We start from the raw sequence: 57671 nt of genomic DNA, 5'->3' as shown, positions 1-57671 counted from the left end.
ACCGTTTCTATCTGGACGGAATAGAAATTCCCAACATCAACCATTTCAGCACGCAAGGAGCTTCCGGTGGTCCCGTAGGTATCCTCAATGCCGACCTGATACGTGAAGTCAATTTTTATACCGGTGCTTTCCCTACAGATAAAGGAAATGCACTCAGTTCTGTCCTCGATTTCAAATTGCGTGACGGAGATATGGAACGCAACTCGTTGAAAGCAACACTTGGAGCTTCTGAAGTCTCCCTTGCTTCCAACGGGCATATCGGGAAAAAGACTTCTTATCTGGTATCCGTACGCCAATCCTATCTGCAATTCCTTTTTGATATGCTTGACCTCCCTTTCTTGCCGACCTTCACAGACGCACAGTTCAAATTGAAAACCAGGTTCAACAAACAAAATGAACTGACTATTTTAGGATTGGGAGGAATCGACAATATGCGTTTGAACACAAAAGCGGATAGTGAAGACAACGAATACATTCTAAGCTACCTGCCTAAGATCAAGCAGGAGACGTTTACATTGGGTTCTGTTTACCGACACTACACAGGAGCACATGTACAATCAATAGTCGTCAGTCACAGTTATCTGAACAACCGTAACACGAAATACCGCCAGAATGACGAAAGTGTTCCGGACAATCTAATGCTTCGCCTCCGTTCTACCGAACAAGAAACGAAGTTCCGTTTCGAGAACAAATCCTCTATCCGAAACTGGAAAATCAATCTTGGAGTGAACTTAGACTATAGCCAATACTCTAATACAACTTTTCAAAAGATATACACGAATCAGGCACAAATATTCGATTATCACACCTATCTGGATATTTTACGATGGGGAATTTTCGGTACTGTCAACTATTCTTCAATGGATGAACGTTTCACTGCTTCTTTAGGGTTACGGGCCGATGCCAATAACTATTCATCGGCAATGAAATCCCTCTCCGACCAATTATCACCCCGCATATCGCTTTCTTATCAGTTAACCGATCACTGGTTTGTAAGCGGCAATGCCGGACTTTATTATCAGCTTCCTCCATATACGGCGCTTGGATTTAAAAACAATCATGGAGCATACGCCAACAAATACAACCTCCGCTATATGAAAGTCAGTCAGGAAAGTTTGGGAGTCAGTTGGCGGAAAGGAGACACTTTTGAAGTTTCCATTGAAGGATTCTACAAAGATTATGATAAGATTCCGCTCTCCGTTGTAGACGGCATTCCACTGGCCTGCAAAGGAAATGATTACGGAGTGATTGGCAATGAACTGCTAACTTCCACCGCACAAGGGCGTTCTTATGGAGCAGAAATCTTAGTAAAATGGTTAATTGCCAAAAAGTTGAACCTGGCTTCTTCTTTCACCCTGTTCAAAAGTGAATACCGTAACAATAAAGAAAGTGAATACATCGCATCCGCATGGGATAACCGATATATCTTCAATCTACGGGGAACTTACAATCTCCCGCATCTATGGAGCGTCGGAATGAAAGTCAGTTGTATCGGCGGTGCTCCCTATACCCCCTACGATGAAGAGAAGTCCTCTCTGGTATCTGCCTGGGATGCACAAGGAAAGGCATATTATGACTATTCGAAGTATAATAAGGAACGCCTTCCCGCCTTTGCCCAAGTAGATATCCGTGTGGATAAGACTTTTTACCTGAAACACTGTATGCTGGGATTCTATCTGGATTTGCAGAATATCACCGTAAGCAAGCTAAAACAACAGGACGTACTGATGAGTACCGGTGTTATCGATAACCCGGAAGCTCCAGCCGATAGTCAGCATTATAGAATGAAACGTATCAAGCAGTCAAGTGGGACCTTACTCCCTACCTTAGGAATTACATTTGAATATTAACATAAAAACTTTAAAAAGTATGAAAAGACAAATTACTATGATCGCCTTTATCCTCTTAGGAATGGGTATGACAGCATCTGCACAGTTCGGCAAAAAGTTTAATTTAGGGAAAGCATTACAAGCCGGCAAAGACGTAGTATCAGCCGTAACATTATCTGATGCCGATATTGCCAACATGAGTAAGGAATACATGGAATGGATGGACACTCACAATCCATTGACCAAACCGGATACGGAATACGGCAAACGCCTGGAAAAACTGACCGGGCATATTAAAGAAGTAGACGGGCTAAAACTGAACTTCGGCGTATATGAAGTAGTAGATATCAATGCATTTGCCTGTGGTGACGGCAGTGTACGTATCTGTGCCGGACTAATGGATGTAATGACTGACGAAGAAGTCATGGCCGTAGTAGGTCACGAAATCGGTCATGTAGTTCATACCGATTCAAAAGACGCCATGAAGAACGCCTACCTTCGTTCGGCAATAAAGAATGCAGCCGGTGCTACCAGCGACAAGGTTGCCAAACTGACCGACTCTGAACTCGGAGCTATGGCCGAAGCATTGGCAGGTGCGCAATATTCACAAAAACAAGAAGGCGAAGCCGACGATTACGGTGTAGAGTTCTGTGTAAAGAATGGTATCGACCCTTATGCCATGGCTAATTCGCTGACCAAGCTGGCAAAACTCTCAGAAGGTGCAGAAAAGCCTTCTTATCTCCAAAAGATGTTCTCTTCACATCCCGATACAATGAAGCGAATCGAACGAGCCAAAGCAAAGGCAGATACTTATGCTAAAAAATAACAGACATCCTTCCTGAATTGGACGGAAAAAGGAGATACGTTGGTTTTACAACCTTTGTATCTCCTTTTCTTTTTCCGATAAAAAGACCCCACTAGTATTAAAAAATCATTAATCTATTACACAGATTTGCATAGTGTCTTGATTTCATGTAATTTCGAAGCAATAACCATTTTAATCCATTTATGGAATTTCTTATAATTCTTTTCTTACTCATACTGAATGGCATTTTTGCCATGTATGAAATTGCGCTGGTATCATCCAGCAAAGCACGTCTTGAAACACTTGTCGCTAAAGGTAACAAATCCGCACGCGGAGTTCTGAAACAGTTGGAAGAACCGGAAAAGTTCTTATCCACCATCCAGATAGGTATTACCCTGATCGGTATCGTATCCGGTGCGTATGGTGGAGTAGCCATTGCCGATGATCTCGTTCCTCTCTTCTCCCTTATTCCGGGAGCTGAAGCTTATGCGCGTAATCTTGCCATGATTACTACGGTAGCAGTCATTACCTATCTTTCTCTCATTATCGGAGAATTGGTCCCTAAATCCATTGCTCTTAGTAATCCGGAGAAATATGCCATCTTATTCAGTCCGATTATGATTCTGCTGACAAAAGTCTCCTACCCCTTTGTTTGGTTACTCAGTATATCCACCCGTTTGTTGAATAAGCTCATCGGTCTGAAAAGCGAAGAACGCCCTATGACACAGGAGGAGATTAAGATGATTCTTCACCAAAGCTCGGAACAGGGTGTGATTGACAAAGAGGAAACGGAAATGATACGTGATGTGTTCCGCTTCTCGGACAAGCGAGCCAATGAGTTGATGACACACCGCAGGGATCTCATTATCCTCCATCCGGATGATACGCGGGAAAAGGTAATGAAAGTGATCGAAGAGGAACATTACAGCAAATATCTATTGGTAGACGAACGGAAAGATGAGATTATCGGTGTAGTGTCCGTGAAAGATATTATCCTGATGGTCGGTAACCAGCAGAAATTTAACTTACGTGAAATAGCCCGTCCCCCTCTCTTTATTCCGGAAAGTTTGTATGCAAATAAAGTTTTAGAGCTATTTAAGAAGAACAAAAACAAGTTCGGAGTTGTTGTTAACGAGTATGGTAGTACGGAAGGTATTATCACACTGCACGACCTGACGGAAAGTATCTTCGGAGACATCCTTGAAGAGGACGAAACGGAAGAAGAAGAAATCGTCACAAGGCAGGATGGTTCGATGTTGGTAGAAGCTTCAATGAACATTGACGATTTTATGGAAGAGATGGGAATTTTATCATACGAAGACCTGAAATCCGAAGACTTCACAACTTTAGGCGGACTGGCAATGTTCCTGATTGGTCGTATCCCGAAAGCCGGAGACATCTTCACATACAAGAATCTGCAATTCGAAGTAGTGGATATGGATCGGGGACGAGTAGACAAACTACTTGTCATCAAACGGGAAGAGGAGTAAAGTAAAACCGAGCGATAGCTCACTATATTTATATTAACTTAAAGCACTTAGCAATGAAAAAAGTAATTATGTTAGCAGCCGTCGTAGCTGCTTTGGCATCTTGCCAATCAAAAGCCAACAAAGCCGCAGAGGCACAAGCAGACAGTCTTGCCCTCGCTATGACTCCGATTACCGAAATGACAGAAGTCTATGCCGGTACTCTTCCTGCTGCCGACGGTCCGGGTATCGATTATGTGTTAACCCTGAATGCTGCAACTGATGGTGTTGATACTACTTACACACTGGATATGACTTACCTGGACGCTCAAGGCCAAGGTCAGAACAAGACTTTCACTTCCAATGGAAAGCAACAGACAATACATAAGGTGGTAAACAAAAAACCTGTTACTGCAGTCAAATTAACCCCGAAAAGTGGTGAAGCTCCCATGTATTTCGTAATTGTGAATGATACAACTCTTCGATTGGTAAATGACAGTCTACAGGAAGCCGTTAGTGATTTGAATTATGACATCATTAAGGTAAAACAATAAATAGGTCCAAACCTAACCAGTAAAAATGCTCTGCAACGAATGAATCTTTCTTGCAGAGCATTTATTATTCTTACCAGTATTCAAAAGAGCCTTATTATCCAAGCACTCCGTATCCTTCTTGCAGACGTTTCAACCTCAACAATGCTTCGATATAATAGTAATCGGCATAAATGATAGAAGCGTCTATTTCCGAGTGATTCGGCCAGTGCCCTACACTATGGAGCAAGAAAGAAGGTTTGCTTTCACCACTCTGGTAACTGTCGGAGCTGAGACTCGTCAACATCTCGATTGCCGCATCCTTATAACGTTTTCCTGTTCCATTAGGAAGGTAGGTAGACAATTCGAGCAAAGCAGAAGCAACCACCGCTCCTGCCGAAGCATCACGGGGAGCATTCGGTATACTCGGATCATCAAAATCCCAATAAGGAACTTTATCCTCAGGGAGTCTGTCTAAATAAACATCCGTTACCTTCTGAGCAAAATCCAAGTATTTAGGATCTTTTGTCTCACGATAGACCACAGTATATCCATAAATAGCCCATGCCTGTCCACGCGCCCACATTGTACTATCGGCATATCCCTGGTGAGTAACACCTTTAATCAGATTGCCTGTGATTGTATCATATACAGCCACATGATAAGAAGTATAATCAGGACGGAACTGGCTTTTCATCGTTTTGTCCGCATGAGACACGGCAATGTCATACAAATAAGGATTACCACCATTCTTAGCTGCCCAGAAAAGCATTTCCAGATTAATCATATTGTCCATGATTGTATTGTGAGGCCAATTACGCGGTTCTACCTCACGAGGCCATGAAAGAATTGTTCCTACGATTGGATTGAACAAGGTAGCCAATGTATCGGCAGTGTCCAATATCACCTGTTTATATGCCGGATTCTTAGTCAGACGGTAACCATTTCCATAGCTACAAAATACAAGAAATCCCAAATCGTGATCGTAAGCTGGAATATGAGAAAGAAACTTCAATGAGTGAGTGAAATTCTCTGCTTCTTCCAACACTTGCTTATCTTTTGTATATTCGTAATCATACCAAAGTACTCCCGGCCAAAAACCAGCACACCACTCCTCCTTCGTCGCCTTACGACAATTCCAATGTTGTTCGTCAGCCATGATATTACGCGGCATCATCGTATAGTCAATTCCGGAATCTGTTTCCAGTTCCGTAAGTGTACGTTGTGTCTGCTTTGCGCAATAGTCCAATGCCTTATTCACATCCAATGTACCGGAAGGCTTGTGAGTACACATACAAAAACCTAACACCACAGCCAGACCTACTACAATCTTTTTCATCTTAATCTGATATATCTACTTTAATTTCTAATTCTTAATTTTTAATTGACTCTGAACCAGTCTACATCTGCCCATCCACGATTGCCCTCATTCGGAGTTACGCAAAATACTCCAACTTTGGCTCCGATCCATTTGCCTTGTCGGGCTGTGAAAGGCTCTCCCACTGTCGTGTATTTCTTTCCGTCCAAACTATAAGCGAATGTACAAACGGCTCCTTTTCGAACCTTTACTTGCAAGTAAACTGTTTGCCACTCATTATCTGCTACTCCCGGCATCTTCAGATGTTCCACCGGAATGTTTGCCAATTCTTTTATCTGTTCGGGATTTTGCTGTTCCGCATCCTTGCAGACTGCTTGTTGCAGAATAAACTGGTCTCCCGCCTTACGAATGGAGAGATAGCTATAATCCCATCCCATCACAATGATTCCGGTTTGTTCCCCATCCTGCTTGGCAGTAAATGTCAACTTGGTCGTAGCTGTAAACTCTTCAGCCGGAAACTTTTGCATCAACAAGTTAGGAACTTCCCAGAAGTTCACAAATTCTTTCGAGAGGCTACCTGCATAAAGACGAATATACCCCAAGTCAGTCGTGAACCCGTAAGTGTCTTTTTTATTGGCATGCCATTGCCATTGTACCCCCAAATGACGGGTATTGAATTCATCACTCTCCGGCGGAGTGGCTATCGGATATATCTTTCCTACATTCGGTTTCTTATAGGTCGTTACCGGTTCACCGCAACCATCTTTATCCTTGTCTACTCCGATTACAGGCCAATCATTTACCCAAGTCATCGGATTCAGATGAATCACGCGTCCGTAAGCTCCTTTATCTTGAAAATGAACGAACCAGGATTCTCCTGTATTCGTATCTACCCAACCGCCTTGATGAGGCCCGTTGATATTTGTCTTTCCTTGCGCCATTACGATCTTCGATTCGTAGGGGCCGTAAATGTTCTTCGAGCGAAGTACTAATTGCCAACCGGTTGCTACCCCACCTGCCGGAGCAAAAATATAGTAGTATCCGTTGCGTTTGTAAAGCTTCGGTCCTTCTACCGTATGGTTCTTTCCATCATTTCCGTCAAATACCATCACCGGATCGGAAATTACTTCTGTTCCCTCTGCATTCAGTTCGCAAATAACGAGAATACTATTCACTCCGCTACGGCTTCCGGCATAAGCATGTATCAGATATACTTTTCCGTCTTCGTCCCACAAAGGAGTGGCATCAATCATACCTTTCCCGGCTTTCACCAATACAGGCTTGCTCCATTTTCCTTTCGGGTCTTTGGTTTTAATCATATAGATTCCATAATCCGGATCACCCCAGTAAATGTAGAACTCCCCGTTATGAAAACGAATAGCCGGTGCCCATACGCCTTTACCATGCTGTGCCTTATCGAAGAATTCTTCCGGCTCCTGAACTGGTAACGCATAGTTTACCAGCGACCAATTCACCAAGTCATTGGAATGAAGAATAGGAATTCCGGGAATACAATTAAAACTGGATGCTGTCATATAGAAATCATCTCCGGCTGCACATACATCCGGATCCGAATAGTCTGCATGAAGAACCGGGTTCTGATAAGTTCCATTTCCCTTATCAGCCACCCAGGTCTTAGAAATTTCTTGTGCACCTGCCAATGAACAGCAAGCCATCATTCCTGCTAAAAACAGAATCTTTTTACGCATAGTACCTAACTAATAATTCTTTTCTAAATTCAAGTGTTATTCCTAAAAACAGGTTCTTTCTACCTCATATAAAACTAATCAGCCGTAAAACTGAATCTTATCTCTTTTTTTAAACAATCTATTTACTGACCTATTTGCTTATATATACGAAGGGGATTAGGTAAATACCTAATCCCCTCATAATTATTTTTAGAAAATAATATTTTATTCTCTTGTGTACATTAGTGTACCAAACCCTAATTGGTCAAATCCACCACTTGTGTCTCCGTAATGTCCTCCACCACCTTCGACACCCATGCCATCCATAAACTGTTTGGTATAATATGCATCCAAGCCTTTGGTTTTATAATGATTATAAATCAAAGCCCAACAAGGACGTATTTCACCTCTCGATTTATCATTCTTTTCCTGAGAAGAAAGTTCAGGGCACTGCCAGCTACAATTCTCATAATAGGTATATGGGAAATCTTTTTTACGATACACAAACTTCTCATCTGACGTGGAAGAAGTATCATCAAAGTCTTTCCACAAATTATATTTAGCCGTATATTCAGCCATAGCAAGCACCTTGTTTCCATCATAAGCAAACAAATCCTCACCGATATTATATGCCATTTGGCAGAATGCTCCCATCAAAGAAACACAAAGCGTTGCATGCCCCTGATCACGACCGGACTCCTGTCCTTGCCCTAACATTCCATGACCATCCGGATCTTGATGAAGAAAAGGTACTGCATTGTCAATACAACCATTTCCTACTCCATATTTAAAATAAAGAATAGCCTCATTAATCATATCCTGATCATCACAAAGAATACCAATAGACAAAATAGAAGTCATCTGTGCCAAATCCCAATTTAACCAACTGTGCTGTTTGCAACTTTCTTTATGAGCCAGAAAATCAGAAGCAGCCGGATAAAAAACATTCTTTACCATTGTTTGAAATGCAGCCAGTTCATCCTTCTTGAAAAGAGTTTCGTCTGTACGCATGATTTCTGCAGCATTTACTATCTGATGAACATTAATAGAAATCAAATATTCATTCGGGTCGGCAATTTCTCCATTCGGATCATACGTTCTATCGTTGGCAAGACTCTTGACACGAACAAGTCCTTTGCAAGTAGTAGCCCACTCATTCAAGATTCTAACTGCAGCTTGTCCACAGGCTAAATCATTTTCTAGTTTCCAGCGAAGGGCTAATTGGTAAGCTGCTGCCGCATCTTCGTAGAAATAAGTATAATTATTCCACCAATCAGGAAAAGCAGCAGACCAATTCGTTTTATCCATACGTCCCAAGATCTCTTGTGCTTCAGGAGTATAATTAGAATAGGAATATCCCGAATCTTTCAATTTAGCTAATCCTTCGCTCCAAGGAGACTGAGTTAATTTAGACTTCACATAAGTAAAATCAGCATCCGTATGAAGCATACAAGGATGATTCAATGTATATTCATTTATAGCTGGCCATGAATCAATATCAGTGGTACCATCTTCGATATCGGTGCATGCACTCAAATTGAGTGCAAGCATCGTTGATAATATATATATTTTTGTTCTCATAGTTTATCAATTCTTATTTTCTTGTTCAACAAAAGCTTTCAAATCATCTAACGTCTTAAAGGTACGAACCCAATATACATCATAGAAAGATGTACTAGCTCCAGGAGCTTCTATTTTAAATTGGAAAGTTTTAAGTTCGGTCGTTCCTTCCTCTAACGAACTACCTTTAAATGTACCATTTTTGATATCATAATATATAACCTCTGCTCCATCCTTCGTAAGCTTTCCAGTAAATGTATTTGCATTATTTCCATACTCACCAAAACCAGTACCCTCTTTAGGTACAACATCAAACTTTATAGTAGGATAACTTTTTGCATCAGTTTTACCCTTCTCAAAACTAATACTACCAAATTTTATAGCAACAATAGAATAATCTGTATTAACATAAACCTTCATACTCTTTTCCGATTCTGATAAATCAGGTGAAAGTTTACCACCGTTTATGAGGCTTAAATCGGCACGTTGCTTATCTCGTGTATTATTTAGTTTCATATTTAATACATATTTTCCATCCTTAACTTCACCTTTATCAGCCGCATTGTTTGCATACCAAGGTTTGTTAGTTTCTTCAAATGAATATTTCATCAGACCATAAGGTACTTTCACAGTTGTGGTAAACTTTTGTTTCTCAGTTGTAGTAGCTGTAATAGTAACTTCACCATAATTCTTGGCAGTTACAACTCCTTGGTCACTTACCTCTACAACATTCGGATCACTACTAGACCAGTCCAAAGAAGCTACAGTCGCATTCTCCGGAGAAGTAGTAAAGTTCAGTTTCATACTCTCACCCGGCAACAAGTCTGCTTGTGTTCCAAATATTATTTCATCAATATAAATTATCGGAATTATTTTTAGCTCAAAAGATTCCTCATAGCCTCCTCTATCCAAAGAAATAGCAGTAATGGTGACAGTTCTTCCTTCTTCTCCACCATCAATACCTCTCACTACACCATCTTTCGTTACAGTCACAATAGACGTATCACTACTTTTCCATGTTATCGTCGAATAAGTACGGTCTGCCGGAAGAATGGTTGGTTTCAATGTCCTTTCTTCTGAAACAAATAGCTCAGCCTTATCGGCTTCCGTAAATTCAAAATCTGTAATCGGCTTAAATTCAGGCACAACAGTCAATTCAAAAAGAGCAGTTGCACCAAAGCCTACTTCCGGAGTAATCATAATATTTGCCTTACCTGCACTTACAGCATGCACAAGTCCATCCTGTGACACAGTAGCTACTTTTTCATTCGATGATGTCCATTTAACCTTAGGGTTACTCGGTTGTTCCGGAGAATATTTATAAGTAATCAAAGAGTCTGTATAATCTACAGTTGCAGCCAATGTTAATTTTCCATTCTCCACATTGGTCAATTCAATCTCGGAGATTAGTGTCTTTTCATCCAGCCCATCACCAAACACCTTGCCGTCATCACATGCCGACAATGAGAAAACAGCCACTAAGCCTAGACTCAATAATGTATATTTCATAATTCTATTTTTTTAATGTTCAACATCATTGCTGTCCCATTAAAATCTAAAATAGTTCTTTGAAATATTTGAAATTTAGTTAGTTACAGAGGTTTTTCGAGCGAACGGACTTGAATTCGTAGCTTTGTATCAGATTAATCTGATAGCATATGTTCCAAGACAAATACGTTTTTGCTCAGTTGGCTTCGTTTCTGAATCGAAGTAAGTTTAACCGCATTGTTGCCAAGTATGATGGCGACAAATATGTGAAGCATTTCACCTGCTGGAATCAACTACTTGCTTTGATGTTCGGTCAACTTTCTAATCGTGAAAGTCTGCGAGATTTAATAGTTGCGCTTGAAGCCCATCATTCCAAATGTTATCATTTAGGAATGGGTAAAAACGTATCAAAGTCATCGCTGGCACGAGCAAATCAAGATAGGGACTATCATATCTTTGAAGAATACGCTTACTACCTAGTTAGCGAAGCACGAGAAAAGCGTGTTACTCATATTTTCAAACTTGGTGGCAACGTTTATGCTTTCGATTCGACAACTATTGACCTGTGCCTTTCAGTCTTTTGGTGGGCTAAATTCCGCAAGAAGAAAGGTGGTATCAAAGTGCATACATTATATGATATAGAAACACAGATACCTGCATTCTTTCATATCACGGAAGCATCCGTACACGATTCTAAAGTAATGAATGAGATTCCTTATGAACCAGGCTCTTATTACATCTTTGACCGCGGTTATAACAACTTCAAGATGCTGTATAAGATTCATCAGATTGAAGCCTACTTCGTTGTCAGAGCAAAAAAGAACCTCGGTACAAATCCATCAAATGGAAACGTAGGCTGCCTAAGAATGTGTTTTCAGACGCGAGCATACTTCTAACTGGATTCTATCCTAAACAATATTATCCGGAGCCACTTAGACTGGTTAAATATTGGGATGAAGAACAAGAACGAGAATTTACATTCATAACCAATGCCATGCATATATCTGCACTTCAAGTTGCTGAACTTTATAAAAATCGTTGGCAGGTAGAGCTGTTTTTCAAGTGGCTAAAGCAGCACCTTAAAATCAAAAGATTTTGGGGGACTACAGAGAATGCTGTTCGAATACAGATATATGCTGCAATATGCACTTACTGTTTGGTGGCAATCATTCAACACGATATGAAACTGGATAGAAGTACATACGAAGTGCTACAAATATTGAGCATCTCATTGACTGATAAAACTCATCTGAGAGACCTCTTTGATAAAACTAAATTTCAAAATGACAAAGAACGATTCGGACCAAATGGGCCAAGTTTATTTAATTTTTAATTCGTCCCAATTTTAATGGGACACTAGTGGTTCAACATATAAAATCAGTTCTTCCCGACGTTACCATCCCGGATTCTGACCGATATTAGGATTCAACTGACGTTGGTCTGACGGCAGTGGATAAAGATAATTTTTATTACTCCACACACGATTGGTTTCGATAAGCAAACAGCCATCTTCCAACGAATAAGAAGGAGACCATTTTCCGGCCCACGTTGCCCAATCACCGGACGTGTTCCATTTTACGCCTAACATATTCTCCGGCATTTCCGTTTCAGCAGTTTTCCAACGTTTCAAATCATCAATACGGAAGCCCTCATTGAAAAGTTCCACTGTACGCTCCCGGCGAATCTCTTCACGCATTTTCAGATTATGAGTAGTAGCAAAAGAAGTAGTGAGTCCCGGCATATTCGGATTCACACGTTGACGAACCTCATTCAAATATACCAATGCTGCATCCACTTTAGAAGCATCCATGATGTTACCTTCTGCATCCGCATTTCTCTCAAATACCGCTTCGGCATAATTCAGTAACACTTCAGCATAACGAATAATCGGAAAGTCATATCCTTCATATTCATCTTTCACATTACGTTCCGTTGCCCATTTTTGATTGTTATATCCACTACCACTAGTCGGATAGAAATCTTTATTATCAAAAGCAGCTTTATCCGCATCTGTCCAAGTGGTATGAGAAGCATTGTTATTCCAATATTTCCGTCCCGGTGCCATTAAAGTATTCGTCATGCGGTTATCACGTTTTGCATACTCGTTGTCTGGAGTAGAATAGTCAACACCGGCAGTCGACTGCGCATTGTCAATTGGAAGTCCATCCGCTCCCAAATACATTTCCGCCAATTTACGAGTTACCCATTGTACATTGGCAAAACAATTCTTAGTAATATTCTTACCGATTGAAGCAATCACTTCATCATGACGACGTGAAAAAATATATTCCTTATTTTTATCTTTCTTAATATTAGCCGGATTGGACTGAACATCTTCTAAAATAAATAGATATTTATAAGCATCTGTACCTAATTCTGCCGGTTTAAATATTTCATACTGCTTACTATCAATTACTTCCCAAGCAGACTCAGCAGCAATATCAAGCAAATCATTGATTCGAGTTACATCCCCTGTCCTAAATTTCTGCCATGTACCTTCATACAACGCCACACGAGAAAGAAAAGCCTGGGCAGCTCCCTGTGAAACACGTCCCTTATCAGCTGTTGCAATAGCATTCTCTTTCGGTAAATCAGGAATGGCTTGCTTCAAATCTTCAATGATCAGATCTACCACTTTCGAACGATCATCACGAGGGGCATTCATTTTCGGATCGGTGATATCAATAGGTTCAGTCACCACAATTACATCTCCAAATAACTGAAGTAAATCAAAATATTCGTATGCACGAAAGAACTTAGCTTCAGCAACATAGCGTGCTATGTCTGTCGGGTTAGGATAACTTTCTGCTTTTTGTAACAAAATATTAGCATAACGAATCTTTGTATAAGCTCCCGTATAATTTCCATCCGACACTGGAATATTATTAATTCCCTTACTGTATTCATTGTAGCTACTTGAAGTCATCAAGTCCGAACGGGTATCACTATGAGGACCATCATATACGGCACTCGAAAAATCACGAGTCCATTCATAAAACTGATTAGCATACAGTTTATAATCATTTGGAGTCTGCCACAAATTTGCATCCGACATTTGATCTTGCGGATCAAGATCAAGGCAAGACGGTAAAGTCACCACTACTGAAAGCAGCAATATAGCTTTTATTGTATTTACTATTTTCATATTCTAAGTATTAAAAGGTTACATCTAATCCGACAGTACAAGTACGATTGAACGGGAAACGTCCATTACCGGATACCTTGCGTGAAGCTTCGGGGTCCCATCCATCGTTAATTTTACTCACTTCCCACAAATCGGCTCCAGATACATATATACGAAGTCTGCTGATCGCTTTCGTCTTGCCAAGCAATGAAGCCGGGAAGTTATAGCCTAATGTCAAACTCTTCAAACGCAGATAATTACCATTTTCTACCGACCAAGAAGAGCACTGATAATTATAATTATTAATCGTTTTAATATTAGTATATGTCGGATAGCGTCCATCTCTATTATCAGGACTCCACACATTTCCCACAGATTGTGTCGTTGAATTCAAATGAGCGGCACGCATCGGTATGCGATAGTTATCATTACTTTCGTCACGGAAAATGGTTCGTTTGGCCGCACCTTGGAACACAGCGGATAAATCAAAATTATTCCATTCTATTCCGACATTGAACGAATAGGAAATTTTCGGGTCATCCGAACCCAAATAAACATAATCCTTTTCATCCAACTTACCATCACCGTTTACATCTTCATACATATTATCACCCAAACGGAGATCCTTCGGCATACCTATACCGTTACTATTATAATATTTATAAATGTACTTGCGCAATTGTTCTTCTGTCTGAATCTTTCCACAATATTTCAGACCGAATACCGAGTTCAACGAGTATCCCTGTTGTTTGTCTACAAAGCCGGATTTAAATACCGTCACTCCACCATAGTCTACCAGTTTATTATCAGCATAGGTAAATGTACCTCCCACATGATAGTTCACTTTTCCGATTTTATCCGACCATGTCACAGTTCCTTCATATCCTTTTGCTTCAAATTTTCCACTATTGGAAGCAGGAGCTTTATCTCCCAGAATTCCCGGATAAGCAACTGCTATCAGCATATTGTTATTCTTCTTCATAAACAACTCTACCGTACCCTGCAGGCGGCTGTCAAACAAATGAAAGTCCAATCCTAAGTTATAATTATGAATACGTTCCCAACTACGTCCCATAGTAGCAATTTCACCGCTAGTCTTAATATAGGAGATTCTTCCATCACCAATGTAAGCCCCATTGACTGAATTAAAGTTGTATAACTGCATACCATCATAACGTGAAATACCTGACTGATTACCAACAACTCCATAAGAAAGACGCAATTTTAGTTCATTGACAAATTTCACGTTTTTCATAAATTCCTCTTCGGAAAGACGCCATCCACCCGAAAATCCATAAAAGAAATCCCATCGGTTCTCAGGACGGAACTTAGAAGAACCATCATAACGGAGATTCATTTCCAACAGATACTTAGACATGTAATTGTAATTGAAACGTCCGAAATATGACATCATAGCTTCATGCCATTTACTTGGACCGGCAGTTTTTGCCGAGTTTTTCAATGTTATTTCACCCGATCCATTCAATATTTCCAATGAACTCTGCACATCCTTCGCTGTCACCACTGTATAATCATACTCTTTCAAATTATATTGTGCACCAAGCATAGCTGTAACATTATGTTTTTCTCCCAATGTCTGGTGATAATTCAGATAGCCTGAAACAGAGTAGTAATCAGTACGGGCAAAAGATTTCGAATATTCCGTAGAGGCCTGATTAGGATTATTGATAGCATTTGTCTTTGCCGTACTCAACGTTCCGTCATAGGTGTACCAAGTAATGCTGTTCTTTACCCCATCACGTGTCGCAGTAGATGTATTGTAACCTAAATTGACTACTGCATCCAAGTAAGAAGTAAATTGATACTTCAAATTCTCACTAATATTAATACCGGATACTTTCAATTTATTATCACCTCCCAGTTCTGCATACCAGTTGGGAGTATAATTTCCACCCCAATGATAAGGTTTGCCATCCATAGTAGAGGAAGGCAATCCCGGCTGGGGATAACTGGAAGTCAGAACCCTGTCAATCATCGTTGGAGACACCTGATCCTGGCGGTTATAAGCCATCACGGATTCGATAGTAAACCTATCCGTCAACTTTACCGTATTCGTCAAACGAACATTGAAACGTTTATTATTATTATTTCCCCATTTCAATGTACTATCATCATACATATAACCTACAGAAAGACGATACAACGACTTTTCGTTTCCACCGGATACGCTCAAATTGTGCTGCGTAGAACCTGCATTGCCAAACAATACATCCTGCCAGTTAGTATCCATAAAGACATAATCGTCCACATCACCGAAAGCGGGTATCGGATTCGGATTTTTAGATAAATCAATATATCCACCTTTATAAGCTTGAGCAAGCTGTGCATATTTAATCCATTGGTCATCATCACCTAAACCATCGTTGTGACGAGTAGTAATAATAGCTTCACTCCATTGGTCAATACTCATCATTTTAGGCTGTAAACCTACAAATTTATGCGTATAAGAACCACTATATTCTATTTTAGCCTTTCCTTCTTTAGCCTGTTTGGTGGTCACCAAAATAACACCACCTGCTGCCTTCGATCCGTAGATAGCCGCTGAAGCATCTTTTAAAAAGTTGATGGATTCAATATCGGCAGAGTTAAGCAAACGAAGTTCATTCACACTTTCGTATTCTACTCCATCAATAATGATTAACGGGTCTGTGGAATTGGCCGATACAGCACCACGCAGTTTCATTCCCCAGCTTTCATCACCCGGAGCACCGGAGGAACGGGTAATAATAACTCCCGGTACTTGCCCTTGCAATGCCTGTACAGGACTCGACATAGCACCTTTATTTTCCAGCATTTTATCGGAAACGACTGTCACCGCACCAGTTAATGTCTCTTTCTTCTGTGAACCATATCCCACAACAACTACTTCATCCAGAACTTCACTATCTTCCTGCATTTTCACATTGACAATAATTTGCGTACCCACCTCCACTAGCTGGTCTTTATAGCCTATATAGCTAAACTTCAATTTTGCACCTGCCGGCACACTGACCGTGTAATTCCCGTCAATATCAGTAATCGTGCCTTCAGTTCCACCAATAACGCTAATATTCACACCAATCAATGGTTCGCCAGTCGCATCAATCACTTGACCTTTCACTTTCTTTTGCGTCTGCATTACTACCTGATTGTCACTTAAATCCGCATCAGCCCATACCTGAGAAACAGGACACAGCCCCAACATCAATCCCAAAGTAAACACTGCAGTTTTACCCGGTCGTGAATTAAATATTAATCCTCTTCGTTTCATAAAATTAAATTTGAGGTTTAAAAGTAATATTAAATTTTTGTTCTCTAAAATAAAGTAAGGCATACAAGTGCCTCTTTGTAAATTCCGACTCCTTTTCCATAAGCACAAAGGGTTATTTATTAATGAATAAGATTATATACAATTTCGGAAGAACTCGCGCATTTCACGACGTCCAAGAAACAGGTGGTTTTCTACCGTCCTACAACTTAGATTCAGTTCATTAGCGATTTCCGGAGAAGTTTTATTTTCAAAACGGTTTAATGTATAAATTAACCGACGTTGTTCGGGCATGGCAGCCAGACGGGTCTGTTCCATTGTCATTAAATCATCACCGATAATTTTTTCTTCGGTTTCATTGGTAGAAGTAGACATAGTATCATAGATATAGCTGTCTATCTCCTGCTTCTTATAATAACGACGGATATAGTCGATTACAATATTCCGGGCAATAGTGAACAGAAAATATTTCACTGTGTCGGGACGGAGCATTTGTTTGTAGTCCAGCAGACGTACAAATACATCTTGGGTTAGATCCTCAGCTTCGTAGCGATGAGTGATACGATAAGTAATATAGGTAAGAATTACCTGATAATATTCTTCATAAGAACGGGTGATAATGTCGTCGTAAGTGTTAGCTATTGTCTCCATAATACTATCTTTTTCGGTTTTAATCACGATGCAAATATAGAGAGGATTTCGGATGTAACAACCGGAAAACAGGACGGATCAATATCAACGAATCCAAACAGACTTATTTAGAACTATAACATTAATAATCAACAAATTACCTACTACAACAATAGAGTCTCACTTTATAAAATGAGACTCTATTATCCCCATATAAGAAGCATTAGAACTCATTTTTATCATCAATAGCTATTTGGCAAAATATAATGCCACAACCAACCTTTACAGCCAGGGAAAATAAGCTAATAAACAGCCCCAAAGACAATGTAAACAATAGCTACCACTCCATCATTTTAAAATAGACATTTGAAATGTCAGTAAAAGAAACATATACCAGCCAGTCACCCCATAGAAGAAACACAGCTAATATACTATATACCAATAAGATAATAAACATTCATAAGGAAAAACAACTGCCACAACTGACAACTGACACCTTTGTCCCTATATCTTTTGGAATTTTAGTCGTGTTAAGAGACAAAACGTATTTAATTATTACCTTTTTTATATTTTTGTGGCATAATACCTACCAACTTCCAAACAGTATTACAAATTCAATTTATATAAACACAATAAGAGAAAAAGGCTACTGACAAAAATAAAACAATGGAATAATCGGTGGTATCTACCCATTCTACAAATAAGAGATATTTAATTGATTATCAACAAATAGCAGAAACACAAACGGATAAAATCACTGACCAGTAAGCATAAAGTGGCAGTTGTCAGTAATGGCAGTAGAAAGCACGTCTTTTCACAGTACTAAATACGGACAAATAGCGGTTAAAATCCGGATAAGTACAAGAGTGGAACAAAACCAGTATAAGAGAGATGACAAACTTGTATAACATTTGAGTGAATCAAGTACTAGATAGATGTGAATGATGTACATGAAACCAATGAAAGAAGTACTTATTCTTCCTTGGCAATACCTCCGATACTACGGATGTATTCATTCGGAGTAACTCCCGTACTCTTTTTAAATGAACGGAAGAAAGAAGCACGTGAACTAAAACCACAAAGTTCTGCCAAGGCAGTCAATGTATAGCGGGAATATTGGCTATCCGCTACCATCTTTTTGAATTGGGTAACACGGTATTCATTGATGAAGTCATAGTAAGACTGATTAAGATACTGGTTCAAAAGATACGATAATGAATGTGAAGAAGTATCCAATGCAGAAGCCAAGTCCCCCATTTTTAAGTCGGGATTGATATATGGCTTTTCTTTCTCTACATAAGCCACCAGTTTCTTATGAAGTTCTTTACATTCCTCTTCGGTCAGTCTATTGGTCTTATATTTCTCTTCAACAGCGGAAGATTGTTGCTCTGAAATTACTTCCGGATGTTCTACAGTTTGTTCTCTCTGTTGTATTTCCTCCTCTGTTGATGCCGAAATCGATGAAGCAGAAGAAGCAAGCAAACGACGCATACGTTTCCAAACATAATACCGTATAAAGGCTATAATTCCTACGATTAATAAAATGGAAAGTGCCCATCCCCACCAAGGTATCATAGGGCGTACTGTCACTTGACAGATAGCTTCCGATTGCTCATTTCCCGGAAGACGTACCCGGAAAGTATAAGTTCCGGAAGAAAGTCCGTAATAAGAAACTTCGTTCTGTGCAGCCAATAATTTCCAGTCTTTGTCCACTCCCTCCAATCGATATTCATATAGTAAGGCAGATGGCAGACCATAGGCGAAATCTGTGAAACAAAAAGTCAAATTATTCTGGTTGTATTTCAAAGAGGAACTGGTAAAAGGTACGCCATTAGCCAGTATATCAGTAAATACAATCGGACGAACCTTGCCACGCACTTCGTCCACACGTTTCGGATCAACATAAATCAGTCCTTTGGTGTTACCAAACCACAATAGTCCTTTTTCATCTTTATAAGCGGCTCCATTCGTAAAAGTTGGTCCCGGCACTCCATCATTGAAAGTGAAAGCATCATACTCCTCCCCTTCTTCTTTGATACGCAACAACCCGTCATTGCAGGCCACCCACAGCCAACCTTGGTTATCTTCTATAACAGACATCAGCGAATTGTCCGGAAGAGTAGAAAAGATAGAGCGATTCCGGAAACGATCCATCGTTAAAGTAGAGGTAAACAGACTCCCTTTCTCACGGATAAAATAGAGGTTGTGTTCAGCATCTTCGTAGATAGTACGCACTTTATCCCGATGAACAAATCCCTCCGGAAACACATTAGAGCGTAAACTTTGAGAAGCCGGATCATAAATACACATACCAGTTTCAGTAGCAATCCATCCTTTGCCCGTAGAATCAAAACTTACTTCATACACATTGCCCTCCGGCAGTTGGGAGTTAGCACTGGTAAAGTGTTTGATCTGTTTGGTCTGTCCGTTATAACAGAAGAGTCCTTGTGAGGTCCCTATCCAAAGATTTCCTTTTGCATCCGGTTTCACACAGAATATATGTCCTTTTTGAAAAAGCTCCGTATCGCCCTGTGCAAAATATTTCAGAGATAATGTTCCCGGATTCAATACCATCATACCGCCACCATACGTACCGATATAATATTCTCCTTGATAGAAGCTGATTGTCAGTATCAGATCTGAAGTTAAAACGGGCTTTACAAAACTTTTCACTACTCCGGTAGCTTCGTTTATATAAAACAAACCGTCACGTGAACCGATGACTTTCTCTTGCCCTCTGTTTACGAAAGAACGAATGGAAAGATTTGCCGAATTGAACAAAGGTGGATAGTCATACGTGCGGAAAAGGCCGTTCTGATAGAGTGAATAATCCAGCCCTGCCTGAAAATGCCCCACCCAGACGGTGCCTCTATCATCTACAAGTAAGGAGTAAATAGAATTACTGCGAATTCCTTCCTTATCATTGACATCATGGTAGAAACGACGTGTCACTTGTTGGTCTTTGTGTGAAAGGAAGTGGACGCCATTACCGTCAGTAGCTATATACACAGTCTCTTTCCCATCGCTGGATATGTCAGAAATGACATCGCAGCCTAAAGATACCGTATGAGAGAATGTTTCCTTTTTTATATCGAAACGTACTACACCTTGACTCATTGTGCCCAGATAAAGAGTTTCTCCGATACGGGTCAGGCAACGAAAATAATCGGCTTCGGGCACATTCTCCTGAAAATGCCAGGAATCAATCTTTCCATCTTTCAGTGAATAAGAGTACAGCCCCTGCACCGTAGCCAGCCATAACACGGTTTTATCTTCATTCAGACAAATATCCATGATTCTGTTACAGGCAGCAAGCATATTCCGGTCTGTCAAGACCTGTAGTAATTGACCATCTTTATGAATGAACAAGCCTTTCTCTGTGCCGATATAAAGAATATCCTCATTAGCCAACAAAGTATTTACAGCAAAATCAATCTTTTCGGGGACAATTCTTTCCAATTGGCTGCTTGTACGATTCAATCGCCAAAGTCCGATTCCATTTCCTACCCACAGTTGTTTGTTGGCTGTTTCTGTAACGCTGTTTACCCGTTTTTTTCTTCCTGATTCAATGCCTCGGAATTCAAAATGGCGTACTTTTACTCCATCGAAACGGTCGAGACAGTTATCCGTTCCTAGCCAGACAAAGCCCTCCGAATCTTTATAAATAGCGTTCACCAACAACCCGGAAAGACCGTCGGACATCACGACATTACGGAACATGTAATCTTGGGCTTGTAGTTTTACACCGCAAGCCAAACACATTATTAAAAGAATCAGATATTTAATCGTGTTTTTCACCTACAATGGGCTTTTTTCATATTAAACATGTGACAAACTTACATAAAATTCTCCAAAAGGAAGTACTTATAATAAAAAAAGTCATCCCTTCGTATTCTCTATATGCACATAGACAAATACGAAGGGATTAAATTATTTACTCAATACAATCCAAATAAAAATTCTTCTAAAGCTGCATTGAATTCCTCCGGTCGTTCCATATTCATCATGTGCCCGCAATCCTCTATGACTTTCAGCTTTCCATTAGGTAGATATTCCAATATGGGAGGATTTTTTGAGAATTTGTTATCAGAAGAATGACCTTCTACAATTAAGGCAGGTACGGCAGGATGACTCTTCTTTAATTTTTCAATAGCATCCAGTCCTGCTACTACCCGTACTTCTTTGTGTAGCGGTTGCCATGCATCCCATTCATCAATCATCTGCCACAAAGGCGCACGCATCCGCTCACGTTGACTTCCACCGGATTTCATTAATCCTTCAAACCACTCTTTCTTCATCACCTCCACTCCTTTCTTTTTCAGGGCAGCTATTTCTTCATCACGCACCTTTGCTTCTTCTTTAGTCATCGGCTCACTGGGACCTTTCGATTTCCGGATGTTTCCACTGGCTAGAAAAGCTGATAACATCCGATCTGGGAAATACGCCAACATATCAGCAGTGATAAACCCACCCAAAGAAAGCCCGACAATATGCGCCTTTGAGAGATGTAAAGAGTCCATTAAAGTAACCAGATCTTCAACATGCATAAATTGATAATCTTCTGTTTGGGAAGAAGAAATGCCGTATCCTCTTAAATCATAGCGAATGACATGATACTTTTTCGCAAATACCGAAAATTGCTCATCCCACATACGATGGTCGAGCGAATGACCGTGAACAAAAATGATCGGTTCACCCTGACCGGCTTCTTCATAGTATAGAGAGCCGTTTCCTACATTGATACGTCCTTGTTTGACAACCAATGGCTTGCCTTTCAGTATTTCTGAAACAGTCCGTGAAATGACAGGGCTGCCGAAGAAAGAAGAGAAACCGTCTTCTTTAGCAGAAGAACCTGCTACATGAGAAATGAAGAATCCGTAAACTTTATCGTGTTTATTTATCCACGGATAAGCACCAGCCCATCCCGGTGAACTAATCTGATAGGCTTCACCTGTCTTTTTATCTATCAGTTCACGCCATTCTCCTAATCCGTAGATTCCATTGTGGGATTGTCCTAGTCCTTTCGCTACATAATTATCCGAGTCATGCGAAGGGATGATGGCATCTTTCACTTGGTCGGCCTGCATCTCTTTCACAGTTTCTGCTGATATAATTTGCTTGCCATTATACATTCCATCGTGATAAATCATAGACAGGAAATGAAGATAATCATTCAAGGTAGTACACAGTCCGCCCCCTAACATGGGTGCATGTCCGCCATCCGTATTGATTGGGGTAAAATGAGAGTTCTTCATCTCCAAAGGTTGTGCCAGCAGTTCCTGGAAAAGAGTTTCAAACTCCTTTCCCATCGCCACTTCTGCCATTCTTCCGGCAATTTGCATGGCAAGTCCACCATATTCAAAACGAGTGCCGGGAGTAAAGACTGTATCCAAAGGAAGAATTTCAGTGACTGCCGAATCCAAATGATTATAGTTATCTACACGGGGCTCGGGAAGATATGGACGTACTCCTGATGTATGGGATAATAATTGTCGGAGAGGAATCTTACCTTTAGCATCATCTTTAAATTCCGGCAACCATTTTTCTACCGGATCATCCCATCCCAAATCAGTACGGTCTACCACTGCGCCAATGACAGCAGCCGCTACCCATTTCCCGGCAGAAGCGACATATACTTTTGTATCGGGCGTATAGTCCCGATAGTTCTTCTGGAAAATGACGGTATCATTCTTCACTACACAAATGGATGCTCCGGGGTAATATCCCTTGTCTACCCATCCTTGGATAACAGAATCCAAAGAAGAGAAGTCATACTGACTTCCCTGACCGGATGATATTTTGCAAGAACTGCTCAAAAAGCAGACACTTACAAAAACGGCAATTAATAAACGATTCTTCATATCGTTGTTTACTATCTATTTTTCTGATTGTAAATCCCAATATACGACATAGCGCTGGTGATGCAAATCGTATAACGGACGAATCACATCTCCTTGTTCTGTCGTAAACTTCAAATCACTTCCTACACGTTGCAAGGCACGTTCAGGGTGTTTCTTATCTAGTTTCAAAGAGGTACGCAAATGTGCTGGGACATGAAAATTATAGGTATAATAATCATTATAAAGAGCCGGATTTGAGAAAGGAGCAGGTGCTTGCATACCTTCAGTCCCCCGTTCTCCCGCCAATACCAATGGACCATATAACAGAGCTGCCTTGTTCGGATTATCCGGGGTAGCCTCCAATTTGATTTGCATCGGATAAGTAGCCAAGATTTGGTCGCCATCTTTCCATTCACGGGTAATGGCAATATAAGAACCAGGCTTCTGTTTTACAGATATTTTCTTACCATTCACCAACACTTTTATATCCTTGCTCCACGAAGGATAGCGCAGATAAATGGTGGTACGAACAGGATTTTCTGTACGGAGGGTGAAACGCGTTGTTTCTTCCTGTGGGAATTTCGTTTCCTGACGGATTGTCAGTCCTTTTTCTTTCCAGGTTACCTGCGAAGGGATAAATAGATTTACATATATTCCCTGATTGTTATGGTAATAGATGGCTTCTCCAAACTTTGCATGATTCTCAAATCCGCTACCTACGCAACACCAGAAAGAGTTCTCTTTTGTGCTATACAGTTTATGAGACCCGGAAAGCAAAGGCAGGAAATAAGCTACCATACCTGTTTCAGGGTCTTGTTGTCCCAAGATGTGATTATACAATGCCCTTTCGTAATAATCTGCAATAGATGAATCGCCCGTCCAGCAGAAAAGATGGCGGCTAAGTTTGAGCATATTATAGGTACAACAAGTTTCTCCGGTATAGCCGGTCAGATGTTGAGATAACTTCTTCGGATCAAAGTAGTGTTCTTTGTCACTGCTGCATCCCGGAGCAAAAGTATGATGGTCAATCATGGTGTGCCAGAAGAATTCCGAAAGTTTCCTACTTGTCTCGTTGTGGGTTAATTCGTAGTTGCGGGCTTCAGCTATCACTTTCGGGATGAAAGTATTGGTATGCTTCGTTCCCAAGTCATCGCGAAGTTCTTTCAAAGGGTCGATTACGTCATTGTGGTAGAAATATTCCGCCAACCAGCGATAACGTTCATCTCCCGTTATTGAGTATAAATTATAGAATGACTCATTGATACCGCCAAATTCATTGCGGATCATAAGTTTACGTGTTTCTTCACTAAGGGGCTTCAATTTATTGTATGCCCAATCGCCCATTCGGGTGACGATAGTCAATGCTTTCTTATTATCCGCATACAGATATTGATCTATCAGTCCGGAGAAAAGTTTGTGCAGAGTATACCAAGGAGCCCATACACCTTTTCCCTGAATATTCCGGTTTATCAGTTCCTCGGGCCAGGCACTCAAATATCCGTTTTTCAGTGCATTCTGCACTTCTTCCAATCCGTTAACCAAGCTATCGCCTTTCAGTTTGAATATCTCACTGCCGGTAGCTGCGTACATCAAACCAAGTGCCGAGAGCATGTGTCCGGTAGTATGTCCGCGAAGTTCGCAATCCAAAGATTCCCAACCACCCAGTTTCTTCACTGTCATATATCCGCCCTCACGTCCGGCAAATACACCGGCATTGGTACGGAAGCTATGTAGCAGACGATTCACATCTATTGACGTCATCCAAGCAGAATCCCGAAGCATATTATCACGGAAACGACTTGGCAACAGGCGAACATCTTTCAAATCAAAACTTTCCGCCTGAAGGGGAGCGACTGTTTCCTTTTTCAACTTTCCCTGGTGTTGTCCGGGATATACAGATTGAGCTGACACTATACCCGATACTGTCAATGAACCAAACAAGATTACCGTAACTAAAACTTTCTTATTCATATTATTTCTATCTTTTATCTATAAGATACGAACAAGGTGCCTTAAACACTCAAAGCCACAAAATTATTTAATTAAGCTACAATTCTTTAATTTAAAGCTCACTTTCTTATAAAATTCATCTGAAACGTCCTATCTTTATTCCCCAAATCAAAGAAAGGAGCTACATGGATTTACGTACGGCAAATGTTACAAGATATATTCTTCCTCTGCGTGAGGGGGGCTCATTGCCTGCTTTAGCCGAAGCTGACGATGAATTTAAATATGTAGTCAAATTCAGAGGGGCAGGACACGGAACAAAAGCGCTGATTGCCGAACTGATTGGTGGGGAGATAGCCCGTGCACTGGGTTTCAGAGTCCCCGAAATAGTTTTTCTGAATCTGGACGAGGCCTTCGGACGAACGGAAGCAGACGAAGAGATACAGGATTTACTTCAATGGAGTCGCGGACTGAATATGGGATTGCATTTCCTTTCCGGTTCACTGACTTTTGATCCGATAGTACATCAAGTAGATGGAAAAACCGCTTCGCAAGTAGTATGGCTGGATGCCTTGCTGACTAACGTAGACCGTACCATTAAAAACACCAATATGTTGATATGGCACAAAGAACTATGGTTGATAGATCATGGGGCGTCCCTTTATTTCCACCATTCCTGGACTAACTGGCAAAAACAGGCACTGGTTCCTTTTGTACAGATAAAAGACCATGTATTATTGCCGTTTGCCAATAAACTGGAAGAGGTAGATATTGAATTCAGGCAGATATTGACTTCTGATAAAATCCGTGAGATAGTCAATGCTATTCCCGATGACTGGTTAAACTGGACAGAAGGCACAGAAACTCCACAGGATTTGAGAGACATTTATATTCGATTCTTAGAAGAAAGGATTAAGCATTCCGAAACATTTGTAAATGAAGCGCAAAATGCAAGAAAGGCACTTATATGAATACGCAGTCATCCGTTTCGTTCCTAAAGTGGAACGGGAGGAGTTTATCAATATGGGGATTGTGTTGTTTTCCAAACAAGCTAAATACCTGAAATCCCTCTATACGATAGATGAGAACAAACTAAAACTATTTTCTTCCGAACTGGATATGAATTGCCTGAAAGAAGGGTTACAGGTCTTTGACAAGATATGCATGGGAAATAAAGAAGGAGGAGCCATAGCCAATATGGATATTCCTGACAGATTTCGTTGGCTGACTGCAGTAAAAAGTTCCTGCATACAAGTATCTCGCCCACATCCGGGATTTTCTACTGATTTAGATAAGACTTTGGAAAGATTGTTCAAGGAATTAGTACTCTGATTCCTTGAACAATCTCTTTGTCAAACTAACGGGCGGTAATATAAAAACTCTGCTCTACTGCTTCAGCAGTCTGCACTTTAGGTTCTCCGCTACGCCCATATTGCCAGGCTACCACTGTCACCTTTACCGGAAATTTTGCACGCGGGGGAATTTTAGTCAATACCAGTTTATCCCTCTTTATCTCTGCCGGCCCTTCTTTTACATAATAGTAAACCGGAAGGCCGGAGTCAGCAGTTCCTTTTAAACTTATTTCTTTCACTGAAGCCTTTGCATCGGATAGTTTCGGGAAAATTATACGTTGGGGTATCCCTTCCTTATTCCGGTAAGGAATACGAATCTCCACCTGCTGAACGGCACTCCGGTATTTATGATCCTGTTTTACGGAAGCCATCAGACAGATGCCTCCTGTACGTTTAGGATTATCCAATCCCATCCGATAGAAACGAACAGTAAAAGTTGTATCATTCACCACTTCCACCGGACCGCAAATTCTCGACATTCGAATGGGACGTGTACTGTGTTCTTTTGAATATTCGTTCCTTAACGTATCTGTGTACACTGCTTTCAAGTGGAAAGTGACTCCGTCCGCTTCGGGTTGAAAAGAAGGAGACATACGTACATGGGATTTCGGATTGAAAGTTATCAGTTTTCCTTTTTGCTCAAAGCCGATATACTGTTCTGTCTTTCCACGCTCATTAGCGTAATATTTTTCTGTGGCATCTGCCATTTCCTTATCAAAATACCAAAATGCATGGTGCTTGTCTCCTTCATACTTATCATAGGAAGCGGCTTCGGCTGTAGGTTTTTCATTCTTTCGCCAACGGTCTGCCAGCCAGCCATTCTTTGCTTCTACCGGAATTAACTGAACCGGAATATCCGATGACGAATGTTTCGGCAACCGGTATTCCACTGCCTTTTTTAGAAAAAGAGAAAGATAATCAATCAATTCATCGGATATGTCGAAATGTCCATGTCCTGCATCAGCAAGAAATGAAAGGGGAGCATTCGGATATTCACGACGATAATCGAAAGAGGTTATCAACCGGTCTTCCCACCATTCGTCCTCTCCCATTACCATTAATGAAGGGATACCTTCAATCGTACGGGTTCCCCAATCCAAATTCGCACGCCCGTAACCTGTCAAATGAGTTCTGGGAGAATCACCGTGAATAGAGAGTACAGCCAATGTACGTTCGGGATTCCAGGCGGCAAAGTTCCACGGATAAGTAGCCATTGCCGAGTGTCCGATAGGGATGACCGGGGCAAACTCCAGTTCTGCATATCCGCTTATTTCAGACAAATTCTTCATCATTGTTTCAAAGATTTGCCGGGTACCTTTTGTCACATCCCAGCGTTGGTCTATTCCGGGAGTGATCCATATCTCTGCAATTCCTAGTTTGCCCATATTCTTCCGAAATTCAGGATGCTCAAAAATTGTCTCTTCGGTCATATTATGTTGCCCAATGATGACGGCACGGACTTGTTTGCAGTTTTCCGGTATCCATAGATAGGCAGAAGGATGGGCGTTTGTCTCTTCTGAAATCAGCTCTTTTATTTCTACGGACCACTGCCAGGGAGCTGCTGCAACTCGGGTAGTCTGCATGAACAGAGATAACAAAACAACAAGAAAATATTTCTTCATAATGCTTCTTATAGTTGCATTTATTATAGTTGCATTTATCTATAAACAACTAATTTATTTTTCCAGTGGAGTGAAATGCAATGCGGCTCCGCCACTTGCTTTTAGCTTCAAAACAAGCTTATCTCCGGCTTTTATCTTCTTATGAGTACTGCGTACTTTCGTCCGTGTCTTCAGCTTGTCATCATCTTCGTACAGGTGAAGCATATACTTCTTACCCGATTTCAGAAAATCCGTAGTCAATGTAATTGTGCGGGCTTCCGTATTCGTCATTGCTCCTACAAACCAGTCATTCCCCGAACGACGTGCTTGAACGATATATTCACCAATTTCTCCATCTAACGCGCGGCTGTCATCCCATACACTTGGAATTGCTTTCCAAAATTCCAGTTCTTCTTCTCCCTGGTAGAATTCCGGTCTGTCATACCAAAACATAAATTGCAAAGGACTGTAATACACAGCTGCCATCGCCAACTGATGTGCTTTCGTATTCTTCACCCGATTATTGAAATAGCAAAGCGTATAGTCTCCTGCACCTGCCAGATAGCGGGTAAAAGGAAGAGTCGTATTGTGTGTGGCATCCGGCATTTCTTCATTTCCACGAATACCCTCCTGCGTCATCAGGTTAGGATAAGTACGGCTGAAACCTGTCGGACGATATTCGTCATGAATATCTACCATCAGACCGTATTCTCCACATTTACGAACAGCCTCATGTAGCCAGGTACTCCAACGCTGATTACCTATCTGTACAAAACCGAACTTGACACCTTTCAGTCCCCATTTCTTATACAAAGGCAACAAAGTATCCAACTGCTGCACTAATGCACGCTGATTGACATACACCATAAGTCCGATTCCTTTCGATTCGGCATATTTACACAAAGCGGGTATATCAAGGTCTTTATCAGGAGAAACAGTAGTAGCGTCCGAACTCATTTTCATTTCTGGTCCATACCATCCTGCATCCATGTGCACATACTGAATACCACGTTCTGCCGCAAAGTCAATGGCTGCTTTTACTCTATCTTGTTTCAAGTCGCCCGAGCGGAATACTTTCCCGGGTTTGATCCAAGAAGTATCAGCCAGTTTGCAAGACGGATTCAGATTCAAGACAATATCATTATTATTAATTAAATCGACCGGACGTTCGCCAACCATGATTACACGCCACGGAGTACTGTAAGGAGAAATAATATCGACACTACTATACAGGCTTGTCTCCAAAGTGGAAGGTTTCTCTGCCGATAAACGGAATTTACCACGAACATAATCCACCATTTCCGCTTCCAACAAAGCTACAGATAATCCATCAGGCAGTTTCAAGGTCAAAGGACGCTCACTCTCCTCTTTGCCCCATCCTTCCAACGGACGAAGTACGCAAGGGCCTTGTGCCCAACGCTCGTAATAAGCCATCGTTCCTTCAGGCATTGTGAAGCTGGTCTGTTCGCCAACGATATGTAAGAAAAGTCCGTTTGTCGTTTCCGGGAAATGATAGCGGAAAGCAACTCCTTCATTATAGGCACGAACGATAATATTCATAAAGTAATTCTTACGCTTATCATAGCCACCGTCCTGGTTGCCATTCCCTTCTCCCTTTTTGAATTTCAAAGTCATCTCATTGTAGCAATCACGAACCTCCGCACGTTCGCCATATACGGGCTTCCATGTTTCATCCGCCTTTCGTTGTTCAGTCCCAGTCAACTTCAGATTTTCACACCAAAAATGACAAGTATCATTCGGAACTCCCAACGCCGACTCAAACAGTTGATTCTCAATCAGAACTCCCAATTTACTTTCTTCAATCACCGGACGGTTCTTATAAGTCAAGGTATAATACATTTGTGCATTATCCTCTCCCACCGCACGTTGATAAAAGGTAAAACGATAAGCTCCATCAGGAGACGTCAGTTCCTGACGGGTTTCTGTCATCACATCTTGCGCTTTTACCAATGCCGGTATCACCAACAACAAAAGCAAAATTCTTTTCTTCATTCTATTTACGTTCATGTTTATTCATCTTTTCTATTATATACGAACGAGGAAGAAATTATACTCAACATCAAATATACGATAAAAAATAAAATATTATTTTTAGTTCTATTATTTAATAGTATCTTTGTTTAGATTATAAGCAGAACAAGATATGAAAGTAGAAGAACCCATAGGTGAATATTATTCCCAGTCATATATCAAAAATATAAGACGCAAAATTATTAAGTCCATCAAAGAAGAAGAAAATGTTGATGTACTAAAACAGTATATGCAACTTCAAAAAGAAAAAGAGGGACAGATTAATCTTTCCAGAAAGAAAAGGAGAGAATTGTTCGATAGCCAATCCTTAATAGGAAGTATTGATTCAGAAATTCCTTGGGAAGAGATGAGAGATAATATTTTATAAGAAAAATATCGTCTGAACTTTGATATTATTCCATCTGCTCTCTATATAAAGTCGGCGTCATTCCTGTCACCCTTTTAAAAATGCGGTTAAAATGTACAGGTGATTCAAATCCGCAAGTAGCACTGATTTGAGATATATTCATCATACTACTATTTAATAGTTTACAAGCATATCCGATACGCATATCAAGCACATACTCTTTGAATGTCTTTCCTGTGTTTTCTTTAAAGTATCGGCAGAAAGCAGTAGGGTTCATCGCTGTATAAGAAGCAATTTCATCCAGACCGATAGACTCGGTATAATGTTTATTCAAATAGGCAATCACCTTTTCCATTCTTTCATTACGCATAATCGAAGGGGACGGAGTATAATGAGAAGTAGTCAGATATTTCTTATGATTGCTGATAGCCATCATCTGTAGAAGTGAAAGCAACAGGATAATTTGATCTGCTCCTTTAGCAGAAGGAATCTGTTTCAATAACTTAATGATTTTCCCCGAACGGGTAATTGTGAATTTTATTCCTCTGCAAGCATCCTCCAATAAATTCCTGATAGGAATAAACTGGGAATATTGAGAAATAGAATAATGCATAAAATCTTTCTCAAACTGAATATTGACTCCTTTTACTTTCAGTTCGGATTTTTCTTCATTATCAGATTCTTCCCCGTCGTCCGGCGGGCTTTGCATACTATGAGGCAGTTCGGAACCGAAAAGAATCAAATCACCTTTTGAATAGGCGATAATGCTGTCACCCACCAGACAATCCCCCTCTCCCTTCTCCACATAAATAATTTCATACTCACTATGAAAATGCCACGGATACGTGAAACGTGGATATTCATAAAAGCGGGCACGGATGGGATTGGAAGTCGTAATAGTCAACTTCTCATTCATTATCTTCTTCATAAATCTCCTTTCTAAACTGCTTTTGCAAAGATAGGTAAATATCTTGCAAAAATGCGCATCATAGCATGTATAAAAACCCGCTATTTTTGCATCCATTCATAAAAACATTTGATAGAAACCATGAACGAATTATTTAGTATTGCCGGTAAAGTTGCTGTTATTACCGGAGCAGGTGGTGTACTGGGCGGAAATATTGCCCAACACTTTGTACAGCAGGGAGCAAAAGTAGTAGCTATTGACATTCGTCAGGAGCAACTGGACAACCGTGTGGCTGAACTTAAGCAATACGGTGACGATGTAATCGGTATCATCGGTAATGTACTTGACATCGCCAGCCTGGAGAAAGTAGCCAAAGAAATCGTAGCCAAATGGGGACAGATCGATATTCTATTGAACATTGCCGGTGGCAATATGCCGGGAGCTACTCTTGAGCCGGATCAGCACTTCTATGATATGGATATCTCTTGCTGGGAAAAAGTGACTAATCTGAATATGAATGGGACAGTCTATCCGTCTATGATATTCGGTAAAGTAATGGCAAAACAAGGCAAAGGATGTATCATTAATGTATCCTCAATGGCAGCATACAGCGCTATCACCCGTGTACCAGGATATTCGGCTGCAAAAACTGCCGTAGCCAATTTCACTCAATGGCTGGCAAGCGAAATGGCACTTAAATACGGGGATGGTATCCGTGTAAACGCTATTGCACCGGGCTTCTTCATCGGCGACCAAAACCGTCGTGTACTCATCAACCCGGATGGTTCATTGACAGATAGAAGCAAGAAAGTATTGGCTAAAACTCCAATGAAACGTTTTGGTGATATTAAAGAGTTGAATGGTGCGGTGCATTTCCTATGTAGTGAAGCCGCTAGCTTCGTAACCGGAGCAATGTTACCTATTGATGGTGGTTTCAGTGCATTCAGCGGAGTTTAAGCAATAAATAATAGCCTGTTATAAAGAGAAAGACTATGATGGAAAAGACTTGGAGATGGTTCGGCAAAAAGGATAAGATAACCTTGCCGATGCTCCGACAAATAGGGGTAGAAGGGATTGTCACTGCCCTGCATGATGTACCGAATGGTGAAATATGGACAGTAGAAGCTATTAACGATTTGAAATCATACATCGAATCTTATGGTTTACATTGGTCGGTAGTGGAAAGTCTTCCTGTATGCGAAGCAATCAAATACGCAGGAGCGGAACGTGAACAGTTAATTGAAAACTACAAAATAAGCCTTGCCAATTTGGGCAAATGCGGCATAAAGACAGTATGTTACAACTTCATGCCCGTTATTGACTGGATACGTACAGACTTGCAACACCCTTGGCCGGATGGTACCAGTTCCCTATATTACGACCGTATCCGTTTCGCTTATTTCGACATCCGAATCCTGGAACGTGAAGGAGCTGAAAAGGATTATACTGAAGAAGAACTTCAGAAAGTTGCCGAATTGGATAAGGTTATCACAGAAGAAGAGAAAGATGCCCTGATTGATACAATCATTGTCAAGACACAAGGTTTTGTCAACGGTAATATCAAGGAAGGAGATAAAAATCCGGTTGCCATCTTCAAGCGGTTACTCGCCCTGTACAAAGATATAGACCGGGATACTTTGCGTGAGAATATGCGCTACTTCTTATCTGCCATCATGCCCGTATGCGAAGAATATGGAGTTAATATGTGCGTACATCCCGATGACCCTCCATTTCAGGTATTAGGTTTACCACGTATCGTTACCAATGAAAATGATATTGAATGGTTTCTGAATGCCGTAGATAATCCTCATAACGGATTGACTTTCTGTGCAGGCTCTTTGAGTGCAGGCGAACATAACGATACACGTGAGTTGGCTAAGAAATTTGCAAAAAGAACTCATTTCGTACATCTGCGTAGCACAGCTGCCATGCAAGGTGGAAACTTTATTGAAAGCTCCCATCTTACGGGAAAAGGACATCTGATTGACCTTATCCGTATCTTCGAAAATGAGAATCCGGGATTACCGATGCGTGTAGACCACGGACGAATGATGCTGGGAGATGAAGATAAAGGCTACAACCCGGGATATTCTTTCCACGGACGTATGCTGGCTCTTGCACAAGTAGAAGGAATGATGGCTGTGGTGGATGATGAGAAAGGACGTCAGATGAGATTTTAATCATCCCGTAATGTAACGATTGCTTCCCCGTAAGCAAACTATTGTTTCCCCTATGGAGGAACTCTGGTTTGTCTACGGGGAAGCAATCGTTATCTTAGGGGGAACTGAAATATAGAAACCTATTCAACCCCTTATTATTTTATTGTCTACTTAGATGCTTGGATTCTAAGTACAGTGAATGAATATGCAGGTAATTCATAAGGAAACTTATCACTTATGCCTATTGTTTCCGATACAGGAACAACATCTACATCAACAGGATTTCCCATTAGCAGTGTTTTAGTTACAATAGCGTTTATACCTTTCAATGAAGGAATCTCCAAATGTGCATTTACACAAACAGGAAGCATATTTACCAGTTTCACAATTAAATCTCCAGTTTTTCCATCACGTACAACTGATGTCCCAATACGTTTTTTTACGGATATCTGATTATTATCCAATAAAACTTCAGCAGAAATATATTCATTACCGGCATTCTGTCCATACATCTGCTGTACGTAATAATCTACGGTTGGTTTCACTTCCTTGTTATTGAAATAAATCAAATCAGGATTCCATTGAATACATCCTTCTTTGGCTAGAAGAGGCGCATACGAAGTCATGGCTACCACATCCCCGTTTCGTTCTACAGAAGTAAGGAATAAAGCTGCTGCCAAAGCTGTCTCAATATTACTCGGACGTCCCGGTAAATGCGCTGCATATTCTCCTAAATAAACTTTCGATTTATCACGGTCATAATGATCATAATAGTTTTGATTATGAATGAACCAACCCGGTGTATTATAATTATGTTCATCAACCATGGGGATTCCCAATTCATCAGCAAATGCCCAACCTTCTTCATAATCAGTTCCCTCACTAAACGGACCGGTGGTTCCTATCACAATAATATCCGGGTACTTTTCTTTTACTGCATTATAAATCATTGTGAAGCGTTCTTTAAAAACATCGCTTATCATATCCTCATTGCCCACTCCCAAATATTTCAGGTTAAAAGGTGCCGGATGTCCTGCTTTCGCACGTTCTTTACCCCATACAGTTTTCTTTGCATCGCCATTAGCATATTCTATCAAATCCAGTACATCCTGAATATACTGTCCCATTTCTTTCATTGGAATGCCCCCTTGTTGTCCGTTGGCAGTTATGATATTTGTAGAATGATGACTAGGTCCATTTATTCCAGAGTTCTGACATGGGACACCAGCCGCCACCACAGGAAGCGGCTCTGCATTTATATCTTCACAAAATTGGAAATATTCAAAATATCCCAAACCACGTGTCTGATGATATCGCCAAATATTAGGTGCCGGTTTGCGAGCTTCCAACGGTCCGATTGTTTCTTTCCAGTTATAAATATTATCCACTCCGTCACCATGCGCCAGACAACCACCCGGAAAACGAACAAAACGAGGATGGATATCTGCTATTGCTTGTGCCAAATCTGCACGAAGCCCATTCTTATGCCCCTTAAATGTTTTTTGCGGAAACAAAGAAATCATATCCAAAGCATAACACCCTACTGTTTGAGGAGAAAGAACTAATATCGTACTATCAGCATCTTCGGTTGCTGTCAATGTAATACTCTGCTTTTTCCAATCCTTGGAAGAAAGCTTCATGACTGTTCTTGCAATCTCTTTTCCCTCTTTAGTTACCAACTGAACAAGGGTTTTTCCTCCTTTTCCTCCACCTAATACTTTTGAAAACATGGAAAAATCATATTTTTCTCCTTTTTTAGCAACAATACCACCAAAACCGGCATTCATAAAGGCAGATCCCGGTGCGTGAACATCCAATATAGCATAATGCGGATTATTTACATGAACCGGCTGATCAGTGCCAATAGTGAATGTTATTCCATCCCCCTGTATGCCCCACGCATAGGTACTATTCCAATTTTTATCCTTATTCCCATCTTTGGAAGAATATTCGAAATCACGATTCTGAATCAGTTCCGCATAAAGCCCACCGTCTGCTGCATAATTCAAGTCTTCAAAAAACACTCCTATCAGATGCTCACTAATAGGTTTCGTCAGCTCTCTTTCTACCTTGATATGAGCTGTTACCGGCTTCAATCCGGCAAAACGCTTTTTATCATCCACAGTACGTTCTTCCCTTAATGCCTGTCTATATGCCCGATGATCCCCATAACGATTCATTGCGACAATCTGTTCATACGCAACTTTCAAGGCCCAACCATCTACTTGTTTACCTCCTATCCAGACAGTTTTCCTTATCGGTTTATTACAATCAGCTACTGCATATTGCCCTTTTTCCGATGTCATGAAAAAATGTTGCGGTTTCCATCTCATCAAATCAGGAGAGGATACGTAAGCCATTGCTTCTCCATCAGGAGTCAAGTCCCAATAGCAATGCCAACTCCCATCTACCCGGCTCTGTGTTAAATAGGGCTTATACATTCTCTTCCAAGGACCAAAGTCACATTTCACAAAAACCTGCCCGTCTGCTATATTCTGCCATTTTTCCCCATCCGAACTCCACACAAACTGCATTCCTCTCCGACCTGCGTCATTCAACGTAGGATATGGAAAAATATAAACCGAATCCGGTTGGTTTTGTGTTTTATCAGTACTAGCATACAATGTCTGAACACAAGCCAGCAAGCTTATCATTCCTATTATCTTATGTATATTCATCCCAATCTTCATAATTAAAATCATAAACTCGGAACTATTTCTTTTATCGTTCCATTTTCATTAAATTCCAGTTTATCAATGCAAACTTCACGGTGATACCCCGCATTCTTTCCCATAGTCACCGCATCCGGAAATTTAAAACGGTGATATACGATATACCATTCATCCTTACCGGGTACTTGCACCACTGAATGATGACCGGTGGCATAAATTCCCTGATCCGGTTTCTTACAAATAACAATTTGGCTATCAGCAGGATTAATCGGTTCCACAGGGGATTTGGAACGTACATAACGCACTTCATAGTCTGCACTTCTCGTATCATTTTTGGACCATGTGAAATAATAGTAACCATCTCTGTAAAAGATATGGGCAGCTTCACTATAATGAGTATCATTATTAATCAGAATACGAGTCGTATTCGGTCTTATCGATACCATATCATCATTCAATTCACATACAGCCATATAATAATTTCCCCAATACAGATACGTCTTGCAACTGACCGGATCGGTAAATACATCTGGGTCGATATTCTGCCCTCTAGTCATTCCCCCGGGCAATCCCTGTCCAATTAAAGGTTTACCGGAGTCGATAAAAGGTCCGGTCGGACTGTCGGAAACCGCTACTCCTATTTGTCTTTCAGCAGTGAAGTAATAGTAATACTTATAGCTCCCGTCAGCCTGTTTCTTCTCTATGATGCTAGGAGCCCACGCATTTTTCTTTGCCCAGGATACATTTTTCAAGTCCAATATAACGCCCTCTTCTTTCCAATTCACCAAATCATCCGACGAGAATGCCTTAAACAATGTACTTCCCCAGGCAGGAATTCCATCACAAGTCGGATAAATATAATATTTCTTTGTCTTTTCAGAATACATGACTTCCGGGTCCGCATAGTAACCGGGAATCACCGGATTCTTCTGTATAGACGCAGTCGAAACATACTTTCTTTTATTCTTCAGCCAATATTCTTCAAGTTTATTAGCCTCATCCGCAGTCAGATGAATCACAGCACCGTGTTTAGGGGCAGTATAATTGGTAGTTTTCATCACTCCTTCATTGAAACGTCCCAGATTCTCAAAGTTCACAAAATCCGAAGTCTCAATAAAGCCGAAATTATGAGGAGTCACACTATATACATCGTACATCAACACCCATTTATCTTCACCGATACGTTTCCATACAGTGGGGGCCTCACAAGCTTTTGGTTCAAAATCGTACCAACGGGGATCATACTCATATCCTCCATTTACGCGATCGGAAACTGCTTGTTTAATTCCGGCCGGCCCGTCATGAGCAACATAAAATAAATGATACTTATCTCCCACTTTCGTAATGTCTCCGTCAATAGCCGATACACGTTCATTAGGATATTCAAATAAAATCTCCGGCAGGCTTTCAATGGTATCAAAATCATCATTCACATATACATAGTATAGTTTGTTGGGTTCGTTCCTGAAACGCATTGTATAATAAATCATCAACTTACCTTTCTTGTCATCATAAGTCACTTCCGGAGCCCAGGCACAGCCTATCTCACTCAATCCTGCCGTTAGTTTGTCAAAACGGATATTCGCACGTTTCCAATTCATTAAATCCCAGGATTTCATCAAGACTAAACCATAGTTATTCCCCCAACCATACATGTTACGGTCACGTTCCCACTCTGTCTCCCGATAACCATCTCTTTTAGCAAAAACATGCAAGTCTGTCATCGCCAGATAAAATGCTCCATCCGGACCACGATAAATATGCGGGTCACGGATACCTCTTTGATAAGCAATTGTATCACCGGCTATGACCGGTTCTGCATCGTTCAAAGCCGTAAATGTATATCCATCACGGCTAATAGCCATGTAAAGTCCATGTGTTTCGTCCCGATGAAAAACCATCAAGTAAGCACTCATATCCTCTTCTTGTGGAATAGCGTTCTTATAACGGAATTGCTTAAATCCGACACTTCCCTTACCTGTTGACAATAAACCTATCCGTAAAGCAAAGAATCCCTGATAGTTGTTATGATGCATTTGAGAAACATCCACATTTTCCGCAAGTGTAGTCCATTCTCTGCTATCCCGGCTCACCAGTATACAAACTTTATTGCCCTGATTACGAATTTTAGCGATAAAACGTGTTCCAATCTCATTCGGGAACTCTATTTTCTGTTCTGCGTTGCGATAAACTGTAAACTTTTTGCCATCAGAAACAACGCCTACATAGGCTTTCTCATTATAGAATAAAACCAGTCCGGCTGTATTTCCCTTTCCAATGTTCACTTCTACCTGTGTTTCATAATTCTTATCCTCCACCATAGTTAACAATAAACGACCATTAGCAGGTGTACTTCCCTTACCTTTCAACCAAAGAGTATTCTGATCGAAAGTGAGGGATTTCGGAGCATATTCTTTCCAGAAAGTCCATTGAAGTCCCAACGACGGGCCACGAAAATCATCCGATAATTGCATCCCATGTGATATTATTGGGGAAAGAGATATCGGAATAGCCGTAGATTTAGTACGATACCAACCGTCAGAAGTCCATTCTACAGGTTCAATCAGAGTCTGACGTCCCAACGTATGGTATCCTTTTGCATATCCATGGTACACAATCCACCAGTTACCATTCACATCATCAATCAATGTGCCATGCCCTTTCGACCACCAGTTATCCTTTTCACTATAGGTATGGACAATGGGATTATAAGGAGAATTCTCCCAGGGTCCCATTATATTCTTTGAGCGAGCAGCAACGACCATATGACTTGTAGCAGGTCCCGCCGTTCCGCCTTGAGCAGAAGTCATATAGTAATATCCATTTCTATAATTCAGTTTTGGGGATTCAAGACACATACATTCAGTATTCCAGCTCTTTGGATATACCCAACCGTCATAAACCTTTTTCTTCTCTCCGACAGTAGACAGCCCATCATCAGACAGACGAATAACTTCACCCTCATTCACATACAAATAACGGTTACCATTCTCATCAGCAATATGTCCCGGATCAATTCCGCTTACTTTTAAATCGATCGGCTTGCTCCATGGTCCTTTTATATCATCTGCCCAGATCACCCAATTAGTTTCATCTGTGGGATAATAAATATAATATCTACCTTTATACTTAATTAAATCAGGTGCCATTGCCGTACCTGTATACTCCGGCATTACCCGGGAAACCGGTTCCCAATTCATCAAGTCAACAGAATGCCATATAAGGAATCCCGGTTTATAATAAAAAGGTGAATGGGTCATATAATAGTCCTTTCCATCCCGCATAATGGTAGGATCAGGATAATCACCTGATAAAATAACTTTCGGATATTCCTGCGCATCTATTCGTATCACTATAAATGCCAATAAAATAAAGTATAAGAGTTTTTTCATGATATATATTTTCATTCTAGTTTATAAACCAACTATAAAGAGGCTATTATTCTATATAATATTAATGACCATCAGCCATTGCAGAACTACTATCCAAAAAGACAATTCCCTCTGTATGAGCTCCTACATAGATGCGAGCCATGTCTGATGTTTTATACCATGCAGGCTTATCAGACATCTCATCATAAATTAGCCGATCATTAATTCGCAAATTCTCAAAACGAACATTCTTAACTTGCCGTTCTTCATTGTATCCTTCAATTACAGAAAGTTCAGCATTCTTTCCCGAATAAGAGATATTCTTAAATAATACATCCTCAATACCTCGTCCGGGAGCGCTGCAATACTTTTCATTATAAAAGATCCGTAGATTAATAAGCTGTCCATGCCTGAAATCCTCCACCCGGATATTTTCAAAACGGACTTTACGTATCAGATTATTATCCCCGGCATTAATAGCCATGCATCCTTGATAATCGAGTTGTTTTTCCTGATGATCTAAAATATCTATATTTATATAGTTCAGATTTTCCAATACCTCCGGCTTATTGGAGTTTCCATGAATTCCTATAAAGATTGGATGAGCCACATCTGCCCACAATGTAGAATTCCGCATTGTTATGTTGCTGCATCCTCCTTCGAAGCCTAAGCGAGTTCCATAAACGGTGGTACAATCATCCGAATTACGACAGAAAACTCCATCAAACAAAACATTATTACTGGCAAGTACATTCATACCATCCCCCCATCCGTAATAACTTATACTTTTGACATAACGGATAGTTACATTATTTGAGCCTCCTGTTCCACATTGCGTAGTTACAATCCCCTCTACATAAACGTTTTGAGAATTTGCAATCCAAATGCCTTTCTTAATTGAATGGTCAATAATCCCTCTTCCTATCAATTTCACATCGTTCACATTTTCTATTAACACGCGTCCCATTAGTACAGCTCCACCGGCAAGATAAACGGTTTTTCCTGATGGTACTTTCAATTCTCCATTATCCACCTCATGAATACCCGGTCCATAATAAATAACATCAGGATCGTTCTTATCCGGTACATTCTCTTCCGGCTTATTCGCAAACAGATGCAGATTATGGAAAATATCTCCATTCACCTCCACAGACAAATTCCGAGGACAATCTAATGAGAATATCACCGTATTATCTACTATCTGAAACGGAATATCATATGAGAGGGGCCGCACTTTCGCAGTATTCACTTTTCCCTTATTATAAGTGACAGCAACTTCAACTGTTCCCATAAAATCAAAAGTTACCATTGAAGCATCTTCTATATGATGTTTCGTTTCTCTCACTTCATCGACTTTTATCAAATAGGTAGATAAAACTTTCCATTCCCCCCCCGGTTGGCGCACTTTGACTGTGAAATCTTTATTCAAAACCGTTCCCAAGGGAGCATCCCAGGTAACTAATTTACTCTGGGAAAATGCAATATTCCCTACCAACACAAGAATCAACAAAAATAAGTATTTTCTTAGCATACCACAAACATTCTAAGATTTTCAATAAATGGAAAGGAATAGTTTCATTATTCTTGAGACTATTCCTTCTCTTTTTACTCTCTTGAATACATTAATGTACCAAAGCCTAAATTGTCATAACCACCACTAGTGGAACCCAGCCCGCCTTGCTCGGGAAAACTCAACTCCATCCCCATTTTGGAATATTGGCATTTTTCCGCATCCAATCCTTTTATCTTGGAATAATGATAATAAGCTAATGCCCAGATAGGACCGGAACCATTACTACCATTACGGTCAGCAATAGTCAATATTTTGTCTGTGGTCGGTCCCCAAGCATTGTTCCAAGTACGAGCATAAGCTTCAAAAGGGACATCCATACTAGCTACCAAATAACGTCCGTTATATTCACACCCCTTCAAATAACGATTATCATCATATCCAAAAAAATCATCCCCTTGATTCCAGGTTAATTGGCAGATAGTTCCCATTAGCCCCTGACACAGCAAGGTATGCCCCATGTCACGTCCACTTTCCTGCCATTGAGCCAGATTAGCATAATCTCCCGTAAATACATGATTAATAGCATAGGTTAATCTTCCATTAGTATCTCCTATTTGTAAATGTTCAATCGCTTCATTATAAATATCGCGACGATCTGTTAGAATCCCAATGCCAATCATCGATGCAAGGTTACAAAGTCCCCAGTTCGCCCAATAGTGTCCCGGAACAGTACCAAAATGATTAACCAGAAAATCATGGTTAGCCACATAAAAGACATCAAGCATCCATTGCTGATATCTGGCAAAACCACTTTCATCTTTCTCTTTCCAATAATCACGAAGCAATTCTCCTGCAACAGCAAATTCATATCCATAGAGACCGGCTGCCAATGCCAAGTTAGAATTACCTGCAACGACCTTGCAAGTTACCGCCCAGCCATCCAATATTTCAATAGCGTGGTCAGCATAAGCATTTCCATCACCTAAATGATAACGAAGTCCCATCTGATAAGCGGCAGCTACATCATTAGCCGCTACCATATAATTCTCATTTCCCGACTCTCCGCGCCGGATATCAGCCTGCGGGTTAGCGACATAATCCAAACGGGAATGATAGTTATCAACCAATATCTCATATCCGCTTTTCCAAGGATTTCTACTCAAACGTGCTTTAACATACTCGAAATCTTCGGGTGTGTGCAAAGCACCACAATGAATCATAGGTTCACTTATGGCTTTCAGCGGAACCTGCATCAGTGCTTCCTTATTTTCTTTCACTGTCAATTTATACAAGTCAGTCTCCACTCCGGGGGATGGTAAATCAATGCCATCTCCACATGATGAAAAGAAAAATACTGCAATTACATAATATAGTTTCTTCATGATCGTTCTATATTTTAGTTCTTAATTATTGTCGTTCTATAGATATATCGGTAATATCGACATTACCTCCACCGTTATTTCTATCCATACCGATATTTGCCACAAAGCCAATGGTTACTTCCGTCGTCTCTGACTGTACAAAAGTCATATCAAAGTTCTTCGGTCCTTCTGCTCTAAGCACTTTATTATCAGATATTCTAACGTAAGATTTACTGCCATCCGTTTTTTCGACAAAAACAGACTCATCATCAGGTATCCATGCACCATTCACTACTGACAAATCAGGAAGTGTAGCTTCGCCTTTTACCACTCCGATTATTACTCCAAAGTTGCCTCTCACTGTATTGCATTCAGCTACAGTCCACGAAATTTTATACGTTCCGGCAGGCAATGGTGTAACCTGATACATCTTGGCATTTTCTAGCGCATGCTTATGATTAGCATTCGCCCACTGATTGCACAACATAGAAATGCAGCCATCCAGATTATTGTTATCAAATAACATAGGACGTATCAACACATCTTGACCATTTTCTTCATAATAGAACTTATTATTAAATTCCCAATCTGTAGGAACAGCCCAACCACCGTCCAACGCACCCTCTGTTCTGCTAAATGGTTGTCGACTATTACGCAACACCACCTCTGTCACATCACCAGTCTTACCCATCACATTCACAGTCTGCCCTTCCACAGTCGGAATATCAGCATACTGTAAACGAACTTTTGCATCTTTCGTCGTTTCGTAATCAACAGGAACTATAATCTTTATTTCATCATTTTTGATTGAAGTTATCTCAACCGGCATCTCATTGAGGAATGCATCCACCGCCTCTTTATCAGTACCGAAATTATCCCCCTTGATAGTAATGTTTTCACCAGGTTGTACCAGTTTCTCTACAATGCTATTCATCACAGGTGACGAATTAACCTTGAAAGTCCCTTCATAGAATTGTAAATTACCAACAGACAAAGTTATCTTTACATTTCCTACCGATACTCCATTTGGGACTTTCACAGTTAATATGCCGATACCGCCATCCTTATATTGATAATCACTAACCGTTGCCTGTACCTCATTAAACTTCGCCACTAATAATTCCGCAGTTTCCGGCATATGATTTCCTGTGATCGTTACTGCCGTACCGATATATCCTTCTAATGGAGAAACACCTGTACTAGCATCTACCACTGGAGTAGCTTTCACGGTAAATTTCAATTCACCTTCTACCTCCTCATACGGAGTAACCACTTTCACCGCCACTTCCTGATCGTCCGCCAAAGATCCACTGATCGGGATACGTATCTTAATTTCTTCTTCATTACATGAAAGTACCTCTGCTTCCACCCCTCCCACAAGAACTTTCACACCTTCTGTTGTCGTTCCAAAGCTCGTTCCTTTAATCGTCACTTCCGACCCTTTATAAGCGACAGCAGGTGTAAGACTAGCCAATGTAGCATGCTGACGAATGGTAAATTCATTCACGGGTGTATTTACATTTTGCGTATAGACTATTAAACCAATCTTACCGGAAGTAGCACCAACCGGTATTTGCACAGTGAAAGAAGTTTCACTCCATTCCGTCACAGGCGCATTGACTTTCGCATCACCGAATATCATCTTGATATCATCCGCTTTCGTACCCAACTCTGTTCCGGTAAAAGTTATTAAATCACCAACAAATCCCCATTCTTTGCTAATAGACTCAACGGATGGTTTACCCAAAACCCTAAGCATCAAGTCTGTTTTCAATTCCTCATTAAAGAATTTCACGGATATCTTTCCTGTCGTAGCATCCTCCGGTATCCGTACTGTAATGCGTTCGTCCGTACAAGACAACACTTTGGCAACGTTCTCTCCGATATTGACCTTTACGAAATCCACTGCTCCGGCTAAGTTATCACCAATCACGTCAAACTCATCCCCTGAATAACCATAATCAGGTGAAAGTGCAGTTATAGTTACTACCGGGTCTTCAGTCCCTAACTCGAAGACATCTGTTCCGTCTTCTCCACAAGAAGCAAATAGAAACAAAGCCCCAAAGCATATAAAATCATATATTTTCTTCATCTTTTTCGATTTTTAGTTGATTAGTTTTCTCTTTCCACCACCATCTTAGAAATGTTGACATTACCTCCTTTACTGGTATTATTCAGCATACCGACATTAGCGACAAAACCAATCGTAACTTCCGTTGTCTCTGTTAATACCATATTTAACGTGAATTCCACTGCGCCTCTTGCCTGGTCATAGCCCAGGGATTTATTGTCTGTCAGTCGACAGTATGCTTTTTTCCCGGATAAATCTTCCAAAAAGGCCGTTTCATCAACCGGTAGCCATCCACCATCCGTTGCTGCCAGATCAGGCAATGTCCCATTTCCTGTTGTCACTCCGACAATCACTTCAAGATTACCACCCAGCCCCACACATTCAGGAACAAAACAAGATATCTTATAGGTTCCGGCAGGCAAAGTGGATACCTGATACATCTTAGCATTTTCTAATCCGTGTTTATGATTGGCATTCGCCCATTGGTTACACAATAAGGAAATACACCCATCCGGGTAATTTTTGTCAATCACTAACGGACGAATCAGCACTTTTGTCCCGCTTTCATCATAATAAAACTTATCATTATACTGCCATTCTGTAGGAATAGCCCAAACATCTGATTCCAATGGTTCATCTGTTTTGACAAATGGCTGACTACTGTTTTTCAAAGCATACACTGTCAAATCTCCCGTATAAGCAGGATCCAAGAAACTTCCATTTTCCGTTTCATATCCATTGACATTCACTTGCACAGTACCGATTCCATAACCGGCAGGAGTTTTTACTTGGATTTCCTCATCTTGTACTGAAATGACTTCTGCTAACTTAGTACCGATTTTAACAGTTATATTTTCTTTTTCCGTGCCGAACGAAGTCCCGAAAATAGTTATCACATCATTTTCCGCAGCGAATAACGGACATTCTGTATTGGAAGAACTTACGGAAGTTATAGTAGGCTTAGGCATTACAGTAAACTTACCTACATTATCAAATTCATACTGCCACACCTTCAACACCACATCACTGCTCACCGCATCCTTAGGCACCACTACTATAATACGATTATTCTTGCACGAAACAACTTCCGCTTTCTTATCACCGAAATGTACACTCACCGGCTCCAGACGTTCACCGAAATTTTCACCATTGATAGCCACTTGGGATAGTGTATATCCACTTGCTGGATAGATGCCGGTTACAGTGGGTTCCGGATAATAGAACTCCTGTTTTTTACCATCTTTCTCACAACTGAAGAGTAGAGCGGAAAACCCTCCTATCACAACTATATTTTTTATAAGACTTTTCATACATCTATATCTTTAATCAGTTTATCACTTGTCATTAATATCCCGGATTTTGTACCAAACTGGGATTCAGGCTAATTTGCTGTTGAGGCAACGGCCATAAATAATTACTCCGGCTAAAGTTGAAATTAGTTTTACCATCTATCACAACACAATTCAATTTACCCCATTGCGTATCTATCTGTTCTTCTCCCCATATGTAAGTATTTCTCAAATACTTACTCGTTGCATTACCGCTAGCATCTACAAAAGTAGTGGGATAAACGGAGCTGCCTACTACCGTTCCCAAACGTGATTCATTCAGTTCATTCTCTGCAATGCCCCAACGTTTCAAATCATCAAAGCGGAAACCTTCCATATAAAGTTCTATTGTTCTTTCACGGCGAATCTCATCCAACATCACCTCCCCCTTGCTCTTTGTTGTTCCGGTTCCAGCCTTTATCTTATCAACCAATGCATTCGTCAAATTGGCAATACCGGCACGTCCACGCAATTTATTAATAGAATAATTCAATTGTTCATCGGTAATTTGTCCGTTGTTCCGTTCACACACTGCCTCTGCATAAATCAGATAGATCTCTGCCAGACGAAGCACCGGATAGTCAGGAGATTCTTTCAGATTGGCCCGTGCATCGCAAACAAATTTCTTATTGCCATAACCGGAAGTACCAGTTTTCAATTCCTTGGCAGCAGCCGTTTGAGTATCCATATCAATAATAGATTTCATACGATTGTCACGGTTCAGGAACTCGGCTTCAGGAGTAGCATAGCCCTGGAACTCATTCGATATTTCTACCGGCAGACCATCACTACACAAAAACATATCCATCAACTTGCGACTGGCATCCATCTTTCTTACTGTCTGATTCAGGTTTACATTGCCAGGCTTTATGTTTTCATCATAAACACTTTTAATGATGAATTCCTTGTTCGATTCTTTTGTCATCCCTACAGGATTGGTCGTCGCATCTTCCAGACAGAACAGGTAACGATAGCTCAAATCCTTCATTCCAGACAAGTTATTATGATTCCAGATACTATATAAGTTGTCATCTATTATTTCACTACACAGGCGAATAGCCTCATCCAAAAAATCATCAACCTGATCAGTAACCGGTCCACCCGATCCTTTAAAGTCTGTACTAGTCCCCACATACTTCCGCCATGTAGCTTCATAGAGTAATACACGTGCCTTGAATGCTTCCGCCCCATGATAACTGATTCGTCCTTTGTCAGCAGAAGAAATCAAGGTCTCCTTTGGTAATCCGGCTATCGCATGATCCAAATCTTGAAGAATCAGATTCACTACTTCGTAACGACTGTTGCGTACACCATATAATTCCGGCGAATTAACATCCAAAGGAATCGTCACAACAGGAACTCCTCCAAAAAATTGGAGTAAAAAGAAGTAATTGTATGCCCGGAAAAAATGCGCTTCAGCCAAATATTGTTTAATCTCCTCTTGACTTCCCGGATAGTTCTCTGCTTTTTCAAAAAGTATATTCACAGTACGGATTTGCTTGTAACAGTTATCCCACCGAACGTCAGTTGTCGGCACCAATATATTCCCGTGTCCTACATCATTGTGAATATTATTTAAATAACCGGACAAGTCAGTTGCCACATCCATAAATGCTGCATAACCGCCATACGGACTTCCCCATCCTTGAAGTTGGTTATAAAAACCTGCTGTATATTCCTTAAATTGTGAAGCTGTTTTAAAATACACCACATCTGTTCTTTCATCCTGCGGCTCCTTATCCAAAAACCAGTCCGAACAGGCAGACAATCCGAATGTCAGAGTGATAGATAGCAATGCTGTATATAATATCTTTTTCATATTTTTTCTTCTTTATATTATTAAAAACCAACATTTACACCGAACGACCAGGTACGATAGAATGGATATCCTGAAATCTGCGAAACCTCTCCCATTTCCGGGTCAAAGCCATCCTTGATACTTGTTGCTTCCCATAAGTCGTTGCCAGAAAAATAAACGCGCACTTTTTCCAGTTTCACTTTCCGGGTCCACTGCTTAGGTAAAGTATAACCAACAATCAGTGATTTCAAGCGGATATAACGGCTATTTTGCAACATGAAGTCATTATTTCCATAGTTCCATGCGGCACGTGCAGCATAAGTAGTCAGTCGTGGATAGTCCGCATTAGTATTTTCTGCTGTCCAAGTATTACCGAGGAATGAGGGATTCTGATTACTAAATATAGTGGCAAACGGATAAGCCATCCATCCAGTACGCATGATATACTGTTTTCCGACTCCTTGGAACATGGCACTAACGTCAATCCCTTTCCAAGCACCACCCAAATTAAGACCGAATACATAATGGGGATCACCGTCTCCCACAAATTGCAAATCACCAGTCGCGCCGTCAATTTTATTATCCCCATTCAGGTCTAAACGTTTGGTATCTCCCGGACGAAGTCCTGTATTTGTGTCTTTCAGGACACCAAGCATTTCTCCCCCACCATCTTTATACAGTTCATAATAACGATTAACCTCTGCTTCGTCAGCAAAGTAACCGTCTGTGCGATATAAAAAGAACGAGTTCAGCGGATAACCGACTACCTTTTCATTTTTCCCTGCTACATATGCGTCAGCTCCTTCCATCTTCTTCAACATCGTCTTTGTATCGCCGATATTGAAACTGGCAAAATAAGAGAAATCACGAATCTGGTCACGCCAACCTACAGACAATTCCCATCCTTTCACATTCAGATGTCCGGTATTACTTTTTGGTGCGCTAGCTCCCAATACAGATGGATAAGTAACTTCTGACAACATTCCTATATTATCTTTCCAAAAGTAGTCGAAGTTGACTGTCAGCCGGTTATTCAGAAAACCTAAATCCACACCGATATTTTTTTGCTTTACACGCTCCCAAGTAAGTGTCCGGTTGATAAGCCCCGAGTTTTTGAGAGTAGTAGAGATTTGCCCGGTTAGAGGGCTACCCAGATAAGTCACTCCCTGACTAATAGAAGAGGCATATAAGAAATCACCCAGTCCGGCAGTGTTACCTGCCTCTCCATAGCTGAAACGAACCTTACCGAAATCAAGCACCGGTGTAACAAATTTCAGAAAATTCTCTTGAGTGAACACCCATCCGAGAGAGAACGAACCGAAATTATTGAAACGGTAACCGTCGGCAAACTTTGAGTCTCCATCGCGACGTCCCAACAATTCCAATAGATATTTTTCAGCATAGTTATAGTTAACACGAGCTATATAAGAGTAAGTTCCACTGCTACCTTTGCCACCCGAATTTCCTATTTTACTACTAGCATCAGCCAATCCCAAGTCATAGACCCCATTATCTTCAAATTTTTCACGGGCAGTGGCTGTTTTTCTCCAAGCCAACGTCTCCGCATTAATACCTGCCACCGCAGACACATTATGGTATTCGGCAAATGTACGGTTGTATTTCAGTAAAGCTGAATAGAATTGATACAAATGATTGTTATTCTGTGCCAGATAACCCGGATTGTTTTCAATCTTGACATTGGATGGATTGTCCGGATAAATAAGGGATTGATTGGTCCACTGTACCAATTCGGCAGCCGGATTACCAAACCAATCATATGTCTGGACAGGAACTACATATCGCTCCCGACGATATTCTTCATTCTGAAAAGAAGCGGTTCCCTCAAAGCTAATACCTTTCCAAATATCCGCTATCACTTTCATATCGATACGCGTAGTCAGCTTCACTTTTTCATCACGCCCACCTTTAGAAGTAGCTGCCACAGAGTTACGGTTACCTACCGTACCGAAATTAGCATACCACTGTCCTAATGGATTCTTTGACGGAAAAAAAGGTACATCATAGCCATACAGTGAGTTATCCAAACCAGTGGAAGGAGATTCCGTACTGGTTCTAATCACGCTGGCAATAGATTCAAAACGCAGCCAGTCAGTCATCTGCAATCCATAGTTCAAACGGAAATTCAGCTGTTTTTGCCCGTCATAAGCAGTGGTCAGGTTCGCTTGATTATCCGCATAAGCCAATGAGATACGATAGTTGGATTTCTCTGTAGAACCGGACACACTTAAGTTATGCTGGTAAGAGTTGCGATTGGCAAACAATTCGTCCGTACGACTAGAGTTTGCCAAAAATATATCTCCATAATATTGAGTAGGATAGATTCCTTGTGCATTTTGCTGCATCCGCAACATATTTTCTTCAGATACCCAGGCCCACCAGTTCGGATTTTGCTCTTCTTTATTAGCTTCCAGCCACATGGTTGCATATTGCCCCATATCCGGAGAAAAAGCGGTAATACCCGGAGAAGTAAAACGCATATTAAAACTATAATCTACGCTGACTTTACCTCCCTTTCCGCGTTTAGTGGTAACCAGTATAACTCCATTCGCCGCCTTGGCTCCATAGATAGATGCCGCTCCATCTTTCAACACACTGATACTTTCAATATCGTCAGAATTCAAGTTCTGAAATGATTCTGTATTTACTGTAGGTACACCGTCCACTATAATCAACGGACTTCCCCCATTAACTGACGTTGCTCCACGAATCTTAAAATTCAATTCTTCGTTGCCCGGACGAGGTGAAGTACGGGTAACCACCAATCCCGGAGTCTGCCCTTGAAGTGCCAGTCCAACATTGGTTATGGCACGGCTTTCAAGTGCCTTGCTGCTCACTTGTTCTACAGCACCGGTCAAAGTAGCTTTCTTTTGTCTGCCATATCCTACTACCACTACTTCTTCCAATGCGTTATTATCTTCTTTCAGTATAATCTTAAGTTCAGAACGTCCATTAATGTTCACGATTTGGTCCTGATATCCGATATAACTTACTTTCAACTGCTTTGCATTATCCGGCACATCCAGACTAAAACGTCCATCAATATCCGTAATCACTCCTTTCTGCAAACTTATCGCTACAATATTACAACCTATCAGCGGTTCGCCGTTTTGGTCTGTTACTACTCCTTTAATTGTCTTTCCCGTTTGAGAGACAATCAAGCTTTCTTCCGTGTACGTATTTGCCTGAAGCAATGTACCGGAAGAACTGCCTATCAATAAGGCCATAGTCATGATGACTCCCTTACGTGATAAGAATTTCGGTTTAATTTCCATAATACTATTAAATTTATTAAAGTTAATATATTCTTGTTTGATATTCAGCCAACTTTCGACCATTCATCCTGCAAATACGTTCGTACAGTTTTCCGGGCTACCAATAACTGCCCTTCCACTGTCCGGGAAGATAAAGACATCACCTTGGCTATTGTCGGACAAGGTAATCCGTCATTAAAACTTAGTTCGTAAATACGGCGGCGTTTTGCAGGAAGTCTGGATATTATCTTATCATGCCTCTGCTTTAAATCCATATAATACATCCTTTCTTCTACCGGATTATCCTTTGTCTCTTTCACATTATTATATATATAAGAAACAAAATCCTCCTGTATGTAATGACGACGTATTTTATCTATGACAATATTACGTGCAATGGTAAAAAGCAAAGACCAAACGGTAGACTTATTCACAAATGCCCAATTCTCCCACAAACGAATAAAAACATCCTGCACTAAATCTTCAGCCTCATATTTGTGTGGAATACGAGAGATAATAAAAGTCAGAACAAGATTCCGGTTTTTCTGATAGAATTCAGGGAAATGGGTTAAAGCAGATGTGGTGGTATTCCGTTCCATAGCATTACATGTTTCATTTAACAACAATGCAAATTTATGGGAAATACAATGTTCTGACGTGTGTCTTTTGTCGCAAACAAGTGTTACACTTGTTGCAAAATCACTTTTTCAGCCTGTTACAGGGGCATTTTTTGTCTGTTGACTATAAATAACAGAGGTTCGTGAACTTATTCGCCTATTTTCTCATCCCGTGATTTTCCTCCGTACTGCGATGGCAGCATACCAAATGTTTCTTTAAACAATTTGGTAAAATAACGTGGAGTAGAAAATCCCACATGATCTGCTATTTCGGATATAGACAAATCCGTATCCCGCAATAGTTGAGCAGCCCGTTTCAACCGGATGCTACGGATAAAGTCTTTAGGTGTCTGCCCTGTTATTCCTTGCAGTTTGCGGTATAATGTAGCACGGTTCATAGCAAGATCAGCACTCAATTCCTCTACCGAATATTCTGTATTGTCCATATTACGTTCAACACATTCCAATGCTTTTTGTACAAGCTGTTCATCAAGAGAGGTAATTGTGATACTACTCGGACTTACTACAATTTCTTTATGAAATGTTTCCTGGCGTCTCTTTTGCAGTTCGATCAATTTACGCACACGAGTCAACAATACATCAATACTAAATGGTTTGGATATATACGAATCTGCACCGGCCTCATACCCCATAGCCTTACTCTCATCTGAAGCACGCGCAGTAAGCAAAATTACCGGTATATGCGAAGTCTGCAAGTTTGTTTTAATTCGTTGGCATAATTCTATACCATCCACATTCGGCATCATGATGTCACTTATGATGAGATCCGGATTTTGCCTGACAGCCAGTTTTTCCCCTTCTTCACCATCGGGAGCATCAATAATCTGGTACCATTCACTTAATTGTTCACGTAGAAACTCCCGAAATTCCTTATTATCTTCTACCACCAGCAATAAGGGTCTTGAGTCCGAAAACACCGACTCTTCACTTGCCACCTCCACCACTTCCGTTACGGTTTGCCGCACCGACGGATTTTCCGGCTGCAAATCCATAGGAATAGCCACACAGAATGTAGAACCGACTCCCCAAGTACTTTCTACCGACACACATCCGTTGTGCAGTTCGATATATTCCTTTATCAGATGAAGTCCGATCCCACTGCCGGGAAAGTTATGATTGATGTTCTTCCTAGCCTGGTAGAAACGCTCGAATACGTGCGGAAGATCTTCCTCCGCTATACCAGTACCAGTATCAGCCACTTTCAGCTGAATAAATGAATGCCCTTCTCCCCGATACTTTTCTATCTCTAATGCGATGTTTCCTCCTTCTGAGGTAAATTTAAAGGCATTGGACAATAAGTTATTCAATACTTTATGTATCTTGTCACGATCAAAATACATATACAGTTCATCAATACCATTTGTATCCAATTGGAAAGAAATTCCTTTTTCCGTAGCTATCTCCTGAAAAGAAACATATACCTGGCGGACAAACTCAACCCAGTCTCCGTTCTGCAAATTCAGTTTTTCTCCTTTTATCTCCAATTTACGGAAGTCCAGAAGCTGATTTACCAATGTCAACAGATTCTGCGCGTTCTTGTACACGGAACTTAACTGCTTCGCCAACACTTCATCCGTCAACCTGCGTATGATCATATCCAAAGGAGTGATAATCAACGTCAACGGAGTACGCAACTCATGACTGATATTCGTGAAGAAACGGAATTTCATTTGTTCCAACTCTTCTTTTTGCCTCTGAGCCTCCTCCTGTTGCATACGAATCATCTTTTGATGATTACGTTTATTGACAACATAAATCAGTACGAATACCAAAAGAACAGCCAGAACTGCATACAATATACGTGCAACCAATGTATCCCAAAACGGCGGATACACTACAATCGCAAAATTAGATTCCGGCCCCCACATACGGTCATTACCGGCCACGGACACTCGAAACAGATACTCACCCGGCGGAAGATTATTATAAGTAATACGTCCCAGTCCATTTTCAAAAATTGTTTCCGTCCATTCTTTATCGAAGCCTTCTAATTGATATCGGAAAGAAATCTGCGAAGGGTTGAGATAGTTTAATCCGGAGAACTCTAACGTAATATAATTCTCATTATACTTTAAAGAGACTCCGTCCGAACAACTAAGAGCTTTATCAAATAACATACGACCGTTATATTCTTCTCCGGAAAGAACAGGAACATTAAATAACTTGAAAGAGGTAAACAAGGGACGAGAAAGTTGCTGTGTATCCATCATACGGTCGGGAGAGAATTTCACAAATCCATTGAGAAGGCCTATATATAGATCGTTTTGTGTTGTCAATGCGGGAAAACTGAATAAATCATCCTGAAGGATCTTCGTCTCAGCCAGACAACTTATTATGTGGAAACGGTATTCATCGGCATTTCGTTCTACTCTGATTTTATAAATAGAAGTTACGGTAGAAATCCAAATATCGTGATTCTTATCTTCCTGCACATTCAAGATCGCTTTAGAAAGTCCTTCTTCCTTCCCCAAAGCATAGCTTTTCCCATTCGGTGCCAGTACATACAGTCCATATTGGGTGGCGAACCATAAAGCTCCTTCGTAATCTTTCAATATCTGGTTGTATTTTATACTACCATAATTAAAGTCAGCTCCGGCTTTCCCCTCTTGTTCCAATGTACATATTTTATGTTCATGCGGGTCATATATATACAATCCGTTATCACTTCCTACCAGTAACCGGCATTGATTATCTATTGCCAATGTATTCGCTACTTTGTACCTTTTCAAATCAGGAAACTGTTCGGTCAAGAGAGTTATTTTTCCATCTTCCGGATTCAGCAATCCCACTCCACCATAAATACTTACCCACAGTCTTCCCGACTCGTCTTCTATCATTGCACGTATATTGCTAAAATCCAGTTCGTTCTGATAATCGGTATTTGGATAATCATAGGCCCTCACCTTACCATTTTCAATGCAATATAATCCATTATGATAAGTACCTACCCAAATCCGGTTCTTGCTGTCTTCATATAGCATACGACAATTTTTCCGATCGAAATCGCTATATGCCCGGTTCATGGTATGTGTATCCGGCTCATATCGATAAAGTGCCTGTGTAGTTCCCATCAGTATATCACCCGCTGAAGTTTCCAACATACAACGTATTTCCTCTCCATTCCAGTCACCATTAACAACTTTCTTATTGCATACAATCATTCTATTCAAACTGGGATGATAATAACAGAGACCTTGATTGTACAAACCTATCCAAACAGCCCCATCTTCACGGTCACAATAAATACTTTGAATACCATTTTCTATCGTTTTGCCCGACAGCAGAGGAAGATGTTGAAGTTGGGCTACAGAAAAATTATGTATATCAATCACACAAAGCCCGTCCAATACCGTACCGACCCACGCATTCCCTCCTTTGTCTACATCCATAGAGGTCAACCATGAATTCTGTTTAAGATGAATGCCGGAAATCGGGTTCCATTTTTTCTTATAAACATCATAATATCCTACTCCCCGATCCCACATGATCCAAAAATCTCCGTTATCAAGAATCTTTAAAATAATACGATCATCGGCGTTCAGCCGTTTTTTTAAAAAATCTACTTGCTCAACAAAACGCTTCTTCTCAAAATCATAACACCGGATTATTCCGCTCTGGAACACCATCCAACTATGGTTTTCGTGGCTCTCCACTCCCAATAATTTTCCATCATTTTTTATGGCACCATCTTTTTCACAAAACTTTTCTATTGTTCCTGTCGAATTTTCAGATGTATAGACATCAGAATTACCGGACAAGAACCAATATCGTTTCTCTGAATCTATAAACAGATTCGCAAGTTTATCTTTCCAGCCTAGTTGATGCAACAGGGAGTCTACATCATATATATATTGTTCGGTGGTCAAATCAAACACCCGCAGACTTGCACGTTCTTTCATCCACAAACGTTTACCGGCATCCACGTATTCTTCAAAAATGATATGATTGTAAGAAATAGGATAACCTTTTTGGAGGTCAAACGGGAAATTGGAATAATTTACCCCATCATACATAGTCAGCAATACAGTACGAATCCCCATACGACCGTCCGGCAATGCAAATACACTGCCGACATAATTATCCGGCAACCCTTCCGTTGCTCCGATATGACGAAAGACATAAGATGTCTCTTGTGAATGTATCCTGTTCACAATAAAAAGACCCATTATAATTGCAAACAGGTATATTCGTGTATTCATAACTATAAATTCCCTTTTGTTCCGCTTATATAATACGAACAAGGATGCAAATTTACCCCAATGCCCTACAGAAATTTTGCAACGCCTACAAATATACGAAATATTTCATATATCAATCCTTTCTTCTCCACTTTCTTAGGCTTCCTAAGGTACAAAGCAGAAAAAGCCAGAGTGTAGAAGAAACAAATATCAGGCACAGAAACTCAGACTATCAACCATTCTCCCAAATTCCTATTTGCCGCATCAAAAGAGACACCGACTTTCACCAACCGACGCCCATCCGCAATATATGGAATGAGATAGCCTTTTTCGTCAATCTGCCGCAAAGCTTCTTCCACCGTGCCGTCCAACTTGAACTCAAAGACATAGATACAATCGCGTGTCTTTACTACTGCATCCGCACGTCCGATAGCACTTTGCACTTCGGACTGTATGAATTGCCCCATCAATTTGAATACAAGATAGAAAACAACTTGGTAATGACGTTCCGTCTTCGTATTCAGTTCATAAGGAAAATCGGCAAAAAAGGCACGCAGTCGGGTAAGGAAGGCTTCCACATCGCCATTACGAAGCTCACGAACAAAATGACCTATATAAAAAGGAGTATCATTTTCGGACATACAAGTATAAAAGGATGCCGCAAAATTCAGAAAACCATATTTCACTTCTTCATTAGGAAAGCCCAACTTATAAATATGAAATTCTTTATCATAATCCTTAATCGTCAGATAACCACTCTGATATATCATCGGGATAGGATTGTTTATATTCGCACGGTCATCACTCAACGAAGCTTCCACAACCTCAATTCCATCCATCTTACGCAAATCGAAATCAGTCTTTTTCAACATCTCGACGAGGAAAGTCGGTGTACCGCTCGCAAACCAATAACTTTGGAATAACTGATTATTCAGCGCATTGAGTACACTGAAAGGATTATACATACGCTCGGGTGAACGATAAGAGAAGCGATACCCATCATACAAACGGGTCATCTGTTGCATCGTTTCTTCTTTCGTCATTTCACAGGCTTCTGCCAACGCATTCAGTTCAGGTTCAAAATTTTCCTGTATCTCCGTATAGGTCATGCCGCAAAGAGCGGAATAGGCAGGAACAAGGCTGATATCATTCAATTGGTTCAGCGTGCTGAAAATTCCCATTTGCGCAAATTTCGTCACACCGGTGATAAAGACAAATTGCAACCAAGGATCGGCATCCTTCAAGACTGTATAGAATGCAGTCAGTGTCTCGCGAAATTCTTTTTGCAGTTCCTCATCGCCAAAACTTCGAAGCAATGGTTTATCATATTCGTCAATCAGCACCACTACACGGCGACCAGTCTGCTCATATGCTCGGCGAATTACTGTCATGAAGCGGATAGAATAACTAATGTTTATATCTGTAATTCCATAACGCTCTTCCCACAGCGATAATTGACTCTCCAGCATATTTGCCAACCGTTCCCGACTATCATATTTTTCTGCATTCAAACTTAGATGCAACACCGGATATTCAAACCAGTCCTGCTCTAATTGCTC

At 40.6% G+C, this 57671-nt stretch carries 33 protein-coding genes and 1 pseudogene (2 of these 34 only partly in view); 10 read left to right on the top strand and 24 right to left on the bottom strand.

Annotated elements, in window-relative coordinates; translation table 11 throughout:
- The 4 genes from GD630_RS03865 to GD630_RS03850 form a co-directional block, all read left to right on the top strand.
- A protein-coding gene (locus GD630_RS03865; RefSeq protein ID WP_143864764.1) for a TonB-dependent receptor crosses the window boundary here: on the top strand, positions 1-1850 show its 3' portion. The gene continues 529 nt to the left of window position 1, outside the view; the window shows 1850 of its 2379 coding nt (coding positions 530-2379); its start codon lies off the left edge, out of view; the stop codon is at positions 1848-1850.
- Positions 1851-1869: 19 nt separating this feature from the next.
- Positions 1870-2655 (top strand): M48 family metallopeptidase, encoded by a 786-nt coding sequence (locus GD630_RS03860; protein WP_143864765.1) that lies wholly within the window; start codon positions 1870-1872, stop codon positions 2653-2655.
- 182 nt (positions 2656-2837) lie between these two features.
- The gene (locus GD630_RS03855) at positions 2838-4124 is read left to right on the top strand and encodes a hemolysin family protein (RefSeq protein WP_007759053.1); all 1287 of its coding nucleotides are present in this window, start codon (positions 2838-2840) and stop codon (positions 4122-4124) included.
- Positions 4125-4177: 53 nt separating this feature from the next.
- Positions 4178-4654, top strand: a complete 477-nt coding sequence (locus GD630_RS03850) for a copper resistance protein NlpE (protein ID WP_007754320.1) — start codon at positions 4178-4180, stop codon at positions 4652-4654.
- A 94-nt stretch (positions 4655-4748) separates the two neighbouring features.
- On the opposite strand, the gene GD630_RS03845 is transcribed toward GD630_RS03850, so the two are convergent.
- From GD630_RS03845 to GD630_RS03830, 4 genes are all read right to left on the bottom strand, one after another.
- Positions 4749-5969 (bottom strand): glycoside hydrolase family 88 protein, encoded by a 1221-nt coding sequence (locus GD630_RS03845; RefSeq protein WP_143864766.1) that lies wholly within the window; start codon positions 5967-5969, stop codon positions 4749-4751.
- Between the two features lie 41 nt (positions 5970-6010).
- Positions 6011-7657 (bottom strand): glycoside hydrolase family 43 protein, encoded by a 1647-nt coding sequence (locus GD630_RS03840; RefSeq protein WP_143864767.1) that lies wholly within the window; start codon positions 7655-7657, stop codon positions 6011-6013.
- A 204-nt stretch (positions 7658-7861) separates the two neighbouring features.
- Complete coding sequence (locus GD630_RS03835; protein ID WP_143864768.1) at positions 7862-9217, bottom strand: alginate lyase family protein; 1356 nt, start codon at positions 9215-9217, stop codon at positions 7862-7864.
- A 6-nt stretch (positions 9218-9223) separates the two neighbouring features.
- Positions 9224-10705 carry an Ig-like domain-containing protein gene (locus GD630_RS03830; RefSeq protein ID WP_143864769.1) on the bottom strand — a complete coding sequence of 494 codons (1482 nt, stop codon included), beginning with the start codon at positions 10703-10705 and terminating at the stop codon, positions 9224-9226.
- A 149-nt stretch (positions 10706-10854) separates the two neighbouring features.
- Between GD630_RS03830 and GD630_RS03820 the strand changes: the two are divergent.
- Positions 10855-12017 (top strand): annotated as a pseudogene (locus GD630_RS03820) (IS4 family transposase).
- 60 nt (positions 12018-12077) lie between these two features.
- On the opposite strand, the gene GD630_RS03815 reads toward GD630_RS03820, so the two are convergent.
- From GD630_RS03815 to GD630_RS03790, 6 genes are all read right to left on the bottom strand, one after another.
- Complete coding sequence (locus GD630_RS03815) at positions 12078-13829, bottom strand: RagB/SusD family nutrient uptake outer membrane protein (protein ID WP_143868262.1); 1752 nt, start codon at positions 13827-13829, stop codon at positions 12078-12080.
- A gap of 10 nt (positions 13830-13839) precedes the next feature.
- Positions 13840-17142 carry a SusC/RagA family TonB-linked outer membrane protein gene (locus GD630_RS03810; RefSeq protein WP_143868261.1) on the bottom strand — a complete coding sequence of 1101 codons (3303 nt, stop codon included), beginning with the start codon at positions 17140-17142 and terminating at the stop codon, positions 13840-13842.
- A 69-nt stretch (positions 17143-17211) separates the two neighbouring features.
- Positions 17212-17727, bottom strand: a complete 516-nt coding sequence (locus GD630_RS03805) for an RNA polymerase sigma-70 factor (protein ID WP_143868259.1) — start codon at positions 17725-17727, stop codon at positions 17212-17214.
- Positions 17728-18678: 951 nt separating this feature from the next.
- Positions 18679-21504, bottom strand: a complete 2826-nt coding sequence (locus tag GD630_RS03800; protein ID WP_143868258.1) for a ligand-binding sensor domain-containing protein — start codon at positions 21502-21504, stop codon at positions 18679-18681.
- A gap of 140 nt (positions 21505-21644) precedes the next feature.
- Positions 21645-23567 carry an alpha/beta fold hydrolase gene (locus GD630_RS03795; RefSeq protein ID WP_143868257.1) on the bottom strand — a complete coding sequence of 641 codons (1923 nt, stop codon included), beginning with the start codon at positions 23565-23567 and terminating at the stop codon, positions 21645-21647.
- A gap of 15 nt (positions 23568-23582) precedes the next feature.
- Positions 23583-25517, bottom strand: coding sequence for a glycoside hydrolase family 127 protein (locus GD630_RS03790; RefSeq protein WP_143868256.1), 1935 nt, complete (start codon positions 25515-25517; stop codon positions 23583-23585).
- Between the two features lie 164 nt (positions 25518-25681).
- Here GD630_RS03790 and GD630_RS03785 point away from each other — a divergent pair, with 164 nt between their 5' ends.
- Entirely contained in the window at positions 25682-26464 is a 783-nt protein-coding gene (locus tag GD630_RS03785) for a HipA family kinase (protein ID WP_143868255.1), read from the top strand.
- Positions 26442-26825 (top strand): DUF3037 domain-containing protein, encoded by a 384-nt coding sequence (locus GD630_RS03780; protein WP_004305884.1) that lies wholly within the window; start codon positions 26442-26444, stop codon positions 26823-26825. Before GD630_RS03785 ends, GD630_RS03780 begins: the two co-directional genes overlap by 23 nt.
- Before the next feature lie 25 nt (positions 26826-26850).
- Here the strand turns inward: GD630_RS03780 and GD630_RS03775 are convergent, their stop codons facing one another.
- On the bottom strand, positions 26851-28467 hold the full coding sequence (locus GD630_RS03775; protein WP_143868254.1) for an alpha/beta fold hydrolase: 1617 nt from the start codon (positions 28465-28467) through the stop codon (positions 26851-26853).
- A gap of 54 nt (positions 28468-28521) precedes the next feature.
- Positions 28522-30474 (bottom strand): glycoside hydrolase family 97 protein, encoded by a 1953-nt coding sequence (locus tag GD630_RS03770; RefSeq protein WP_143868253.1) that lies wholly within the window; start codon positions 30472-30474, stop codon positions 28522-28524.
- 136 nt (positions 30475-30610) lie between these two features.
- Here GD630_RS03770 and GD630_RS03765 point away from each other — a divergent pair, with 136 nt between their 5' ends.
- Positions 30611-30865, top strand: a complete 255-nt coding sequence (locus tag GD630_RS03765) for a hypothetical protein (RefSeq protein ID WP_143868252.1) — start codon at positions 30611-30613, stop codon at positions 30863-30865.
- 25 nt (positions 30866-30890) lie between these two features.
- Here the strand turns inward: GD630_RS03765 and GD630_RS03760 are convergent, their stop codons facing one another.
- A complete protein-coding gene (locus tag GD630_RS03760) occupies positions 30891-31772 on the bottom strand; it encodes an AraC family transcriptional regulator (RefSeq protein WP_143868250.1) in 882 nt (293 codons plus the stop codon).
- Between the two features lie 120 nt (positions 31773-31892).
- Between GD630_RS03760 and GD630_RS03755 the strand changes: the two genes are divergently transcribed.
- Together GD630_RS03755 and uxuA are read left to right on the top strand one after the other, a co-directional pair.
- Positions 31893-32708, top strand: a complete 816-nt coding sequence (locus GD630_RS03755; RefSeq protein WP_143868249.1) for an SDR family oxidoreductase — start codon at positions 31893-31895, stop codon at positions 32706-32708.
- A gap of 35 nt (positions 32709-32743) precedes the next feature.
- Entirely contained in the window at positions 32744-33931 is a 1188-nt protein-coding gene (gene uxuA / locus GD630_RS03750; protein WP_143868248.1) for a mannonate dehydratase, read from the top strand.
- Positions 33932-34077: 146 nt separating this feature from the next.
- On the opposite strand, the gene GD630_RS03745 is transcribed toward uxuA, so the two are convergent.
- The 11 genes from GD630_RS03745 to GD630_RS03695 all read right to left on the bottom strand — a co-directional run.
- The gene (locus tag GD630_RS03745) at positions 34078-36564 is read right to left on the bottom strand and encodes an alpha-L-arabinofuranosidase C-terminal domain-containing protein (protein WP_238482989.1); all 2487 of its coding nucleotides are present in this window, start codon (positions 36562-36564) and stop codon (positions 34078-34080) included.
- Positions 36565-36608: 44 nt separating this feature from the next.
- On the bottom strand, positions 36609-39974 hold the full coding sequence (locus tag GD630_RS03740; RefSeq protein ID WP_143868247.1) for a family 43 glycosylhydrolase: 3366 nt from the start codon (positions 39972-39974) through the stop codon (positions 36609-36611).
- A 61-nt stretch (positions 39975-40035) separates the two neighbouring features.
- Positions 40036-41484, bottom strand: a complete 1449-nt coding sequence (locus tag GD630_RS03735) for an aldose epimerase family protein (protein WP_143868246.1) — start codon at positions 41482-41484, stop codon at positions 40036-40038.
- Between the two features lie 74 nt (positions 41485-41558).
- Entirely contained in the window at positions 41559-42848 is a 1290-nt protein-coding gene (locus GD630_RS03730) for an alginate lyase family protein (RefSeq protein WP_143868245.1), read from the bottom strand.
- 25 nt (positions 42849-42873) lie between these two features.
- On the bottom strand, positions 42874-44919 hold the full coding sequence (locus GD630_RS03725; protein WP_143868244.1) for an IPT/TIG domain-containing protein: 2046 nt from the start codon (positions 44917-44919) through the stop codon (positions 42874-42876).
- A gap of 20 nt (positions 44920-44939) precedes the next feature.
- On the bottom strand, positions 44940-46208 hold the full coding sequence (locus GD630_RS03720) for an IPT/TIG domain-containing protein (protein WP_143868242.1): 1269 nt from the start codon (positions 46206-46208) through the stop codon (positions 44940-44942).
- A 34-nt stretch (positions 46209-46242) separates the two neighbouring features.
- A complete protein-coding gene (locus tag GD630_RS03715; protein WP_143868241.1) occupies positions 46243-48045 on the bottom strand; it encodes a RagB/SusD family nutrient uptake outer membrane protein in 1803 nt (600 codons plus the stop codon).
- 20 nt (positions 48046-48065) lie between these two features.
- Positions 48066-51317: a SusC/RagA family TonB-linked outer membrane protein gene (locus GD630_RS03710; RefSeq protein ID WP_143868240.1), complete on the bottom strand. Its 3252-nt coding sequence runs from the start codon at positions 51315-51317 to the stop codon at positions 48066-48068.
- A gap of 44 nt (positions 51318-51361) precedes the next feature.
- Positions 51362-51895: a sigma-70 family RNA polymerase sigma factor gene (locus GD630_RS03705; protein ID WP_143868239.1), complete on the bottom strand. Its 534-nt coding sequence runs from the start codon at positions 51893-51895 to the stop codon at positions 51362-51364.
- Positions 51896-52062: 167 nt separating this feature from the next.
- Positions 52063-56133, bottom strand: a complete 4071-nt coding sequence (locus tag GD630_RS03700) for a hybrid sensor histidine kinase/response regulator transcription factor (RefSeq protein WP_143868237.1) — start codon at positions 56131-56133, stop codon at positions 52063-52065.
- A 203-nt stretch (positions 56134-56336) separates the two neighbouring features.
- Positions 56337-57671: the 3' portion of an ATP-binding protein gene (locus GD630_RS03695; RefSeq protein ID WP_143868236.1), read on the bottom strand. It continues 243 nt past the right edge of the window; the window shows 1335 of its 1578 coding nt (coding positions 244-1578); its start codon lies off the right edge, out of view; it ends in the stop codon at positions 56337-56339.

The sequence above is a fragment of the Bacteroides zhangwenhongii genome, from assembly GCF_009193325.2.
GTDB lineage: Bacteria > Bacteroidota > Bacteroidia > Bacteroidales > Bacteroidaceae > Bacteroides > Bacteroides zhangwenhongii.
Note: the sequence above shows the minus strand (reverse complement) of the source record. Positions and strands in the feature narration are given on the sequence as shown.

Bases quoted from the DNA above. Each gene is read 5' to 3' on its own strand.
- GD630_RS03860 (WP_143864765.1), top strand. From the start codon at position 1,870: ATGAAAAGACAAATTACTATGATCGCCTTTATCCTCTTAGGAATGGGT.
- GD630_RS03855 (WP_007759053.1), top strand. From the start codon at position 2,838: ATGGAATTTCTTATAATTCTTTTCTTACTCATACTGAATGGCATTTTT.
- GD630_RS03850 (WP_007754320.1), top strand. From the start codon at position 4,178: ATGAAAAAAGTAATTATGTTAGCAGCCGTCGTAGCTGCTTTGGCATCT.
- GD630_RS03845 (WP_143864766.1), bottom strand. From the start codon at position 5,969: ATGAAAAAGATTGTAGTAGGTCTGGCTGTGGTGTTAGGTTTTTGTATG.
- GD630_RS03840 (WP_143864767.1), bottom strand. From the start codon at position 7,657: ATGCGTAAAAAGATTCTGTTTTTAGCAGGAATGATGGCTTGCTGTTCA.
- GD630_RS03835 (WP_143864768.1), bottom strand. From the start codon at position 9,217: ATGAGAACAAAAATATATATATTATCAACGATGCTTGCACTCAATTTG.
- GD630_RS03830 (WP_143864769.1), bottom strand. From the start codon at position 10,705: ATGAAATATACATTATTGAGTCTAGGCTTAGTGGCTGTTTTCTCATTG.
- GD630_RS03815 (WP_143868262.1), bottom strand. From the start codon at position 13,829: ATGAAAATAGTAAATACAATAAAAGCTATATTGCTGCTTTCAGTAGTG.
- GD630_RS03810 (WP_143868261.1), bottom strand. From the start codon at position 17,142: ATGCCTTACTTTATTTTAGAGAACAAAAATTTAATATTACTTTTAAAC.
- GD630_RS03805 (WP_143868259.1), bottom strand. From the start codon at position 17,727: ATGGAGACAATAGCTAACACTTACGACGACATTATCACCCGTTCTTAT.
- GD630_RS03795 (WP_143868257.1), bottom strand. From the start codon at position 23,567: ATGAAGAATCGTTTATTAATTGCCGTTTTTGTAAGTGTCTGCTTTTTG.
- GD630_RS03790 (WP_143868256.1), bottom strand. From the start codon at position 25,517: ATGAATAAGAAAGTTTTAGTTACGGTAATCTTGTTTGGTTCATTGACA.
- GD630_RS03785 (WP_143868255.1), top strand. From the start codon at position 25,682: ATGGATTTACGTACGGCAAATGTTACAAGATATATTCTTCCTCTGCGT.
- GD630_RS03780 (WP_004305884.1), top strand. From the start codon at position 26,442: ATGCAAGAAAGGCACTTATATGAATACGCAGTCATCCGTTTCGTTCCT.
- GD630_RS03775 (WP_143868254.1), bottom strand. From the start codon at position 28,467: ATGAAGAAATATTTTCTTGTTGTTTTGTTATCTCTGTTCATGCAGACT.
- GD630_RS03770 (WP_143868253.1), bottom strand. From the start codon at position 30,474: ATGAACGTAAATAGAATGAAGAAAAGAATTTTGCTTTTGTTGTTGGTG.
- GD630_RS03765 (WP_143868252.1), top strand. From the start codon at position 30,611: ATGAAAGTAGAAGAACCCATAGGTGAATATTATTCCCAGTCATATATC.
- GD630_RS03760 (WP_143868250.1), bottom strand. From the start codon at position 31,772: ATGAAGAAGATAATGAATGAGAAGTTGACTATTACGACTTCCAATCCC.
- GD630_RS03755 (WP_143868249.1), top strand. From the start codon at position 31,893: ATGAACGAATTATTTAGTATTGCCGGTAAAGTTGCTGTTATTACCGGA.
- uxuA (WP_143868248.1), top strand. From the start codon at position 32,744: ATGATGGAAAAGACTTGGAGATGGTTCGGCAAAAAGGATAAGATAACC.
- GD630_RS03745 (WP_238482989.1), bottom strand. From the start codon at position 36,564: ATGATAAGCTTGCTGGCTTGTGTTCAGACATTGTATGCTAGTACTGAT.
- GD630_RS03740 (WP_143868247.1), bottom strand. From the start codon at position 39,974: ATGAAAAAACTCTTATACTTTATTTTATTGGCATTTATAGTGATACGA.
- GD630_RS03735 (WP_143868246.1), bottom strand. From the start codon at position 41,484: ATGCTAAGAAAATACTTATTTTTGTTGATTCTTGTGTTGGTAGGGAAT.
- GD630_RS03730 (WP_143868245.1), bottom strand. From the start codon at position 42,848: ATGAAGAAACTATATTATGTAATTGCAGTATTTTTCTTTTCATCATGT.
- GD630_RS03725 (WP_143868244.1), bottom strand. From the start codon at position 44,919: ATGAAGAAAATATATGATTTTATATGCTTTGGGGCTTTGTTTCTATTT.
- GD630_RS03720 (WP_143868242.1), bottom strand. From the start codon at position 46,208: ATGAAAAGTCTTATAAAAAATATAGTTGTGATAGGAGGGTTTTCCGCT.
- GD630_RS03715 (WP_143868241.1), bottom strand. From the start codon at position 48,045: ATGAAAAAGATATTATATACAGCATTGCTATCTATCACTCTGACATTC.
- GD630_RS03710 (WP_143868240.1), bottom strand. From the start codon at position 51,317: ATGGAAATTAAACCGAAATTCTTATCACGTAAGGGAGTCATCATGACT.
- GD630_RS03705 (WP_143868239.1), bottom strand. From the start codon at position 51,895: ATGGAACGGAATACCACCACATCTGCTTTAACCCATTTCCCTGAATTC.
- GD630_RS03700 (WP_143868237.1), bottom strand. From the start codon at position 56,133: ATGAATACACGAATATACCTGTTTGCAATTATAATGGGTCTTTTTATT.